The organism is Vibrio sp. 10N.237.312.B06, from assembly GCF_041464685.1.
GTDB lineage: Bacteria > Pseudomonadota > Gammaproteobacteria > Enterobacterales > Vibrionaceae > Vibrio > Vibrio tasmaniensis_A.
The window spans coordinates 1-50,045 of record NZ_JBFSPI010000032.1; the positions used below are offsets into that span (position 1 = coordinate 1).

The 50,045-nt window shown below is 42.9% G+C and carries 43 protein-coding genes; 15 read left to right on the forward strand and 28 right to left on the reverse strand.

The genetic code is table 11. The annotated features are described in order from the left end of the window. Positions 1-152 precede the first annotated feature (152 nt). On the reverse strand, positions 153-1,133 hold the full coding sequence (locus AB6C75_RS10755; protein WP_029222915.1) for a TDT family transporter: 981 nt from the start codon (positions 1,131-1,133) through the stop codon (positions 153-155). A gap of 301 nt (positions 1,134-1,434) precedes the next feature. Then, positions 1,435-2,841 (reverse strand): H(+)/Cl(-) exchange transporter ClcA, encoded by a 1,407-nt coding sequence (gene clcA / locus AB6C75_RS10760; protein WP_029225590.1) that lies wholly within the window; start codon positions 2,839-2,841, stop codon positions 1,435-1,437. A gap of 540 nt (positions 2,842-3,381) precedes the next feature. On the opposite strand from clcA, the gene AB6C75_RS10765 reads away from it, so the two are divergent. The 3 genes from AB6C75_RS10765 to AB6C75_RS10775 all read left to right on the forward strand — a co-directional run bounded on the left by AB6C75_RS10765 (position 3,382) and on the right by AB6C75_RS10775 (position 6,619). Beyond that, complete coding sequence (locus AB6C75_RS10765) at positions 3,382-4,365, forward strand: GTP-binding protein (RefSeq protein WP_372107761.1); 984 nt, start codon at positions 3,382-3,384, stop codon at positions 4,363-4,365. Between the two features lie 182 nt (positions 4,366-4,547). After that, positions 4,548-5,834: a DEAD/DEAH box helicase gene (locus tag AB6C75_RS10770; RefSeq protein WP_012600498.1), complete on the forward strand. Its 1,287-nt coding sequence runs from the start codon at positions 4,548-4,550 to the stop codon at positions 5,832-5,834. A 164-nt stretch (positions 5,835-5,998) separates the two neighbouring features. After that, a complete protein-coding gene (locus tag AB6C75_RS10775; protein WP_065675441.1) occupies positions 5,999-6,619 on the forward strand; it encodes a LysE family translocator in 621 nt (206 codons plus the stop codon). 249 nt (positions 6,620-6,868) lie between these two features. Here AB6C75_RS10775 and AB6C75_RS10780 read toward each other — a convergent pair whose 3' ends face one another. After that, entirely contained in the window at positions 6,869-8,896 is a 2,028-nt protein-coding gene (locus AB6C75_RS10780; RefSeq protein ID WP_372107762.1) for a PhoX family phosphatase, read from the reverse strand. 254 nt (positions 8,897-9,150) lie between these two features. Between AB6C75_RS10780 and AB6C75_RS10785 the strand changes: the two genes are divergently transcribed. Continuing rightward, on the forward strand, positions 9,151-9,492 hold the full coding sequence (locus tag AB6C75_RS10785; protein WP_004731398.1) for a YggL family protein: 342 nt from the start codon (positions 9,151-9,153) through the stop codon (positions 9,490-9,492). 267 nt (positions 9,493-9,759) lie between these two features. Here the strand turns inward: AB6C75_RS10785 and AB6C75_RS10790 are convergent, their stop codons facing one another. Together AB6C75_RS10790 and AB6C75_RS10795 are read right to left on the reverse strand one after the other, a co-directional pair. Continuing rightward, entirely contained in the window at positions 9,760-10,215 is a 456-nt protein-coding gene (locus tag AB6C75_RS10790) for an exoribonuclease R (protein ID WP_372107763.1), read from the reverse strand. A 158-nt stretch (positions 10,216-10,373) separates the two neighbouring features. After that, positions 10,374-11,303, reverse strand: coding sequence for a DMT family transporter (locus tag AB6C75_RS10795; RefSeq protein ID WP_372107775.1), 930 nt, complete (start codon positions 11,301-11,303; stop codon positions 10,374-10,376). A 149-nt stretch (positions 11,304-11,452) separates the two neighbouring features. Here AB6C75_RS10795 and AB6C75_RS10800 point away from each other — a divergent pair, with 149 nt between their 5' ends. Beyond that, positions 11,453-11,911 carry an Lrp/AsnC family transcriptional regulator gene (locus tag AB6C75_RS10800; RefSeq protein ID WP_102250017.1) on the forward strand — a complete coding sequence of 153 codons (459 nt, stop codon included), beginning with the start codon at positions 11,453-11,455 and terminating at the stop codon, positions 11,909-11,911. A gap of 219 nt (positions 11,912-12,130) precedes the next feature. Here AB6C75_RS10800 and AB6C75_RS10805 read toward each other — a convergent pair whose 3' ends face one another. Both AB6C75_RS10805 and AB6C75_RS10810 read right to left on the reverse strand, forming a co-directional pair. Then, on the reverse strand, positions 12,131-12,373 hold the full coding sequence (locus tag AB6C75_RS10805; protein ID WP_009845471.1) for a hypothetical protein: 243 nt from the start codon (positions 12,371-12,373) through the stop codon (positions 12,131-12,133). Between the two features lie 260 nt (positions 12,374-12,633). Beyond that, on the reverse strand, positions 12,634-13,209 hold the full coding sequence (locus AB6C75_RS10810; protein ID WP_012600510.1) for a hypothetical protein: 576 nt from the start codon (positions 13,207-13,209) through the stop codon (positions 12,634-12,636). A gap of 96 nt (positions 13,210-13,305) precedes the next feature. On the opposite strand from AB6C75_RS10810, the gene AB6C75_RS10815 reads away from it, so the two are divergent. Beyond that, a complete protein-coding gene (locus tag AB6C75_RS10815; protein ID WP_372107764.1) occupies positions 13,306-13,986 on the forward strand; it encodes an SH3 domain-containing protein in 681 nt (226 codons plus the stop codon). Positions 13,987-15,038: 1,052 nt separating this feature from the next. Here AB6C75_RS10815 and AB6C75_RS10820 read toward each other — a convergent pair. The 6 genes from AB6C75_RS10820 to napF form a co-directional block, all read right to left on the reverse strand. Further along, positions 15,039-15,176 carry a TIGR02808 family protein gene (locus tag AB6C75_RS10820; RefSeq protein ID WP_009845457.1) on the reverse strand — a complete coding sequence of 46 codons (138 nt, stop codon included), beginning with the start codon at positions 15,174-15,176 and terminating at the stop codon, positions 15,039-15,041. A gap of 11 nt (positions 15,177-15,187) precedes the next feature. Then, entirely contained in the window at positions 15,188-15,769 is a 582-nt protein-coding gene (locus AB6C75_RS10825) for a NapC/NirT family cytochrome c (RefSeq protein ID WP_009845456.1), read from the reverse strand. A 29-nt stretch (positions 15,770-15,798) separates the two neighbouring features. Then, a complete protein-coding gene (locus tag AB6C75_RS10830) occupies positions 15,799-16,260 on the reverse strand; it encodes a nitrate reductase cytochrome c-type subunit (protein WP_009845455.1) in 462 nt (153 codons plus the stop codon). Positions 16,261-16,385: 125 nt separating this feature from the next. Further along, on the reverse strand, positions 16,386-18,875 hold the full coding sequence (gene napA / locus AB6C75_RS10835; protein ID WP_135381549.1) for a periplasmic nitrate reductase subunit alpha: 2,490 nt from the start codon (positions 18,873-18,875) through the stop codon (positions 16,386-16,388). Continuing rightward, positions 18,872-19,177: a chaperone NapD gene (locus tag AB6C75_RS10840; protein ID WP_009845453.1), complete on the reverse strand. Its 306-nt coding sequence runs from the start codon at positions 19,175-19,177 to the stop codon at positions 18,872-18,874. The genes napA and AB6C75_RS10840 overlap by 4 nt, the downstream gene beginning before the upstream one ends. A 23-nt stretch (positions 19,178-19,200) precedes the next feature. Beyond that, positions 19,201-19,680 carry a ferredoxin-type protein NapF gene (gene napF, locus AB6C75_RS10845; RefSeq protein WP_017097479.1) on the reverse strand — a complete coding sequence of 160 codons (480 nt, stop codon included), beginning with the start codon at positions 19,678-19,680 and terminating at the stop codon, positions 19,201-19,203. A gap of 253 nt (positions 19,681-19,933) precedes the next feature. Here napF and narQ point away from each other — a divergent pair, with 253 nt between their 5' ends. Then, the gene (gene narQ / locus AB6C75_RS10850; protein ID WP_372049146.1) at positions 19,934-21,664 is read left to right on the forward strand and encodes a nitrate/nitrite two-component system sensor histidine kinase NarQ; all 1,731 of its coding nucleotides are present in this window, start codon (positions 19,934-19,936) and stop codon (positions 21,662-21,664) included. Further along, positions 21,651-22,283 carry a response regulator gene (locus AB6C75_RS10855; protein ID WP_017101837.1) on the forward strand — a complete coding sequence of 211 codons (633 nt, stop codon included), beginning with the start codon at positions 21,651-21,653 and terminating at the stop codon, positions 22,281-22,283. The genes narQ and AB6C75_RS10855 overlap by 14 nt, the downstream gene beginning before the upstream one ends. A gap of 219 nt (positions 22,284-22,502) precedes the next feature. On the opposite strand, the gene dcuC is transcribed toward AB6C75_RS10855, so the two are convergent. Continuing rightward, complete coding sequence (gene dcuC, locus AB6C75_RS10860) at positions 22,503-23,870, reverse strand: anaerobic C4-dicarboxylate transporter DcuC (protein ID WP_009845449.1); 1,368 nt, start codon at positions 23,868-23,870, stop codon at positions 22,503-22,505. 566 nt (positions 23,871-24,436) lie between these two features. Beyond that, the gene (locus AB6C75_RS10865; protein ID WP_017097477.1) at positions 24,437-25,153 is read right to left on the reverse strand and encodes a GntR family transcriptional regulator; all 717 of its coding nucleotides are present in this window, start codon (positions 25,151-25,153) and stop codon (positions 24,437-24,439) included. 317 nt (positions 25,154-25,470) lie between these two features. Between AB6C75_RS10865 and mngA the strand changes: the two genes are divergently transcribed. From mngA to manA, 4 genes are all read left to right on the forward strand, one after another. Continuing rightward, on the forward strand, positions 25,471-27,405 hold the full coding sequence (gene mngA / locus AB6C75_RS10870) for a PTS 2-O-a-mannosyl-D-glycerate transporter subunit IIABC (RefSeq protein ID WP_372107765.1): 1,935 nt from the start codon (positions 25,471-25,473) through the stop codon (positions 27,403-27,405). Positions 27,406-27,642: 237 nt separating this feature from the next. Then, complete coding sequence (gene mngB, locus AB6C75_RS10875) at positions 27,643-30,282, forward strand: mannosylglycerate hydrolase (protein WP_372107766.1); 2,640 nt, start codon at positions 27,643-27,645, stop codon at positions 30,280-30,282. A gap of 45 nt (positions 30,283-30,327) precedes the next feature. Beyond that, entirely contained in the window at positions 30,328-31,494 is a 1,167-nt protein-coding gene (locus tag AB6C75_RS10880) for a glycerate kinase (protein WP_372107767.1), read from the forward strand. Positions 31,495-31,496: 2 nt separating this feature from the next. Next, positions 31,497-32,684 carry a mannose-6-phosphate isomerase, class I gene (gene manA / locus AB6C75_RS10885; RefSeq protein ID WP_372107768.1) on the forward strand — a complete coding sequence of 396 codons (1,188 nt, stop codon included), beginning with the start codon at positions 31,497-31,499 and terminating at the stop codon, positions 32,682-32,684. Positions 32,685-32,914: 230 nt separating this feature from the next. On the opposite strand, the gene AB6C75_RS10890 is transcribed toward manA, so the two are convergent. Together AB6C75_RS10890 and AB6C75_RS10895 are read right to left on the reverse strand one after the other, a co-directional pair. After that, positions 32,915-33,205: a putative quinol monooxygenase gene (locus AB6C75_RS10890; RefSeq protein ID WP_372107769.1), complete on the reverse strand. Its 291-nt coding sequence runs from the start codon at positions 33,203-33,205 to the stop codon at positions 32,915-32,917. Between the two features lie 255 nt (positions 33,206-33,460). Next, positions 33,461-34,603: a fatty acid desaturase gene (locus AB6C75_RS10895; protein ID WP_009845442.1), complete on the reverse strand. Its 1,143-nt coding sequence runs from the start codon at positions 34,601-34,603 to the stop codon at positions 33,461-33,463. Positions 34,604-34,769: 166 nt separating this feature from the next. Here AB6C75_RS10895 and AB6C75_RS10900 point away from each other — a divergent pair, with 166 nt between their 5' ends. Further along, the gene (locus AB6C75_RS10900; protein ID WP_102250368.1) at positions 34,770-35,315 is read left to right on the forward strand and encodes a GNAT family N-acetyltransferase; all 546 of its coding nucleotides are present in this window, start codon (positions 34,770-34,772) and stop codon (positions 35,313-35,315) included. A gap of 185 nt (positions 35,316-35,500) precedes the next feature. Here AB6C75_RS10900 and ylqF read toward each other — a convergent pair whose 3' ends face one another. The 11 genes from ylqF to AB6C75_RS10955 all read right to left on the reverse strand — a co-directional run bounded on the left by ylqF (position 35,501) and on the right by AB6C75_RS10955 (position 46,393). Then, positions 35,501-36,436 carry a ribosome biogenesis GTPase YlqF gene (ylqF, locus tag AB6C75_RS10905; protein ID WP_372107770.1) on the reverse strand — a complete coding sequence of 312 codons (936 nt, stop codon included), beginning with the start codon at positions 36,434-36,436 and terminating at the stop codon, positions 35,501-35,503. A gap of 166 nt (positions 36,437-36,602) precedes the next feature. Next, positions 36,603-36,917, reverse strand: a complete 315-nt coding sequence (locus AB6C75_RS10910) for a cytochrome c (protein WP_102250356.1) — start codon at positions 36,915-36,917, stop codon at positions 36,603-36,605. Positions 36,918-37,308: 391 nt separating this feature from the next. After that, complete coding sequence (locus AB6C75_RS10915; RefSeq protein WP_009845438.1) at positions 37,309-37,992, reverse strand: helix-turn-helix transcriptional regulator; 684 nt, start codon at positions 37,990-37,992, stop codon at positions 37,309-37,311. Between the two features lie 95 nt (positions 37,993-38,087). After that, positions 38,088-38,969, reverse strand: a complete 882-nt coding sequence (locus tag AB6C75_RS10920) for a hypothetical protein (RefSeq protein ID WP_372107771.1) — start codon at positions 38,967-38,969, stop codon at positions 38,088-38,090. Further along, complete coding sequence (locus tag AB6C75_RS10925; RefSeq protein WP_372107772.1) at positions 38,959-41,451, reverse strand: fimbria/pilus outer membrane usher protein; 2,493 nt, start codon at positions 41,449-41,451, stop codon at positions 38,959-38,961. The genes AB6C75_RS10920 and AB6C75_RS10925 overlap by 11 nt, the downstream gene beginning before the upstream one ends. Then, positions 41,435-42,121 (reverse strand): molecular chaperone, encoded by a 687-nt coding sequence (locus AB6C75_RS10930; protein ID WP_372107773.1) that lies wholly within the window; start codon positions 42,119-42,121, stop codon positions 41,435-41,437. The genes AB6C75_RS10925 and AB6C75_RS10930 overlap by 17 nt, the downstream gene beginning before the upstream one ends. 2 nt (positions 42,122-42,123) lie before the next feature. Further along, the gene (locus AB6C75_RS10935) at positions 42,124-42,849 is read right to left on the reverse strand and encodes a molecular chaperone (RefSeq protein WP_009845434.1); all 726 of its coding nucleotides are present in this window, start codon (positions 42,847-42,849) and stop codon (positions 42,124-42,126) included. A gap of 114 nt (positions 42,850-42,963) precedes the next feature. Then, positions 42,964-43,461, reverse strand: a complete 498-nt coding sequence (locus tag AB6C75_RS10940; RefSeq protein ID WP_009845433.1) for a hypothetical protein — start codon at positions 43,459-43,461, stop codon at positions 42,964-42,966. A gap of 77 nt (positions 43,462-43,538) precedes the next feature. Then, positions 43,539-44,063, reverse strand: coding sequence for a hypothetical protein (locus AB6C75_RS10945; RefSeq protein WP_017097466.1), 525 nt, complete (start codon positions 44,061-44,063; stop codon positions 43,539-43,541). Positions 44,064-44,832: 769 nt separating this feature from the next. Further along, positions 44,833-45,837 carry a low-specificity L-threonine aldolase gene (ltaE, locus tag AB6C75_RS10950; RefSeq protein ID WP_122047348.1) on the reverse strand — a complete coding sequence of 335 codons (1,005 nt, stop codon included), beginning with the start codon at positions 45,835-45,837 and terminating at the stop codon, positions 44,833-44,835. A 40-nt stretch (positions 45,838-45,877) separates the two neighbouring features. Then, positions 45,878-46,393: an NUDIX hydrolase gene (locus tag AB6C75_RS10955; RefSeq protein WP_009845430.1), complete on the reverse strand. Its 516-nt coding sequence runs from the start codon at positions 46,391-46,393 to the stop codon at positions 45,878-45,880. Between the two features lie 287 nt (positions 46,394-46,680). Here AB6C75_RS10955 and AB6C75_RS10960 point away from each other — a divergent pair, with 287 nt between their 5' ends. After that, positions 46,681-48,336, forward strand: coding sequence for an ATPase RavA domain-containing protein (locus tag AB6C75_RS10960; RefSeq protein ID WP_009845429.1), 1,656 nt, complete (start codon positions 46,681-46,683; stop codon positions 48,334-48,336). Between the two features lie 12 nt (positions 48,337-48,348). Next, on the forward strand, positions 48,349-49,794 hold the full coding sequence (gene viaA, locus AB6C75_RS10965; RefSeq protein ID WP_372107774.1) for an ATPase RavA stimulator ViaA: 1,446 nt from the start codon (positions 48,349-48,351) through the stop codon (positions 49,792-49,794). Positions 49,795-50,045: the final 251 nt, after the last annotated feature.

Here is a 50,045-nt window from a genome sequence, read left to right on the forward strand (position 1 = left end):
GACAGCTCGGAAGGATCCTTCAACCGATCACTTTGGCTTTAACTGATCGGCATTATCACATTGTGAGGCCTTTTTTCGTTTGGTTTGTCCAGCGAGAGACAATTGGAGATTGGAGTAGGGGGTGATCAGGGTAAGATCTTCTGGTGTTCGTTTTAAGAACGCTTAACCTTTTTGGACATGTAATCAGAATCAAAAAACTCAGGCCAGTACATTTTCACATAACCGCCTGCCACCCAAATCACTAGGATGGTCGCGATGGTTAATTCAAAGAAGCCGAATTTATGCAGCCAATACCATTGTGGGTATTCAGCACCGAAAAATGTGGTTAAGCGGTGCATCGCAATGGCGCTGATCACGGACGGGAAGGTGACGGCTGCAATCGAAGGTTGGAACTTAAGACGCATTAGACGGATGTAACATAAGTAAATCAATAGAGTCATGGTGATAGCAATGCCAGCCAATGCTCCTGTCAGAATCGGATCTGGGTTGTCGAAGTTCACCAAGTAAGCGGCTAAAGATAAGTTAACCGGAGCCGCCATGATTGCGAGTGTTGGTCTTGCTCGACGTGGCAGGTTTCCTTCGAATACCAAGCGGTACAACACCACTGGCAGCATTAGGAAATAGATACCGATACAAGTGGCCGCCAGTGTCTCTGAAAAAACGGTGTGTCCAAACTGTGTACCTGCTAAGGAACTGCTGATTAACCCCACGGGATACAGGAACCAACTCGGCACAATGTTCGACATTTTGAAATTGAGGATCTGGAAACTAAAGAACAACACCATCATGGTAAAATGCAATAACAACGCGCAGAACCAGACTGGATAGGCGATTATTGGAGATATCTCGGCGAGATAGTCACATAGAATCAATAACGCCATGCTCATCGGCGCCATTAAGCTTCCGCTAAGTGGATGGCGAATGTCATTGATAAAAGTATCAAAACTTGTGAGATAACGAAGTAAAACGGGCAGCAATAACAGTGCGCCAAACGCAGCAAGGTAAGGACGAATAAGCTCACCAACCCCTGGAAGATATAATGCCCAAGCTTGCCCCAGCCCTATAACGCCAAGTGCTAAAGACGCCTGAGATGGTGGAACATTCTTTACTTGGGTTAATCTTCTCCAGTTCAACGACTTGCTCCACTCAGTTAAATGTAGAACGTATACTCTAATCAAAACGTTCAGTCATGCTCACAATCGGTGTTGTTAGGCATGTAAATAATTTCGTGGATAATAGCAAGTTTAACGTTTGCTTTTAAGGTTTTGATTCGAAATTGATATATAAAGCGCGATGAAAGTGTTTTTGATTTTCTTGAGTGTTCTATAAATATTGAGCTTGGTTTGCTTATTGTAGTAGTGGAATTTGACTGTATTAGTGGAACTTAACGAGTTACGTTTAAGTCCCACATTTGAACTGACGTTTTCAATGTAATTAACGAACTTCCTCTTGCTGAGGGAGATCTTGCTGTCTTAGTTTCTCGTTTTTCAGCGTACGGTTAAGTAGTTGGCTGTAAATTGGCTGACCACCTAACATCTGAGCAATGATTACCGCGCCTAAGCAGGTGATGATCAACGGTAAGATGAGGTAGTAGTTATTGGTCATTTCAATAACCAACAGTATGCCAGTGATAGGCGCTCGCACGGTGGCGGCAAATAAGGCGCCCATGCCAGCAATCGCAAACATACCCGGCTCTATGTTCAGTTCAGGAAAGAATGCAGCCGCGATAAGTCCAAACGCGTAACCAAAGAGTGTTCCTAGAGCAAGCATTGGTGCAAAGATACCACCCGGTGCACCAGAGCCGAAACAAAGTAGCGTGGTGAGCACGCGCCCTAAGAAGATTAACAGCAGTACGTTTGCGCTGTAGTTGCCATTAGTGATATTTGGGATGATACCAATACCACCGCCAGTCAACTCGGGTATATAGAGCAGCAATAAGCCAAAGCAACCGCCCAACAGGGAGCCTGTCATTAAGTAGCGTTTACGATCATTCTTGTGTATTGCCACAAACAGGTCTTGCGAAAGTGTAATCAGCTTATTGAAAATCACACCAAACAGGCCGAACAATACGCCTAACAACAAGAATAACCACAGAGCATCCAGTTCAGGCGGTTGGTATTGAGGCATTGTGATAACGGCAGATTGGCCATTGATCGAACGAAATACAATATTGGCTGAAACCGCGGAGATGATGACGGCTTTAATTGAAATGAGTGAGTAGCGAAACTGCGGTCTCATCTCCTCGACTACAAACATGATTCCGGCGAGTGGTGCGTTGAATGCCGCGGCCAAACCACCTGCGGCACCCGAAGCCAATAGTGAATGTCGGGCGTCGTCATCTTTGACTCGAAAGATATCGGTGACCATGCGGCCAATACTGCCGCCCATTTGAACGGTTGGTCCTTCACGGCCTAAAACCATACCAGAACCTAATGCGCCCATACCGCCAAAGAATTTTACTGGCAATACTCTCCACCATCGAACAGGGCGCATACCGTCCATCGCCCCTTCAATTTCAGGGATGCCTGAGCCTGCAGCCTCTGGAGCGAAACGGTGAACAAGGAAGTAACCAATAAAGGCAAATGCAGCACTAATAAGGAAAGCGGCGAGCCAAAGAGGTAAATAGCTACCTATTTCATCTTTAAGCCAATCGGTACGAGTTTCGGTGATGAAATGAACCGCGACTTCGAAATAGGTACCTACCACGCCAGCAAGTACACCTACAATACAAGAAAGAAAGAGAACGGAAGCGGGTGTTTTATCTCTTGAGAGAAATTGATTAATAGCATCCCTTGGCATTTTGGCGAGTAGGGACTGCTTAATTTTCTCTCTTCTGGTCATTGAGATAAGGCTCCTGAATGGGTTGAGGCGGGACTGCAATAAATTATACGCGTCCTCTGCATATCCTATAGCAGCAAAGATGCAAAGTTGAATTTCATTTATGGAATATACGTGTTACATAAATGGAATCTATAGGCAATAGTTGAATCGCCGTCACAATTTTGATCGATTCTCCGGTGGCGGCTTGAATATCCCAAAAAATGAACCATAGTTAAATCGTAAAGCAACATAACGAACCGCAAGGAGAAGTGAGGTTTTACACACAATTTGGATGGATTCAGAATAAAGTTTTAGTTCCTCGTTAAATGTTCAGGTCGATATTTAAGGCTTCCTGATTCGCGAACTCACGATTGAGTAACGAGGGTGAGGCGTACTGAGTAAGTACGCCTTTAGTTCGTCTGGAGCATTCCTTTTTCATAGTTCCCCCCTTTCTAGTGACACTCATACAACTTCTGGCTTAAATCATTCTCCGTATAAACAAGCGATTGGGGTCAATTTCTCCGTGATTGTGTATATACTCCTAAAAAAAGGAGAACTGATATGACCAAAAAAGTTCCTACAAACATAATTACGGGTTTCTTGGGTGTTGGCAAAACGACAGCTATTTTGAACCTGCTCAAAAATAAACCTGAGAATGAAAACTGGGCTGTCCTAGTTAATGAGTTCGGCGAAATCGGTATTGATGGCGCATTAATGACAGACCAAGGTGCTTTAATTAAAGAAGTACCGGGTGGCTGCATGTGCTGTACTGCGGGCGTGCCTACGTCAGTGGGCATTAATGCTTTGCTGCGCCAAAAGCCAGACCGTTTATTGATTGAACCTACAGGGCTTGGTCATCCAAAGCAGGTTATTGCGACGTTAACTTCAGAGCAATACACACCTTACGTTGACCTAAAAGCGACGCTAGGTTTGGTTGACCCAAGAAATCTGTCGATTGAGAAATATACGTCTAATCAGAACTTCAATGATCAATTAGATAGTGCTGACGTGATTATCGGAACCAAAGTAGATTTGGTTCACTCTGAAGATATCGACGCATTCAATGATTGGGTGACGGATCAAACGCCAGCAAAAGTCTTCCATAAGCTAATTCACGATGGTGAAGTGCCATTGGAAGTGTTGGACATTGAAAGAGTATACGGCAGTGCGTCCTCTCATATTGAAGCGCATCATCACGATCACGCTGAGCAAGAGCCTCAATTCCAACTTCCTCCCGGTGAAGCTTTCATCCGTAAAGAGAATAAAGGACAGGGCTATTTCAGTTGCGGTTGGCTATTTGGCGCAGAGCATAAGTTCGACTTTGATGCGCTGTTTTCAATGCTGTCGGATCTTACGGCTGAGCGTGTAAAAGCCGTGGTGAATACTGAACAAGGTTGCTATGCGTTTAACGTGGCGAATCAAGTGGTGTCAGTGAATGAAATTTCCCTTGATGGCTTTGAGTCTCGTCTTGAAGTGATCGACTCGCAGTTAATGCCTTGGGACGATCTCGAGCAGATTCTACTCAAGCTGTGTGGCATCAAATAGCGCCATTTTTACTGTTTGAACTGATGATCTCGGTGTTTACTTCGTTGAAGGTGGGGTAAACACCAGATTAAATGAGAAAGTTTGCGTTATATCACGATAAATGTGAGATAAATCACTCTAATTACTTTATAGTGCTCGGCTGAAATAAGAATGTAGGCTGTCTGCTTAAGGAACCCGTAACAATGTCATTTTCCTCTCAAGGTTTTGCTCCTGAATTAGTCAAAGCGTTGACTGAGTGTGGTTATGAAAAACTCACTCCAATTCAACAAAAAGCGATTCCAATGGCTCGTAAAGGCCATGATATTTTTGCTACTGCTCAAACCGGTACGGGTAAAACAGCGGCATTTTCATTGCCTGTTATCCAACACCTTTTGAACAGCGGTAAAAAGGCGTCTAGAGGAACGGCTCGCGGTCTTATTCTTGCTCCAACTCGAGAGCTAGCTGCGCAGATCGCTCAAAACATTAAAGACTACGTTAAATACACTGAACTAAGCGTTTCAGCGGTTTACGGTGGTAACAAAATGTCTTCACAAGTTCGTCAATTAGAACTGGGTGTTGATATTTTGGTTGCAACACCAGGCCGTTTAGAAGAGCACTTAGAAGCGGGTAACGTGTCTATCGCAAACCTAGAATTTCTAGTATTTGATGAAGCTGACCGTATCCTTGATATGGGCTTTATCAATGCCGTTCGTAAGATCATGCTAGATGTAGAAACATCACCGCAAATCATGATGTTCTCTGCAACGACTTCTACTCAGTTAAACCAACTGTCTGTTGATATTCTGCGTAAACCAAAACGTATCAGTGTTGAGCGTGAAAACTCAACGGCTGCAACTGTTGGTCACGTGGTGTATCCAGTTGATCAAGAGCGTAAAACAGAGTTACTTTCTGAGCTGATCGGTCGTAAAAACTGGCGTCAAGTGCTTGTTTTCGTGAACTACAAAGAAACAGCAAACGATGTAGTTAAAGAGCTCAAGCTTGACGGCATTAAAGCGGTACTTTGTCACGGTGATAAAGCGCAAAGTGCTCGTCGTCGTGCGTTGGATGACTTCAAAGAAGGCAGAGCGCGCGTAATGGTTGCAACCGACGTTGCGGCACGTGGCCTTGATATCGAAGACTTACCACACGTAATTAACTATGACATGCCTTTCCTAGCGGAAGATTACGTTCACCGTATTGGTCGTACAGGTCGTGCTGGTAAACAAGGTCATGCAATCTCTTTTGTTAACCGCGAAGAAGAGCTGACTGTTGTTCAAGTCGAAAAACTGATTCAACAACGTATTCGCCGTGTTGAACAACCGGGTTATGAACCGAAGAAACGTGATGCTTACATCGAGAAGCTGAACACTAAATCGGCTTACAAAAACCGCCAAGGTCGTAAGAACAACGCGAACGAAGAGCCTCAAGATCAAGCAAGCGCTGAACGTCGTTTGACTATGATGAAGCGAATTAAAAACCGTCGTAAGTAATTACGGTTGGTGACTAAAAAGAGCCACTGTTATGTGGCTCTTTTTGTTTGTATTGTTCGTAATATTGGTTATTGTCATCACGACTTCGTTTCAACATCGCTTCATTTCAAGTCCGATCAAGAAGCAAAAGCCACTAAATAAAAATAAGCCAGTAAGGTAATAATATGGATAGCGCACTACTTTGGGCTTTTATTCCCACGTTTTTCTTCGTGTCAATCACGCCCGGTATGTGTATGACTTTGGCGTTGACACTTGGAATGAGTGTTGGATACAAACGTACATTATGGATGATGATCGGTGAACTGGCCGGTGTCGCTGTGGTTTCCATTGCTGCGGTATTGGGTATTGCATCTATTATGTTGAACTACCCGTGGCTATTTACGGGCTTCAAGTTTGTTGGTGCAGCTTACTTGTTCTATTTAGGCGTTCAGATGTGGCGTTCGAGAGGCAAATTAGCGATCAGCACTGATAACCAAACAACCAAAGTCAGCAATGATTGGGATTTGGTGGTGCAAGGCTTCGTAACGGCAATCGCAAATCCTAAAGGCTGGGCATTTATGATTTCCTTATTGCCTCCTTTTATTAACAGTAATAAAGACTTAGCGCCGCAGTTGTTCATTTTAGTGTCTATTATTCTGGTTTCTGAATTTGTCTGCATGACCTTATACGCGACAGGCGGAAAGAGCTTAAAGCATATGTTGGGCAAAGCCGATAACGTTAAGTTGATGAACCGTATTGCTGGCACGCTGATGATGGGTGTTGGTGTTTGGTTGTTCGTGAGTTAATTGTGATCAGCGGTAACGGTTTGAGATCCCGATTCAGTCGTTCCTCCTTCTCGAGGATGACGGTGCGTGATTTGGTTTGGGGTGAAGAGCAGTTCACAAAGCCGCAGATCATTAGTTGAATCAAAGATCGTATAGAATTTAAAAAAAGAGCGATAGGGCATTTAGCCTTATCGCTCTTTTTGATTTTACTTAGCTAGCGAACAGAAACTAGATAATAGTAAGGTTGATGATCTTAGCTAGATTTGCGTATTAAACTGCGATTTCACCGCCGTCTTCACGGCGAATCACAACGGTAGATGCTCTTGGACGAACGTTGCCTTGAGTTTGTGCGGTTGCATCTTGAGACGATGGCCAGTTTGCTGGGTGTTGAATGTTCACAAACAGTGATTTGAAATCCGGGCTGATGGTAAAGCCAGTTACTTCACAACCGTTTGGACCAACAAAGAAGCGTTTAAGTTGTGCTTGGTTGTTTGCATCAATTACCGCGCTGTTGCCGTTGTCATCCGTTAGCTGAGATGGAACCACTGCCAGCATTTGGTCATTGGTGTAGCCAGTAACTTCGTCTGCGCCGTTATCCGTCTGAATCCAGAGAATGCCACGAGCATCGAACGCTAAGCCGTCAGGGCTCGCGAATTGGTTCATGTCTGTTAGACCTGAGCGGTTAATAGACTTGTCATCCACTGCTGGAGAGCCAAATACGAAGATATCCCAATCGAACTCACCTGCTGTTTTGCCTTCATCCCAACGAATAACATGACCGAACTTGTTGTCTACGCGAGGGTTCGCAGAGTTCGCTTCTTTACGCTTGTTGTTATTAGTTAGCGTTAGGTAAGCCGTACCTGTCATTGGGTCAACAGAGCACCATTCTGGGCGATCCATAGGGGTTGCGCCTACAAGGTCGGCGGCGCCTGCTGTGTTGATGATAAGAGCTGCTTGAGAGTCAAATGAATCACCTAGCTTGCCACCGTTTGTCGTCTTGCTACTCAGAGTTAGCGGTAGCCAAGTACCTGAACCATCATCATTGAATTTAGCCACATACAGCGTGCCTTTGTCCATGTACTTGTCACCCGCGCTTAGCCGATTACTCGGCTCTGCGTCACGTGGGTCCCATTTCGCTTCAGAAACGAACTTGTACAGGTATTCAAAGCGAGAATCGTGGCCAGAATAGAACACGATAGGCTCACCTTTAGTAAGTTTGCCAAACGTACAACCTTCATGACGGAAACAACCCAGTGCAGAACGTTTCTTAGCGCGAGAGTTCGCTGTGTATGGGTCGATTTCGACAATGTAGCCGTGACCATGTGCTTCGTTACGGTAGTCATCAATCGGCGAATCAGCGCTTGGTGTTACGTCAAAGCGTGCAAACTCGTCTAAGCGTTCTTGTTTATTGCCTGAAAGCGTGTCCCAACCGTAACGTGTTTTGTCGGTTGCGATACCAATACGTTCTTGTGCTGGCGTTGTCTCGCCTTTGTTAACAAAATAACCCGGCCAGTTTTCTTCACACGTTAGGTAAGTGCCCCATGGCGTGTAGCCATTACCACAGTTGTTTAACGTGCCACGAGCTTGGCTGCCGTCTTGTGAGAACTTGGTTTTGGTAAATTCACTGTGAGCAACAGGGCCAGATAGATCCATTACGGTTGCGCCTGTGTAGCGGCGGTTCAGTGGATCGTTATCGACCATCACCCATTGGTTGCCTTCAAGTTTTACTCGAACAACACTCACGCCGTGCGCGTTGATCTCTTTGCGTACTTCATCAAGGCTAGGGCGGTTGCCTTCATCGTATGTTGGACCATTAGTGTGCAGTGCTTTTTGGTCGATGTATTCGTGGTTGATCACCAACAAGCCGTCGTTACTGTTGCCATCAAGCGGGAAGAAGTGCATGCCGTCGTGGTGCATGCCCAGTGAGTTCGCTTGATCTTGTGCGTTGTTGGTTCCATCTTTTAACCAAGCCTTGCCTTGCTTGTTCAGTGGGGTACCCCAAGGAACTAATACCTGTGCTGTGTAGCCTTTCGGCACAACGACACTGTCTGTCAATGATCCTTTAACCGATTCGAATGCCAGTGTTGCAGTGCTTTTTTGTGCGCCCGTTGCTTGCATTGTCGCAGCGTTAGCCGTGCTGTGACCCGCTAAACCAAACGCGCCAAATGCGGTCATTGCACTGATGCCTAAACCGCCTTTCAGAACGTTTCTTCTTGAAAGGTTCGCATCTAGAACTTCTTCGAAAGGCTTGTTGTTACTCTTGTTAAAACGAGTGCTATCAAATGTTTCCTTGCTCATCGGGACTGCTTCCTGTTGGCTGACTTTATTATTCGTTATTTATGACTTACCCATTTACTAATGAATTGGTTAATAACTTGGGCTGATGTGTGAGCAATCGTGAAGCAGTTAAGTGACAGATTTTTATAGTTTTGATTAAGGTTTTGTTTCTGTAGCACGATTTTTGCTGCTAAGCCTCTCGTGCAATACAAAACTCTTGGGAATTAACGAAGAACTGTGTATAAATGCTTTATCAAACGAAAAGAGAGACAGTTATGAAATTAGATAAAATCGAAAACAAAAATCGCCGCCTACGCAAGAAGTTATACCTAGGTGAATTCGCTATTCTAGGTTTTGAAGTAAGCTGCACGACTTCGATTGCTGATTTTGACCAATACGATGTGTTCATCGATGAATTTATCGATTTTATCGACAGCATCGGCCTGTGCTTTGGTGGCGGTGGTTTAGAGCTGTTCGAAGGTTTCTTATGTTCTATTGAGCGCTACCGTTCAGTGACAGAAGCAGAGCAACTGCAAGTAGCGCAGTGGCTTGAAGCTCGCGCAGAAGTAAGCAAAGTTGAAGTAAGCGAACTTGTTGACGCAAACTACGCATTCTAATTTGGTGGTGTATGGTTCGCTCAGCTGAAATCGATTGAGCTTTCGTGAGAGAACTTTGACACATCAGATAAAAGGCCCAGTCGGTATGTCGATTGGGCCTTTTGCGTTTGGTCAGCTTAACACCAGACCTCGGGTTTCGAGTGTTGTAGGTTTCTTCGATTTAGAACCTGTACGACTTGTCCAAGGGGGAGCGAGCAACTAGTTGGAGTGTTTGAAGCAGAATTGGAAATATGCGCTTTTTCAATTCGTCCCGTGACTTAGTGCTCTTTACTTAGCGTCGTTTTCTTCGTTCACTTTTGCATAGAAGTGCAGCAACTCTGTGAGCTCTTTTACCCAACCAAATGCTTCTGTCGGTGCTTTCAACAAAATCTGCTCGACTTTGTCACAGTGAGTTTCAAGGCTGATCGCTTGTTCAAGGTTGAACGACATTGCATAGAAGTGCCAAAGTAATAGGCGAGTCATGCGCTCGATGTTTTGTTGTGAGTTATCCGACTCACTAAACGCAAGGTTCACTTCACTTAGCGCGATTGCTGTCATTCGCAACATCGCATCAAATTTTGCTGATTGCATACGCTCGTCATTGGTCACTTCTTCCTGTTCGAACGTAAACAGTTCCGTCATTGCATCTTCAGGGACAAGGCGATGAATCATTCTTAAACTAAATTCTTCTAGTTCTTCACGAGGCATGTTGTTTAAGCAAGTTAAAGTGTAATCGCGTTGCATGGTGTTCTCTTGGATCTGCAAAAAGGTCAGACAGTTTAATGGAGAAGCGAGTTCAGAAAAAGCAGATTTTAGATAAGCCTACGTTTGTAGGCTTATCTATGTACTACAAGCCCTAAAATTGATGTTTAGGGAAACTGTATTTAGGTTTGAACGCAGTATCAGGCTTTGCTATGGCTTGGCGGTTGATATTGCATAGACTGGTCGTTTCTCATGAAAATGTTACTCGCGACCAAGCTGCCAATACAAATTGAACCAAGCGCTAACCAAGTCATCGTATCTGGAATCTCGTTAAACAGTGTGATCGCCAACAAAGTTGCAACGGCGGGTGTTGCACTGCCAAAGGCGGCTGAGCGCTCTGCTCCTAATGTATTGACAGCATAGAGATAAGTGAATGCCGCTATTAAGCCTGCACCGACGCCTTGCACCGCTGAATGTGTGGCAAGCTCTGTGACTGGCCATTGAGCAATTGGTGTGCTCATTAAATGGCTAGGGAGGGTTCCTGTAAGGATAAGGACCAGCAACAGCAAGGTGGAACAGAATGAGATAAAACCTGCACTCACGAGCGCATTAAGGTTGGCAACACGTGCTGAGATGGTAAAAGTCGCCCACATCAAGCTGCCAAACAAAAACAACACGTGACCTTTGGTATATTCAAAGTTGAAGCTGCTTAAGCTACTTCCCAGAAACAACAATATCCCAAGCGAAACCAGACCTAAACCAACGACACGGTGTCGGCTAAGCGGCTGCTTAAAAAAGAGTACCGCGATCCCTGTTACGAATAGAGGAAGCGTTCCCGGAACTAAAGCACTCCCGTGTGATACCGGAACGAACTGCATGGCTGTTCCTGCAACGAGTAAATAAGGTAACCCGCACCCCACAAACATACCGGCCAAGTATCGATTCGGGACAGCAGCGATCGTGCTACGTGCTTTCCACACCAAAGGTAATAGCGCCAATGCTGGTATGAGGAATCGAGTCAGTGCGATGTCTGCAGGTGTTAAGTCTGAATTTGCGCCGCCTTTAAGAGAAAGGAAAAAGCTCGCCCAGATGAGCAGAGTGACAATAATAGATAGGTAGCCAAGCTTCATAATAAACAAGGAAAGTGGATGATGACTCATTATGGGGTACTTGGTGTGCCACAGGTTGGCAAGTTTTGTTCTAACTTAAGTTATTGTTGATGATTTCTGCTAATATCTTGTCAATTGTTAACAAATTTAACCAATAATTGGTATTTGCTATGGATAGGATTGATAGACATCTTCTTGAGTTGCTTCAGAAAGACGGCAGGCTAACCACCGCTGAGTTAGCTGATGAAGTTGGCTTATCGGCTTCACCGTGCGCGAGGCGCATCAAAAGACTGGAAGAAAAAGGGATTATTGATGGCTACCGTGTGAGCCTGTCACGGGAACAGGTCGGCATCGCAATGAGCGTGTTTGTTGAGGTGAGCTTGAACAACCACCAAGAAGTGTCGATTGATAAATTTGAAAGTGCGGTTGTCGAGATGGAAGAGGTCATCAGCTGCCACGTTGTATCTGGGGCTTACGATTACTTGTTAGAAGTTGTCAGCCCTAACTTGATGGCTTACGAAGCATTTACCAGAAAGCTACAGCGACTCTCCAACGTAAAAGACATACATACCCATCTTGCGATTAGGCAAGTGAAAGGCAATGCGCCACTTCCGGTTTATACGAGCTAACGGTTTATACGAACAAACTGTCTATACGAACTAACAGTTTACACCGACTAAGCCGTAGGTAGGTGACACGCTGCCCGATGACATGAGCTGAAAAAGAAATGATTTTATGACTAATAGGAAGTACGGTCGCTATTAACGGCTATCTGACGAATGCGGATACGCAACAATAAAAAACGGAGCACCTCGTGAAAGGTACTCCGTATATGATAGGTGCAAAACTTAGTGATACTTAAAGTTAGAGATTGAACAATCCCCGGTTTGAGCGTTGATTCTGAATGAAAAAGCATGTGAATGATAATCCACACCGTCATTCCAAATCGTCTCTCCAAATATCTTACATAGCTCTAGCTCACTTACTGAACCGAACTCTTCCATGTGTTTAGCGACAGATAAAAGTTTACCTCTTATCTCTGCAGTCCCTTCCGTGTTACTCAAGCAGTTGAAAGCCATAGTTTTTTGCATATTACCTAGCCAAAATATTTCTTGTTATTAAGTTATATGAATAATCATGATAACAATTTTCTGGCGTTTGTAAATCTATTTTGTGATGAATATCTCACATAGTCGCTTGCATTGGTCGGAAATTGAACGTCATTGTTGATAGTTACCACATTAGTTTTACAACTTATTGATAAAGCTTTGACTGATTATATTTCTGAATGTGTTGGTTTGTTCGAACTATGATTATTGGGATAATCAAGTTAAGCAAGTGAGTAATCATTTCAGTTTTGTACATCGTTTATCGGTTGGTTTGTGTGGCGAGCTTCGTCAATCATCGTCGCTTCTTTACGGTATTTTGAAGAGAGCTGACGAAATTTTTTACTGAGTGTATAAAGATCTTGCGAGAGTGATTGTGAGCTTTGTACGTGTACCTGTGCACTTTCTGTTTGACGCGGTAGTCTTGCTTTAGCGCAGTGTTTAGCTATGGTTTGCCACGAATGCGTTAGAGACTCCGCTCCATCTAGTTCTGTAGACACAATATACGCCTGTTTTAATAGAACCTCAGAGACATCATAAGCGGTATTCATATGACTATTGAGCTGCACATTAAATCTTTGTTCGTACTTTGCCCAAAGCCCAATGATCTGCTTTTCGTTGAAATGTTTCGATAGCAACGTTTGTGATTCATAGGTCGAGAGAACTTGGTTAAATTCTTTGGTGTATTGATTATAGCGTTCTTCAAATGATAACTGGCGATCTAACAGTGTTTGCCAGTTTTCACGGTCACAATGGTCTGCTAACGCGATATCGGCACTCAGAGGTACACTTATAATGACAACCTTCACCAAAAAATTCATGATTTACCTCTACTTAACTCGCTCTCTATTAAGAGTATAGATGAGCAGCAACATGAGTTGATGTACACTTGAAACATACCTAAAACGGAAGAGCTGGTGGATTTGATGAAAAAAGCGCTGATCGCTTTACTTGTGTTATTAATATTGGGCGGAGGAGGGGCTGCATACTATTTCTTCGTCATGAAAAAAGACCCCACTCCGCCAGAGAAAGAGGAAGCGCCGGCTGTTGAAGTCGCGGCGCAATCTGAATCTGACCTTGCATCCCTCACTAGTACTCAGCCTGAGCCAGAACAGACTGAGTTCTACGTTTTAGATAAAAAACTAAAAGTAGTCGAGCAGCCCGAAATTGATGGTTTGATAACCGACTATCTTTATAAGGGTGAAAAGGTCGAACTACTAGAGAAGCAAGGCGAATGGGCTCGTATCTCTGACTATATTGTTTTAAAGGAAGGCGGACCACAGACGGCGGAATGGATTTCAATGTCTGGGCTATCTAGTGATGAAGTGATTATCTCTGAGCAAGAAAACAGAGAGATACTAGATTCATACTTATCTAAATCCGATGATCTGAAGCTCCATCAAGAGAAGTTCCGCAACACGGTAGCTAAACTTATCTCTGAAGGGGAGTGCGACCCAAGTGATTTTGAAGAGTTAGGCGGTTGGGTTAAATCAGTTAAATACAGTAACCGAGATGTTTATTTTATTTATTGTGGTGGGTTGTCTCTTGAAAACAAAATTTATCTAGATGTAAATACTAATGAAACATTCACGAAGTAGGAGCCGATTCCCATTTAATATGGGTATTCGTCACTGACTTTTAATTACTCTATTTTTCCAAGATATTAACTAAAGCCTACTCATAGATTGAGTGGGCTTTTTTATGCTACCTATAATGCTTGTTTTTCTATTTACCCTGCAATTCATATTGAAGATTATATATAACCATCATTAAATATTTATTAATGAGTAATAAGGTCTTTCCTATTATTCTCATGATCAATCATTTCAAATTCCCACATTGCATTCTTCTTGAAACAAGCTGAGAGATATAGGTTTATCTCATATTAACAAAGGCTTATCTGCTTGGTGATAAAACTGAAATTAAATAAACTTTATTAATATCAGAGTTTTGCGTTTGTTTACATGTATTTAACATTTCATTGGTTTTGGGATGTAAGTCTAGTTTTTAATCATAATGCGAAAATATTATCTATTTGTAATAATACTTTTTGATTTTTAGTTGTAGGGTTTAATTAAAGCAAAACGTAAAGTTTAATTATCAACTAAGACATTATCTTATTAACATCATTGTTATTTAATTGCTTGTAAGGGATGGAATCATTAATGAAAAAACTTGCTTTAATTACAGGGTCAAAAGGCGGTATCGGCTCAGCAATTTCCTCTAAGTGTGATTCTAATCCAATTTCGCGACGAATCTAGTCAAATTGTTGATTTATTTACTCAAAACACCTGAAATTAATCGTGAAACACGTGAGATCAATAGTGAAACACATGAAATTAAAAACAAAAGGCCGAAATGTCACCGAGTTATGCTTCGATCTTAGCGATATTGTTTACAACGGTTAAGTGGCAGTGGTGTAGTAATAAGCGTTCTTTTCTAATCGAAGTGTCTATCTAAAGGGCTCTGTAGAAAGGTACTTTGTATTGTGGATGTGACTTAAGAGGTGAGGTAGGGAGGTTGCCACCTATTAATAAAAAGATAAAACGTTAGATAATAAAAAAGCCACTGAAATCAGTGGCTTTTTAGAGTCAACCCATATCAGAATGGATTAAAATTAGCTGATAAAAGTTGACGTACTCTTCGATTTCTAATCGATTTCTTTGTCTTTAGTCATAGATAAAAGCCAAAGAGATACGGCTGCAACACCTGCAAAGCCACCAAGAATGATAACTGGCATAGCGCTGTAACCTAGGATGTGCCAAATTACGTTCTCTAAAGTACTCATTCAATCGCTCCTTATTGCCAGCCTTCAACGCCGTGCATGTCTGGTAGTTTGTGTGCGATACCTTTGTGACAGTCTACACACGTTTTTTCACCAGAAGCTAGCGCTGTCGAGTGTTGTTTCGCACTACGAGGGCTCTGCTCTGAGAAGTCCATGTAATCGAACTGGTGACAGTTACGACACTCAAGTGAATCATTCTTTTTCAATCGAGCCCATTCGCGTTCTGCTAAGTGAGCACGACGTGCTTTGAACTTTTCTTCAGTATTGATGGTTTTCGCAATAAAGTGTGCGTATAGCTCTTTAGAAGCCTGAACCTTACGAACAATTTTATCTGTCCACTCATGAGGTACGTGACAGTCTGAACAGATAGCACGAACACCAGAACGGTTAGAGTAGTGAATTGTTTCTTGGATTTCAGCAACGATAGGTGCGTGACAACCAGAACAGAACTCTTCCGTATTGGTTGCTTCCATACCCGTGTTGAATGCACCCCAGAACAAAAGACCACCCGAGAAACCCAAGAACAAAACAACGCCTACCGCCGCTTTACTTGGTGTCGCGAGTCTTTTCCAAAACGCTTTAAGTAATTTTATCATATATAGCCTCTCTTACAGTCCGGCTACGATTAACGCAGTGAATCTACAGGTTTGAACTCGTTCTCAACTAGCGGTTTAGCATTAGCTTGAGGTACGTGACACTGTAGACAGAAGTAACGACGAGGTGAAACATCAGCAAGTACCGCATCTTCGCGGTTCATGTAGTGAGTTACACTCACTTTAGTTGCACCCATTTCTTTTGCGTTTTTCCAGCTATGACAAGCAAGACACTTGTTAGCGTTAAGAGACACTTCATAGCTACGAATAGTATGAGGTACTAAAGGTGGTTGGTATACGTAGTCACTCTCAAGTACTTGGTCACGAGGAAACTTTTTGAAGTCATCTGCTGCGCGAGTTGCTTCAAGTTCACTGGCACCACGTAGAGATTCTACGCCACCAATGCCGCCTGGGTTATCCAGCTCAGCTTGAGCTTGAACTGCACCAGCTAGCAAAAGACCAGCTGATAGTAGGGCAGTAATCAGTTTTTTCATGGTTAATTTCTCCGCCTAAAGGCTAATTCTTTGAGTGGACTACTTCCTTCAAAAAGTGATGAAAAAAGTAGTCGCAATATTAAATACGTTAGATCTTGTATCTAGGTTCGAAAAGCGCTTGGCTCTTAAGAAACCTTAGTGATCTTAACTGGACACTTCTTGTAATCCGTCTGCTTAGACAGAGGATCCGTTGCATCCAAGATCAACTTGTTGATCAGAATTCTTGCATCAAAGAATGGTACGAATACCAAGCCTTGTGGTGGACGGTTACGACCACGAGTTTCAACACGAACGCGTACTTCACCACGTTTGTTTTCGATAAGAACTTCATCACCACGGCGAAGGCCACGAGCTTTAGCATCAGCAGGGTGGATGTAACAAAGTGCATCCGGTACTGCTTTGTAAAGTTCTGGTACACGACGAGTCATAGTACCTGTGTGCCAGTGCTCAAGAACACGACCTGTACATAGCCACATGTCGTATTCGTCGCTTGGTACTTCTGGTGGCGCTTCGTAAGGAGCATTGATGATAAGAGCTTTACCATCTGGCTTACCGTAGAAATCCCAACCAGAACCTTTCTTAGCGTATGGATCTGAACCTTCTTTAAAGCGCCACAGTGTTTCTTTACCGTCAACAACAGGCCAACGTAGGCCGCGGACTTTGTGGTAAGTGTCGTAAGGTGCTAAATCGTGACCGTGGTCGCGACCAAAGGCTGCGTATTCTTCGAATAGACCTTTTTGAACGTAGAAACCTTGAGCTTGAGCATCGTCGTTAAGCTCTTGTGCTTCAGACAGTGGGAATGCATCAACGTTGCCGTTTTTGTACAGCACGTCGTACATCGTTTTACCACGATACTCAGGTGCTTTAGCTAGAAGCTCTTCGCCCCAAACTTCTTCAACAGTGAAGCGTTTAGAGAACTCCATGATTTGCCATAGGTCAGACTTTGCTTCACCTACGGTTTTAACTTGTTGGTACCATGCTTGTGTACGACGCTCAGCGTTACCGTAAGCACCTTCTTTTTCAATCCACATTGCAGTTGGAAGGATAAGGTCAGAAGCTTGAGCTGTTGCTGTTGGGTACGGGTCAGAACATACAATGAAGTTGTCTGGGTTACGGTAACCTGGTAGACGTTCAGTGTTGATGTTTGGACCAGCTTGCATGTTGTTGTTACACATTACCCAGTACGCGTTGATCGTACCATCTTTTAACGCACGGTCTTGCGCAACAGCGTGTTTACCCGGTTTAGGTGGGATAGTGCCTTCTGGAAGCTTCCAGATGTCTTCTGCAATCTTACGGTGTTTAGGGTTAGCAACCACCATATCTGCCGGTAGACGGTGAGAGAACGTACCTACTTCACGAGCTGTACCACATGCAGATGGTTGGCCAGTAAGTGAGAATGGGCTGTTACCTGGAGTAGAAATCTTACCTGTAAGAAGGTGGATGTTGTACACAAGGCTGTTCATCCATACACCACGAGTATGTTGGTTCATACCCATAGTCCAAAGTGACATTACTTTGATGTTTGGATCTGCGTATTGCTTAGCCAGCTTGATAAGGTCATCTTGAGATACACCTGACATTTCTGATGCTTTTTCAACGGTGTATTCAGCAACAGAAGCTTTGTAGTCTTCGAAGCTGATATCAGTCATTTTACCTGAGTTAGGGTTCGCAGCGGCTTTCTGTAGTGGATCATCGTCACGAAGGCCGTAACCGATGTCTGTCGTTGCTTGCTTGAAGTTCGTGTGTTTGTTCACGAATTCCCAGTTGACCGCATCGTTTTGAATGATGTAGTTAGCGATGAAGTTAGCAATCGCAAGATCTGATTGAGGTTCGAAGATGTAACCTGTGTCTGCAAGCTCGAAAGAACGGTGGTAGTAAGTAGACAGTACGTTTACTTTAACGTGTGGGTGGCTTAGACGACGGTCTGTAATACGAGTCCATAGTACTGGGTGCATTTCTGCCATGTTTGAACCCCACAGTACGAATGCATCTGCGTGTTCAAAGTCATCGTAACAACCCATTGGCTCATCGATACCGAAAGTACGCATGAATGCACCTACCGCAGATGCCATACAGTGACGAGCATTTGGATCGATGTTGTTTGAACGGAAGCCCGCTTTCATCAGCTTAACCGCTGCGTAGCCTTCCATTACTGTCCACTGGCCTGAACCGAACATACCAACGCCTGTTGGACCGTTCTTCTTCAGAGCGGCTTTCCATTTCTCAGCCATTACGTCGAAAGCTTTGTCCCAAGATACTGGTGCAAAATCACCATCCTTGTGGAACTCACCATCTTTCATACGAAGAAGAGGTTGTTCAAGACGGTCTTTACCGTACATGATTTTTGAAAGGAAGTAGCCTTTAATACAGTTAAGGCCTTTGTTTACCGGTGCTTCTGGATCGCCTTGAGTCGCGACCACTTTACCGTTTTGAGTACCAACTAGTACCGAACAGCCCGTACCACAAAAACGACAAGGCGCTTTATCCCACGTGATTTTTGTTTGATCAGAGCTAGCAATCAGGTTGGTTGCTGTTGCTGGTAGAGTTACACCTGCAACGGCTGCCGCTGATGCAGCTGCGTTTGCTTTCACAAACGCGCGTCTTGTCATTTTCATACTTCACCCTCAAGTTGAGAATTGTTGCTTCCAGTTTCTAAATCCGTTTCGTCTAGTCCAGTCTCGATTTGGTGATAAACCAAAGCTGTCCCTAAAACGTTCGTAATATTATTAATTTCTTCGATGGTGTCCGTAACAAAACCTTGGTTCTCGGTTTCTAGGACCACGATGATTTTGCCTTCAGGGCTACTGCCGTAGATTTCCGCATTATCGTATTGCTCGATTTGTGCTTTGATCTCGTCTAGATGCTCTGGGCTCACATGCACGACTAAACTTGATATATGCACTTCATTTAGTGCCATAAATTGCTCTCGTTATTTTTGTTTTATGCATTACTCACAAGAATAGCCGAAGTAGGGCAAACTGCTACGCAGGCTCCACAACCGCTACACTCATCTAACTCGATTTTTGGTAGAGCAACACTGCCTGCTCTAAGTTGAAATTGAATCGCCATAGGTTCACACATGTCACCACAGCTTCGGCATTCAACATTTTGTTGGGCCAAGCATTTATCAGAGATAGTTGCTTTTGCCAGCCAAGGCGTTTCTTCCTCGGGTTTAAAAATTGGCTCTGGACAAACGTCTGCACATTGATAACAGAATGTACATTCGTCTTTTGAGAAGTCGACAGTAGGAAAACCACCGTCGCCGACAATGATGATGTGTGTCTCGCAACTTTCGATGCATTTACCACAACGTGTACAATCATCTGCGAAGCTTTCTAGACTTTTAATCCAAGGCAATCGAATTTGGCTTGAATCTACTTTTCGCCTAGAAAATAGGCGGCGTCTCGATAGGTCTACCACTAAATGCCTACTAATGTTGCTAAGATGTTGTAATTGTAGATCATTGTTTCGTTAATATCTTGTCATTTATCCTCACAAGTAGTGTAGTTTTAGAAATATTTGTATAAATACCCCTTAAGGGCTAAATAGGATCCTATATTGTCTTAGATCAATAAATTATGAAGCGTTTGGTCACATATTGAATGGAGCTCTGTTTTTTGATGTGTGACAATAGGTTCCCGACAGCCATTTTTATACCTTCAGGATATTAATTTTGCTTATTAAACCTGTTTCATCTGTAACGAGTACAATAGCTAAATCATTGCTATTTATATTGCTCCTTTCAGTTGCCACCACCGGTTTTGCTATTTTTACATTAGCGTCCAGCCTTAATGATGCCGAGGCGGTTAATGTGGCTGGCTCGATGCGTATGCAAAGCTACCGTTTAGCGCATGATATTCAAATAGAATCAGTGGATTACGATTCTCATATTCGTGAATTTGAAAGTTCCCTTTATTCCACATCGATGACTAATTTGGTGAGTTGGGAAGTGCCAACTGATATTACAAATGATTATTATTTAATAATTGGCCGTTGGCATGAATTGAAGCAGGTCTTAAATAGCGAAGATAGAAAACACTACCTGGTACTTGTTGAAAATTTTGTTATTGAAATCGACCGCTTTGTTTTTAAGTTACAAGAATTTTCAGAAAATAAATTAATTAAATTGGCATGGGCTGGCGGTATAGGTCTAGGTGGAATACTCGTCATATCTCTTTTTGTTGTTCATTTTGTACGTAAACAAGTTGTTAAGCCTCTACACGCTCTCGTTAGAGCTAGCCAGAGAATCAAAAATAGTGATTTTGAGGTTAAGTTAGAGGTTACCAACAATAATGAACTGGGTATTTTGACCAAAACATTTAACTCGATGGCGAAAGATTTAGGCGTGCTGTATCGAAACCTTGAAGATGTTGTCGATGCCAAGACGGTTGAGTTACAAAATGCTAACCAATCATTGCAAGCACTCTATTATTCTTCTCAAGAACTCACGGTAACGCGTGTTGCACCGGAAAATTTCCGAGCTATTTTGCAGCACTTGGTCAGTCTAGAAGGGATTGAATCGCTAAGGTTAGAAATCGTCGATAATTCGGGACGTTCTTTGATTATGGATGAAGGTTACGACCCGACTTGCGATTATGAAAAGTTTGAAATGAAACTGGATGATAACGAACTTGTTTTGGGTTATCTGTATTGCTCATATCATCACGGTCATTCAACTAAGACGCTAATTGAGAGTTTTATCCAACTGCTATCGAGAGCTATCTACTATAATCGTGCTCAAAAGAAAGCTGAGCAGCTTATTATTATGGAAGAGCGAGCGACGATTGCGCGTGAACTGCATGATTCATTGGCCCAATCGCTGTCGTATTTAAAAATCCAAGTGACATTGTTAAAGCGTGTTATTGGTAAACTTCCGGAGCACAAACATCGAGAGCAGTCAGAGCAGATAGCATCTGAGCTAGGGAATGGATTAGCGGGTGCTTATACTCAATTGAGAGAGCTACTCACCACATTTAGGTTATCCATCAAAGAGGGTAGCTTTGGAGATGCTTTGAGCACCATGCTAGAGCAACTCAGTGAAAGAACCGATGCGAAGATTAAATTAACTAATAACCTTTCATCGCTCGAGCTTGATGCACACAGTCAGGTTCACTTGCTTCAATTGATTCGTGAAGCAACAATAAACGCAATAAAACACGCCAATGCCGACTTGATAGATGTATGCTGTATCGATGAGGACGGACAAGTATTCGTCGTGATTAAAGATAACGGAGAAGGCTTTGACCCAAGTAGTTCGAAGATGAACCACTACGGAATGAGTATTATGCAGGAGCGTGCGGCAAGACTGAATGGTGACTTAACGATTGAAGCGGCTCAAGGTGAGGGCTGTACAGTCATATTGAAATATAAAAGTTTAAAGGAAGTTAAAGTTGACGATTTGTAAAGTAATGTTGGTTGATGATCATCCATTGATGCGCAGAGGTATAAGCCAATTACTGAGCTTTGAAGATGAATTTGAAGTGATTGCAGAAGCAAGTAACGGTACTGAAGCGGTCGCTCTTGCCCATGAAGAAGAACCTGATTTGATCCTGTTGGATCTGAATATGAAAGGCATGTCTGGGCTAGATACTCTGAAAGCACTTCGAACTGATGGTTCAAGCGCTAACATCGTTATTTTAACGGTTTCTGATAGCCCTGCGGATATCGAAGCCATTGTTAAAGCGGGCGCTGATGGTTACTTACTGAAAGATACTGAACCCGATGAGCTGATTGAACTGCTTAAGCAAGCACATAGCGGCGATAAGGCATACAGCACTGTGGTAGCTCGCTATTTGAATGATGCTGACAGTCGAAATGATATCTTCGACCAATTGACTGAACGTGAAATGCAAATTCTTCAAGAAGTCGCGAAAGGTTACCGTAACAAGCAGATCGCCGATCACCTGTTTATTTCTGAATCGACAGTTAAGGTACATATGAAGAGTTTGTTGAAAAAGTTGCAAGTGCCTTCTCGTACCGCAGCAACCGTTCTTTATTTAGAACGTTATGGTGACATGAAGTAGGGCTTGTTCTTTTTAAGTAAGACTATTTAAAGCCGTGCTGTTTCAATCCCTTGTGACATTTTTAGTATCAAGCTCCAATAGATAGAGTTTTGAATTCTCTAATTAATATGACGCAAAAAAGGCGCTGAACTCATTAAGTTCAGCGCCTTTTTGTTAGGGCATTTTATATCGGCATCTCTATCTTAGCTTGTATCAGTCTAGATAGAGTGTTTCTTTAAGTTAAGCTGCCATTGGAACCAATACCAGCGTACCAAAGATAACCGTGATAAGACCACAGATTACTGGAACAGAAGTACGTTTTACAACTTCAAACGGGCTGATTTTACCCATACCCGATGTCGCAACAATTACGCCAGATACTGGAGAAATGGTACGGCCTAGGTTAGATGCTTGAAGCATAGGGATGATTAGGAACGCTGGGTTCAAGCCCATTTTCGCCGCTAGTGATGGAGCCAGTTCTACGAATGCATAGAAAGGCGCGTTACCAGAACCTGTCGCGATAGCTGCAGCAACCGTTAAACCTGTTAGGATAAGCATCAATGCGATACCGCCTGCGCCTGCAGATTCAGCAAGACCGATTAGGTTATCAATCGCACCGATAGACATTAGACCTTGAGCAAATACGCCCGCCGCAACCAACAACATTACCACGCCTTTGAACGCGTCAGCCATGCCTTGGTAGCAAGAATCTAAGTCTTCTAATGTTTTCTCGCCGTCAAACTTCTTAACAACGTAATCGATAACTGCGCCCACGAAGATAGAACCTACAACAATGGTGTAGATATCAAGTGAAAGCCCTGGAATCGTGCGGCCGTTGAATAGGAAAACGCCGATGATAGGTAGGAATGGCAGTGCAGCGTAGAAAGCCGGTGCTGTTGTTTCGATTTCAGAAACGTCTACTTTTTCCATTGGCGTGTTTTCTTTTTTATCTAGGTATTTGTTCCAGAAGAAAGCCGCGCCAGCCATCACGATGATTGCACAGATAGAAACAGGCAATACTGTTTGAACAGCAAACACATCAAGAGACATGCCTGATTTTTCAGCTGCGATAACCACATCACCAGAGGTTGGTGAAAGAATGATTGCTGCAGGTGATGCACAAACGGCAACCGCTGCTGGGCGTGAAATACCCATCGCCGTCATCATTGGGAATAGGGTCGCCATCAGTAACACACCAAGGCCTGTTGCAGAACTTACTGCTAGAGACATTAGACACGCTACGATGTAAGCCGCAACAAGAAGTACATAGGGAGATTTAATAGCAGCAAGCGGTTTAGAGAACTGTTTCACTACTACGTTGTTAGCACCAATGTGCGTCATGTAAGAAGCAAAACCACAAAGAAGCATGATTTGCATGCCTAGGCCGCCTCCACGGTACTGAAGCATGTACTTAACAAATTCGAGTGAGTCGGTAACCATGTTACCTGTTGAAGCGACCTTAGCTGGTAAGACTGTGTGACCAATAAGGCCAGTAATAAGAAGTAGGGCAAGGCCAGCAGTTAGTAATACGCCTGCCGCTTTATAGCCTTTCACAATAAAGTAACCAACAGCGATGGTAATTACTAATCCGATCAAGAGCTCTAACATAGAAATCTCCACAAAGTTTAAAAAATATAAGAAAGTGTTTCAGAATATGACAATGAATGTACAGAAAACTGCACTGTGGCACGAGGCATAGTTGAGGTTGGTATGATCTAAGACAAACATTTTTTTCGATGTTAATTGTGGTTGTAAATATTGATTAACTACTGTTGTTTGGGTGTTAATAAACAAATTTTGTGACTCCCTAGAATATAACTTGGATCACCTTTGCTTGTTTTAGTTTCATATGACAGGAAGGGTTGGATAACTTTAGCCGTTGATGTGCATATGGTGATAATAGCGAGAAAAATAGAGTTATGTGGGGCAAGAGACGAACGGGCGATTTGATGTGGGGAGCACAATCAAAGTGTTACAGCCTTATGATGTTTTAGAGTGGTTTTAATGCTATCGAGCACTACGCGTTGAAGCCTGGAGGGAGATTTAATTCTCGGTGATCAAATCACACAACGCGTATCTGGTGTGTGATTTGGTATTAAAGGCAAAAGAAGCTCTAAGTGTGGAAGAGCTTCTTTGGTGCATTCGTTTAGGTAAACCAAAGCCTATAGTATTGCTTACCTTTGGCGTCTTGCGACCAAAGTAAATCGGTAATCGTTAGACGTGAAGTAGTTACGGCTGTATTCAAACACCGTGTTATTGACAAGGTAACCGCGAGTACGTTTTTCAATGATAGGCTGAGCTGGGTCAATACCTAGCTGTTTCGCAACATCTTCAGGCGGAAGAATCGGCACCAATTCTTGCTCACTTCTATCAATCACCATGCCTTTGGTGTTCTCAATAAAGTCGTACTTTGATGTCTGCATCACTTGATAGGTGAGATCTGGGAATAGGGCAACAGGTAACCAAGTTTCTTCAACCGTGATTGGATTGTTGTCTATGAAACGAACACGCTTTACGTAGAAAACCAATTCGCCTTCTTTGATATCTAAATGCTCAGACATCGCCAAAGAACACGGCTTCATTTCAAAGGCCAGAACGTCACTGTGTGTAACCACATCCAAATGCGCCCACTTTTCTTGAAAGCTCGACTGTTTGTAGATGTCATAATTGATCTTGTTCTCTTTGACGTAAGTGCCGCTGCCTTGAACGCTTTCAAGCTCATCGTTTTCGATCAGTAGTTTCAACGCTTGCCTAACCGTCACACGGCTTACCGAGAATACTTCACGCAATTGCGCTTCCGTTGGGAGTGCTTCTCCAACTTTATATTCTCCAGAACTGATCTTTTCTCTTATTGCATCTGCGATTTGGCGATACATAGGGAGTCTTGCCATTTTTGCCTCATTTGTGCGCTAGAACAACTAGACTTTGATTAACAACCTGTACCTTAAATACGTAAATTTGCTCTATATAAGCCTTGCTTTAAAGGTTAGTGTGAGCGTCGTATCGGCGTTTTGTAGTACATATAATACAAATTAAACGATACATAACAAGCTTTCTTAAAGGATTTGCCAATACTATTTAAATACAAATTAAATACAAATATGTATTGGTGAGATCGTGATCACGGATTAAATGTATTGAAGTTGTATTATTCCTCTCGTCGGCAGGGACGACTGTCGTACTAATCCGTGACTATGGGACAAAGGTTATGAAACTTACTACTCTAACGAATAAGTCGCTCGTAAATCTGCAAACCACGTTTAGCAGTCGAGAAGAAGCGATTTACGCACTTGCTGACCAACTGGATCAGCAAGGCAAACTGCATAACAAGCAAGAGTATCTTGATGCAGTATTTGCTCGTGAAGAGCAAGGCCCGACAGCGCTTGGCGAAGGCCTAGCAGTACCGCATGGCAAGACTGACGCGGTTAAAGAAGCTGGCTTCGCTGTAGCAACGCTTAAAGAAGATATGAAATGGAAAGGCTTGGATGAAGACGAAGATGTAAATCTTATCTTCCTAATTGCGATTCCAAATGCAGAAGCGGGTTCTACCCACATGCATCTGCTCACTGCATTGACAACTACATTGGTTGACGACGATGTTCGCGAAGCGGTATTAAAAGCGACAACGGCTGAAGAAATCTTTGCGCTTCTTGATGGCGACAATCAACAAGAAGAAAAGCAAGACAACTTAGATACAAATGCACCGACAATTGTATGCGTTACTGCTTGCCCTGCAGGTATTGCTCATACTTATATGGCGGCAGAATACCTAGAAAAAGCCGGCAAAAAGCTTGGCTACAAGGTTCATGTTGAAAAGCAGGGCGCAAACGGTATTGAAGATCGTTTAACTGCGGAACAACTTAACAATGCTGTAGCGTGTGTGTTTGCTGCTGAAGTTGCGATTAAAGAATCTGAGCGCTTTAATGGCATTCCTCGTGTTGAAATCCCAGTTGCAGAACCGATTAAGCACGGTGAACGCATTCTTAATGAAGCGATTGAAGAGTCGAAAAAAGGTAACGGTGCAGAACGTAAAGTTGCTACCGACGACAAACCGAAGAAACTTCCGTTGAAAACTGAGCTTAAACAAGCACTGCTTTCTGGTATTTCTTACGCGGTTCCTCTTATCGTTGCCGGTGGTACTGTTCTTGCGGTTGCTGTTCTTATCGCGCAAATTTTTGACCTGCAAGAGCTCTACGCAACAAAAGATTCTTGGCTATGGATGTATCGCAAACTAGGTGGCGGCCTACTGGGTACATTGATGGTGCCAGTACTGGCGGCTTACACAGCGTATTCATTAGCAGATAAACCGGCACTTGGTCCTGGCTTTGCCGCGGGTATTGCAGCAAACATCATTGGCTCTGGTTTCCTTGGCGGTGTTGTTGGCGGTTTGATTGCGGGTTACGTGATGCGTTGGGTGAAAGAGCATGTTCGCTTAGGCCCTGCGTTTAACGGCTTCCTCACTTTCTACCTTTACCCTGTAATCGGTACTTTGGTGGCAGGTAGCTTGATGCTGTTTGTTATCGGTAAACCTGTAGCGTTCCTAAACCAAGGTCTGACGGATTGGCTGAACGGTATGTCAGGCACCAATGCATTGTTATTGGGTGCGATTCTAGGTCTGTTTGTATCATTCGACTTAGGTGGTCCGGTAAACAAAGCCGCTTACGCATTCTGTTTAGGTGCAATGGCGAACGGTGTTTATGGCCCATACGCAATCTTTGGTTCAGTAAAAATGGTATCGGCGTTCACCGTAACGGCTTCAACCATGATTGCTCCACGCCTATTCAAAGACTTTGAGATTGAAACCGGTAAATCTACATGGCTACTTGGCCTAGCGGGTATTACCGAAGGTGCAATCCCAATGGCGATTGAAGATCCAATCCGTGTAATCGGCTCATTCTTACTAGGATCAGTGGTTACAGGTGCGATGGTTGGCGCGGCAGGTATCGGTCTATCGACTCCGGGTGCAGGAATCTTCTCTATCTTCTTGTTACACGATTCAGGTTTTGGCGCATTCTCTGCTGCTGCAATCTGGTTCGGTGCTGCGATTGTCGGCACAGTGATTTCAACTGTTACTCTTCTGATATGGCGTGGTCACGCTGTAAAAAAGGGTAAGTTTGAAGTAAGTACTGCAACACAGAACTAACTAAATTTTGAGCTAACTTCTAACTCGCAGTTAAAACACCATATAAAAAATAACGAACAACTTGGCTGTCCTAAATACCTGTGCTCCTAACGGTTTTATTCACACAGATTCTGGGCGTGGTTTTCTGCACCCTAAATTTAGTGGCAGCCAATTTTAACCCCTTGAAAAACTTTAATTTAGTCGTATTTGAGTTCGAATTTTAGATTTACTCGAAGCGACACATTTAGGTAAATGATTATGACTACATCACGCGTACATATTACTCCACACATGCACTGGGATCGTGAATGGTATTTCACAACAGAAGAGTCTCGTATTCTTCTTGTGAACAACATGGAAGAAATCATGAACCGTCTGGAGAGTGATCCAGAATACAAATACTACGTTCTAGATGGTCAAACCGCTGTTCTAGAAGACTACTTTGCGATCAAACCAGAGAACACAGAACGCGTAAAAGCATTGGTTGAAGCGGGCAAGCTTATTATTGGCCCTTGGTATTCTCAAACCGACACAATGCAAGTTTCTGGTGAGTCGATTGTGCGTAACATGATGTATGGCATTCGTGACTGTATGAAACTTGGCGATGCAATGAAGATTGGTTACCTACCAGATTCATTCAGCATGAGCTCACAGCTGCCGATGATCTACAACGGTTTCGACATCACGCGTGCAATGTTCTGGCGTGGTTGTTCAGAGCGTCATGGCACCAACAAAACAGAATTCTTATGGCAGTCTAATGACGGCAGTGAAGTAACGGCACAAGTGCTTCCGCTGGGTTACGCGATTGGTAAATACCTTCCACAAGACGAAGAAGGCTTGCGTGCTCGTTTAGATAAGTACTTCCCAGTGCTAGAAAAGCCATCGGTGACTAAAGATATCTTGCTACCAAACGGCCACGACCAAATGCCGATTCAAAAAGACATCTTTGAAGTAATGGACAAGCTTCGCGAAATCTACCCAGATCGTGAATTCTCAATGAGCCGTTACGAAGAAGTGTTCGAGAAAGTAGAAGCGGCGCGTGACCAACTCGACACAATCAAAGGCGAATTCAACGACGGCAAATACATGCGTGTTCACCGTACGATCTCTTCTACGCGTATGGACATCAAACTGATCCACGCAGAAATCGAAAACAAGATTGTAAATATCTTAGAACCGCTAGCATCTATCGCTTGGACATTAGGCTTTGAATACCACCACGGTTTGATTGAGAAAATGTGGAAAGAGAGCATGAAGAACCACGCTCATGACTCGATTGGCTGCTGCTGTTCTGACAAGGTTCACGCTGAGATCCTTAACCGTTACATCCTTGCGGACGACATGGCGACCAACCTGATTCATTTCTACAAGCGTAAGATTGTTGACCACATGCCGGATCGCGAAGGTTGCGACAAACTGACGATGTTTAACCTTTCTCCATACGAGCGTGAAGAAGTGGTGAACACAACCATTACTATCCGTGCTCAAGAATTCTCAATCTTTGATGAAAACGAAAACCCAGTTGAGTACTTCATCCAAGACAAGCGCCAAATTGACCCGGGTAAAGTAGACCGCCAAATCGTTCACTACGGTAACTACGACCCGTTCATGGAGTTTGATATTCAAATCAAACGTAGTGTTCCAGCAATGGGCTTCACCACGTTACACATCCAAGGTAACGAGAAGGGTGCAGTAAAAGTTGCAGAACAAAAAGACTACTTACTAGAGAACGAGTACTACCGAATCAATGTAAACGACAACGGTACTCTGACTATTTTCGATAAAGAGACAGAGCAAGTATTCGACCAAGTCCTTCGTTTAGAAGACGGTTCTGATGACGGCGATGAGTACGATTACTCTCCATCTCGTCAAGAGTGGTTACTGTACTCAGATGAATTCCCAGTCGAAACATCGATTGATCACCAAGGCTTCCAATCGGTAGCGAACATCGCTTTTCGCATGAACGTGCCTGCCAACCTTACAGAGCGTGAAGAACGTACGGGTCAAAACGGATTCGTTGAAGCGCAATGCCAAGTGGTATTGAAGCAAGGTTCTCGCCGCATTGAAGTACGCATGGAACTAGACAACCAAGCCGACGACCACCGTGTACGTGTGCTAGTACCAACGCCATTCGTTTCTGAAACTGTGGTTGCAGATAACCAGTTCGGTTGTATTACTCGACCAACCAATGACCCTGCTATGGCGGTTTGGGAAGAAGAGAAGTGGAAAGAAGCACCAGTTCCTGTGTATCAGTTAATGAACTTTGCTGCGTTAGAAAACGGTAACGCGGGCATGGCAATCATGTCGAATGGTCTACGTGAATTTGAAGTGATTGCATCTCAAGGTGACGAAAACCGAGATACCTTCGCACTGACATTGTTCCGTGGTATCGGTGTGTTGGGTAAAGAAGAGCTATTGCTTCGTCCGGGTCGTCCTTCAGGTATCAAGATCCCGACCCCTGATTCACAAGTGCGCGGCAAGCTAGTGTGTGAATTCACGCTGTGTGGCTTCTCTGGCAACCATATTGACGCCAACATCATGGCGCAAGCACGTGACAATGTCACTCAAATCGAATGCTACAACAAGATCCCTTACAACGCGATGAAGCTAAACGTAGGTGAGCAGAACCTACCTATGAGTTTTAGCCTTCTGTCTAAGCAACAAGCAGGTGCGGTACTAAGCGTACTTAAGAAAGCGGAAGATGAAGATGCGTTGATCATGCGTGTCTACAACCCGGCAGAAACAGGTTCAGTGTCAGATTCAATCTCCTTCACTCAAAACGTTTCAAGCTGGAAAGAGACAAGCATGGACGAGCGAGTACGCGAAGGTGATGTCGCAACTGAAACCTTCGGTCAACTGGCATCTTGCCAAGCAAAAACATTCCAAATCAAATTCTAATTTCAATCACCCGCTCACCTTGGTGGGCGGGAATGGTGAACGACAATGAAAATTGTAATTGCCCCCGATTCATTTAAAGAATCACTCGACGCTCATCAAGTTGCGTCTTGCATTGAGCGTGGATTTGCTGACGTTTTTCCTCATGCAGAGTTTGTAAAAATGCCACTCGCCGATGGCGGAGAAGGCACGGTAGACGTGTTGCTAGAGGCGCTCAATGGTAAGAAACAACGGTTACAAACGACGGATCCAATCGGTCGCGAATGTACGGCTTATTGGGCATCCTTAGAGCAGGCTGTTGATGGAAAAAAGGTAAAAACTGCTTTGGTTGAGTTTGCCCAAGCATCGGGCTTAGATCGATTAACCGTAGAAGAAAGATCACCTCTCACAGCATCATCTTACGGCACAGGGTTGCTGATCAAAGATGCGTTAGATAAAGGCGTGGAACAGATCATCATTGGTCTGGGCGGTAGTGCCACCAATGACGCGGGTGCTGGCATTTTACAAGCGTTGGGAGGCAAGTTATTCGACAAGCAAGGCAACGAACTATCTGGTGGCGGCGCCGAGTTAAGCCAGTTAGCAAGCATCGATCTTGATGGACTACACCCGAGATGCAAAGAAGTGACGTTTGTGGTCGCGTGTGATGTGAACAATCCACTGTGTGGTGAAAGCGGAGCCAGTGCCGTGTTTGGTCCGCAGAAGGGAGCATCAAAAGTTCAAGTTGAACAACTTGATACTGCGATCGGACATTTTGCCGATATCGCTCAAGCGCGCACGGGTATTAATCATCGAGACACTGCTGGTTTTGGTGCGGCTGGAGGCACGCCACTGGGGTTAAGTCTTGCATTCAATATCCAAATTAAAGCGGGTATTGAGATGGTATTAGATGCTTTGGGTGCAGATAAGGTTCTTGAAGGTGCTTCACTGGTCGTGACCGGAGAGGGGCAGATGGACAACCAAACCCTGCAAGGTAAAACACCTTTCGGAATCGCTCAGAGAGCTCAAAAGCTAAGTATTCCAACCATTGGAATTGCGGGCTCTTTAGGAAAAGACGTTGAAAAACTTTACGGCTCAATGTCTAGCTTATTTGGAACCGTACGTTCACCTCAGTCTCTAGACCAAGTTTTATCAGAAGCGAATCAAAACCTGACTCGCACTGCCCGTAATATCGCCGCCACGCTCAAGCTTGGTAGCCAGATTTTTAATGAGAAGTAATTATGTCTCTATTTAAACTCGACAACGTTATTCAAAACTACGCATGGGGAAGCAAAGACTCTATAAACCAACTGTTTGGTATTGTGAACCCAAACCAAGAACCTCAAGCAGAGATCTGGATGGGTGCTCATCCAAATGGTTGCTCAAAGGTAGGCGATACCGGTGAATCGCTTTCTCACATGATTGATGAAAATAGAATCGATGTCTTAGGTGGGTACACGGCGGCACGTTTCGGTGAACTACCTTTCTTATTTAAGGTATTAGCAGCTGAAACACCGTTGTCGATTCAGGTTCATCCGAATAAGCGTAAATCTGAATTAGGTTTTGAGCGAGAGAATGCACTTGGTATCCCTTTGAATGCGTCAAATCGTAATTACAAAGATCCAAACCACAAGCCTGAGTTGGTTTATGCGTTGACCTTCTACAAAGCGATGAATGGCTTTCGTCCAATCGACGATATTATTGTCTTGTTCGAAGAAGCAGATATTCCTTCGTTAGCGATTGAGCTTAATGTACTTAAAGCCAATGCCGACTGTGATTCTCTGAAGTCTTTCTTTAGCGCAATTATGTCTCTTGAAGGTGACCGCAAAGCGTCTGCGCTTAATGAGCTTTATGCTGCACATGCGCGACCAGCTAAAACGGTCATGGGGCGTGAAGCTCTGCAATACAGCATTGAATTCAAACAGCACTATCCGGGTGATATTGGTTTGTTTGCACCATTGATGCTCAACACGGTTGAACTGGCGCCCGGTGAAGCGATGTTCCTGTTCGCAGAAACACCTCACGCTTATGTTCAAGGTACAGGTTTGGAGATTATGGCAAACTCAGACAATGTGCTGCGCGCCGGTCTTACACCCAAATACATAGACGTTCCTGAGCTTATCGATAACACGATCTTTGAGCCGATTAAGCCAGAAGATATTCGTCTTAAGCCTGTATTGAAAGAGGGCAAGATGAGCTATCCGATTCCAGTGGATGACTTTGGCTTTGATATCTTGTCTGCGACTGATGAGAGCAAGTCACAGTATTTACGTAGCGCGGAGATCTTGTTCTGTGTGGAAGGAGAGGCGACCGTCACTTCAGAAGGACGGTCAGTTTCTCTTAAACCCGGAGAATCGGTCTTTGTAAGTAGTAATTCAAGTGTTTACCAATATCAAGGGAATGGCATTTTGGCTCGTGCTTTTAACTAGTGCCCCCGTGCTAGCGATCAGCAAAAGAAATGTCAGAGTGCCACTGTAAAGTGGTACTCAATATTGGATTGATGGTTGTTACTTATCTGTTTTTGACAGCATTAATTATTGACCATACCCGCTACTCTTGCGGGTTTTTTTATAAGTAGAATGAGCCGATATAAGTTTGTACAAAAGAGAAACCCTGCGTTGAGAGCAGGGCTTTTATTGAATCAGTAATGAGTGACTGGTTAGGCAATGTGCGTCATTTTATTAAGTACAAAGGTTTCGATACAGTCTTCAGTCGCAGCCATGTACTGAGCGATGTGTTGGCTCGCTAAGTGTTTCTCTAGATGAGCTTCAGATTCCCAGTTCTCATGAAAAACGAAGTGGGCAGGGTTACTGTTATCTTGGTGCAGATCGTAATTAATACAGCCGTCTTCAGCACGGGTTTTATCGATCAATTTAATCATCTCTGATTTAACTAACTCAATCTTATCTTCTTTAGAGACGATTGTTGCAATAATAGTCAGTTTGCTCATTTTCAATTCCTTAGGTCTAAACTCAGTAAGTTAAAGTAATATAAGTATAAATTCAGATTGAAGAAAGAGTTCTGGAATCCAATAACTATGGTTCTTGAAGTCCATAATTTAGACTTGAGAGTATTTGGCTAATGGCAAATAGGTTACGCTCATAAAAAAGCCCTCATAGTAATATGAGGGCTTCAAATAAGAGTTAAGCAGTGTCGTTACTGGTACATTAAGTGGACTACTCAGCCTTAAGTATATTGTTCTACCTTAAGCATACTGTTCCACAGTCATTGCCCAATTTTTTTTCTGTTGCTCAAAATTCATTTTGATTTGTTGGTAACGAACTTTAAGTAGAGAGTGTTCGTACTTCTTCACAACATCTTCGCGTTTGCTTTCAAGTAGCTGCTTTTTGACTTCGTAATACTCGTTCATGTTTGATACTAGAGCATCGAATTCTTGTTGAAGTTTGTCTGCGATTTGTTGCTTGTCGGCACGATGCATGATCTTTTGCTGCGTGCGTTTAAGTAACATTGATGCTTCTGCTTTTTCGATACGAGCTTGAGGGGTTTTCTTAAGCTTGCTTGCCAATCCCATCAAAGAAGCACTCTTGATCAACCATTTTGTAGGATCGTATTGCCACCAGTAGATGCCGTTGCGGTAATCGTTCTCAAAGATGTGGTGGAAGTTGTGGTAGCCTTCGCCAAAAGTTAGAACCGCTAACACACCGTTATCACGGGCCGTGTTTTTGTCGGTAAAAGGTTGGCTACCCCAGATGTGAGCAAGAGAGTTAATGAAGAATGTCGTGTGATGGTTAAGCACCAAACGAACAGCACCTACGATTAACAACATGCCAAGTACGTCACCGTAAATAACACCTAAAGCGATAGGAACACCGAAGTTCATTAGCAATGCCAACAGAACATAGTGCTTGTGCTGCCACATAACAATTTTGTCTTTCTTTAAATCTCGACAATTTTCATAATTTTCATACATCGAGGTGCTGTAGTTACGAATCATCCACCCGATGTGAGAATACCAAAAACCACGTTTTGCTGAGTATGGGTCTTTGTCGTTGTTATCTACATGCTTGTGGTGCACACGGTGATCAGAAGACCAGTGTAACGCGCTGTTCTGCAGGGCAAATGCGCCACCTAGTGCAAACAGGAATCTTAGGCTTGAATGCGCTTCAAACGCTTTGTGTGACCATAAGCGATGATAACCCGTCGTGATTGAAAGGTTACAGAACGTAAAGCAGATCGCTAGCCATATCCAGTGCTCCATACCATAGCCAAAAAAGTAGCCATAAACGGGAGCTGCAACAACAGCAAGCAGCATACTAAAAGAGAATACAAAAATATTGAGCCAGATTAATGGCGGCTTTTTTGTAGATTGTTTGTCGGCACTATTCATTAGCAAATTTCCATTGAGCTTACATCTGTGCGCTAGAATATCAGCGTACACGTGTAAGTCAATATTGAAAGTGTAAACGTGTATTAGTATGTTTTGCTTAAATATTGTATAAAGGTAGTGTGAAATGTAGTAGCAAGTCATAAATGGAAGTACTAAGGGCTAATAAATGGAAATTAAGGTAGCTGAATATAAAGATTATGAGCGGATTGCCCAATTACACGCGGATAGCTGGAAGCTATATTACCGTGGCATTCTTGCTGATGATTACTTAGAAAATGATGTTTTGGAGGACAGATCTGTTATTTGGCAGACTCGTTTGATTAATCCTCCTTTTAACCAACATGTTTTATTGCTTGAAGAGGGTGGTTTACTGGTTGGTTTCGTCTGCGCGTTTGGTAATCACAACTTTGAGCGTGGCACGTTCATTGATGCATTACACGTAGACAATAATTATCGCGGTAGAGGTGTCGGTAAGCGTCTATTGTCTGAATTATCGAAGTGGTTGCAGCAATACTATTCGGATTCAGGTCTTTACCTAGAGGTGATGTCTGAAAATCACCAAGCCATTGCTTTTTATCAAGCGATTGGTGGTAAAGAAGAACTAGAGCAAGTTTGGAATGCACCATGTGGAAGTCAAGTGAATGAGAAGGTGATTTCTTGGAGCTCTCCCGTTGAACTTGAACAGAAAACAGCAAGCATTGTGTATTCTTAGTCATTTCAAGTTGAATAATGGTTCCTTGCTCAACAGCTGCCTCTTACTGAAGTTGCTTTAAAGCTGAAGAACAAACCAAAAAGCCCCGAGCATTAAATTGTTCGGGGCTTTTTTGATTAGAGTAGACGTTTTAATTATTTGGCGTTTAGTCGCACCAAGTGATTTTTTCTTAAAACGAAGAGAGATTAACGCTTGTTCTTCAAGTAACGCTTACGACGCTCTTCTTTTTTCTTAATCTGTTGTTCGGCTTTCAGCGCAGCCGCTTCTTCAACTTCGATCAGCTCTTGTGTGATCATTTCTGGTAGCTCTAACGTTACTTTACCTAAAGTACCATTACGCAGTTCATGAAGTAGGATTTCAGAACATTTGTGAATGTCTATATGACCACCTGCACGAAGTGCGCCACGCTTACGACCAATCGCTTCCATCAATTCGATGTCAGACTCTGGAAGCTGTTCAATTTGGTAGCGTTCTTGCAAAAGATTAGGGTATTGCTTTGCAAGGTACTCGACTGTGTAGAATGCCACTTCATCGTATTCCATTGCCGTATCTTTTACAGCGCCTGTTGCAGCCAAGCGGAAGCCACTGTGTGGGTTTTCTACTTTAGGCCATAGGATTCCAGGAGTATCTGAAAGGATCACGCCATTTTGTAGATTGATACGTTGTTGACGACGAGTTACCGCAGGTTGGTTACCAGTAACCGCGATCGTACGTCCCGCTAAACAGTTGATGATGGTCGATTTACCCACGTTCGGGATGCCCATGATCATTGTACGAATGTTCTTACCCATCTGTTCACGGTGCGGTGCTAACTTACGCACGAGCTCCATAACGTGGTTAACTTCTTCTTTAGCGCTAGTAGTAATCGCAATCGCTTTAACGCCTTGCTCTTTCTCGAAGTGCTCAATCCAACGCTCAGTAAGCTCAGGATCCGCAAGATCGCGCTTGTTCAACACTTTTACACAAGGCTTATCGCCGCGCAGTGAAGAGATCATTGGGTTTTCACTACTGAACGGGATACGAGCGTCCAGTACTTCGATGATCACATCAACCTGTGGGATAACTTCTTCGATTTCTTTACGGGCTTTATGCATGTGACCCGGAAACCATTGAATAGACATAGAGATAAACCTTGATAAATATATTTGCTGCACATTGTAAGGGTTGGATGATACGTGTAAAGGTATATCTCTCCCGACCTTCAATGAGCTCAGTGAGTTTGCTTGAAGTATAGGCGACTTAGTGATGTTTATTTAACTTAGACTGACCTAATGAAGGTGAAATCCATTACTGTTGTGAAGTATAAAAAGCCGCAATATCTTTCAAGTCTTGATCATTGAGTTTACTCAGTTGTGTTTGCATCATCTCAGCGTAAGCGCCTTGTCTATCACCGTTTTGGTAAGCTTTCATTGTGTTATAGAGGTAAGTTGAATCTTGGCCAGAAAGTTTTGGGTAAGCAGTGTTACTTGTTTCACCCGTGGGGTTATGACAGAAAATGCAACTTGGTGACTTCATTTTACCCAGTTCAGGATCGCCAAAATTAGAGGCATGAAGGCTAGGGGAAAGAGTGAGTAATAGTAAAGTGAAGGAACGGTAAGTCATGCTTTTGCTCCGGTAAAAACATAACAATAAAGCTTACCCTAAGGGGAAGCTCAAGTCCGAATTGCTTTAGATGCTTTAGATGCTTTAGATGCTTTAGATATTTTAGAAGCTAATAGTGTTAACAGTTACAACTGACTTCGTTCTGTTAGGCGAGTAGAGGGCTTGAGAGGTGATGTTTTGTGAGTTGACAAATTCTACTCGTGCCTTAGATGACAGAATGTAATTAACTCACTGGTGATATGATTTAAACTTCATTGTTCAGTCTGACTGTGATTCTATGATGGAAGGGGGGATAATAGAAGCTCACCTGTTCAAGGGCCTAAATTATAATACGATCTGTTGTAAAAATAACAGCAATCCAGTGTCTCTATATTTGTTACTAAAATATTAACTACATACCTGGTTGTATAATAGTCTCTAAACTATTGATAAAATTTGCTTTTCTTATTGCTTCTTTTCGGTTGGTTACGTTTATTTTTTTATATATATTATATACATGCGTTTTCACTGTACTTTCTGAAATAAATAGTTCACTTGATATCTCTAAATTTGTATCTCCTCTGATAACTCGTTTAAATATTTGAGCTTCTCTTTTTGTAAGGGTAGATAATATTACCTGTGACTTGAATGTTTGGGAGCGCGCATTGGATAAAATATGCGACATTAACTTCCTCGGTAACCATAGGTCGTCATCGCAGACCGTTTTCAAGCAACGTGTAAGGTGCTCTACAGGAGCATCTTGATAGATTATGCCTTTTATATTAAACATGTTGAATAGTTGCATTACGGTAATACTCTGTCCGGTAATATCAGAGGGAACGTCATAGATTACCCATTTGTTGGACTCTACTTTTGATAAGGTGATGTAGACATCTTTGATATCAGCTAAGAGTAAGTAACTAATGAGAATGACATCAAACGTCTTGCGATGATTCGAACGTTCAATGCCTGAAATACATTCACGACTAAAACAAAAGTCACTGTATTTCTCTATTTCTCGTTGAATAAACTGGTTATTTATACCGTTATCGCCAATTAGGAGCATGTGCTTTAAATTATTTTTACTGTTATGCATACTTTACTCCGAAACTGACAAATCGTGTTGTGATTATATGACACTGGGTTTTATATAATTGCGTTGCATATCTCAGGATTTATATAATTACATATTTAAGGCTGCTGTGAAAGGAGAGGTTCTATAGAAATTTGTAATGTATCGTCATATATTCCTCCCGGTTTGTTCTCTGTTTCCCCAATTACAAAACTCAAAGGAATAGGTTGACCGATCGTAGCCGAAATACGCTGAATTTTTGCATCAAGTTGACCGAGGTTTACTCTATCGTTATCTAGGGAAAGTTCGTATGGAATATCCCATTTTGTCTCATCAGATTCATGACGTAGCATCCCTTGATGGGATGATTCCAATACGATGGTATACGCTGTATTACTTTGCACCCATAGGTTCGGTGCAGAACGAATAATCTTGTTTGAATATAATGTTCCTAGATCAAGGTCATAATGCTGTTGAGTTAACCCATAAAAGTGAACTTTTGCAGCTGGTGGCACGGTAACGGATACTGGGAGTGAGCTAGGGCTGATCTCTATTTGTTGGTTGTCTGAGGTATAAGAGGGCGACACTTCTAAAAGCCCCCGGTAGGTTCCTGACGCTAGCCACTGTTTGCTTGGGAAACGCATTTGTATGGTTGTCGAAGGTTGACTGTCGGTTAATGATAAATGCCACTGATTCGCGATTGGCACACCCTCTTGTCCACTCCACTCGAAGTTGAGTTTGTCTTGGTTTAACCCTTTTAACGTCCGACTGGTATCGTTAAGTTGTAAAACCAAACTCAATTTACAGGCTTCTCCAATTATATTCGCATCGATCCTATAAGTATTAATTGTTGCGTAATTACCAGTGTTGAAAACGTCGTATTGAGACTGGGATGAGACGGGTTGAATCGTCAATGCACTAGCTTCACATGCTAATACAGAGGATACAGAATTTATGGCGATGAGGAACCATCCTCCCCACCGAAGTTGTTTAATCCACATACACATCTCCTAGTCTGATCAAGTTGTCACTGCGCTCGCTGAGAGTAATGACGGCTGACTCTTGTCCTTTAGTGTCAAGAATCAGTTGATATTTCCCTGGCTTTAACCCAGATATCGCAAATATGCCACTCCGATTGGTAAAGAAGTCAATCGGTAACTGTTTAGCTTCACCAAGGTAATGTGCTACACCAGCGACAAGTGAAATTGGATTGTTACTTTGACGGTCGTATAGCTTACCAATCACGGTTAAGACAGCATCGGAACCAATTTGTAGTTGGAAGCCCCGCTTGTAATCAGGCTTAACCCAAAAAGCACCATCCCCCAAATCATATCCCGGTGGTAAGTTATCGACCTCATAACCGATGACTTGGCTATTATAAGCAACAAGATCAGGGACCATGGCACTGGCATCTCCGTTAAGGTAAACGCGTGCGTACTCTCCATCTTTTGTTGGGTCTAATGCCACGTCATTCTCTGCGAGGCTTTCATGCTTGCTGACAATAGCGAATGCTTCTCGGACTGGTCTGCCGATCGTTACCGATGAACCTGCAAACGCAAGTGCACTGCTGATGGTCACGTCGGTACTGTGGTTTCTTGTGTCACCACTAATGTCGTCAAGTCGCGAGGCATGGGTGGCACTCAATTCGTAACGGTTTGCCGTATAGTTAATACCAGCGTCCATATCGGCGTCCGTTTCTTCATTCGTAATGACACTCGCAAAGCCTGATATCCCTCCGGTGTTACCTATATTATTCTGATAGCTGTAATCTAAGGCGGCTTCTCTTAGCTCTGTACTGTAACGACCGACGACACGAGTTTGTCGGCTAAGAGGCCAACTTATGGTGAGCGTAGTGCTGATGTCATCGTCTTTACTGGCGTGATCTTGATAGCTAACACGGGCACTCCAAGTCGCGTGAGTATCAAACAGTCCGTCCGATAAACTCGGGCTAATTAGCCAATAGTCGTTCTCTTTGTCTATTCCTGAACGGTAATTGACTGTCATGGCGGCACGTAATGATCGACTTAGATAAATCGAACCGAATGCAGAAGCATAATGAGTGGTTAAGTTGATGTCTTTGTCGGAGGCGTCAAACCCAGCAACACCAGTAAAATTGTTGCTCAGATACTCATAACTCACACTCAGTTGTGGAGCCAGTGTATTCTTGCTGGAAAATTCCGCATCAAATGCAAATTTGTAAGCATCGCCAGTTCCAAATACAGGATGTTCGCTACGTGAAGCATTGAGTTCAGTGACTCCCCATCTAGAAGCGATGAGTGCGGTAGTACCATATTGATATAAATCTTCACGGGTTTGAAAGTTGGTACCTAACGTTAACCAAGGGTTAATCCCCACATCGACATAACCATGGAAAATACGCTCATCGGTTAGGTATTCTAGTTGTCCATTTTGGAGTTCAGAGGGTGCTCCGTACATAATGCTATATTCAAACTCACCGCTATTGAGTAAGTCGTTACCCGTCGCAATAGAAAACTCGATACGCTCTTCATTCCCAGAACGATCGGTAATGACGAGTACAATATCGTTACTACCTTGCGCAAGAGGTATATCACTAAGGTTGTAGCTACCAGCGCCTAAAGTTAATCGTTGGACTGCAATCCCATCTATATAGACATCGACATTCGAGGCTCTTTGAAGTGTGAATGATTGATTGGCTCGTGGTCGTGCATTTCTGGTTGGAATCAGTGTGAAATCTCGAGTTAAGCCAATACCAAGTATGTCGGTACTGTCCTGAAAAGATTGGCCACTGTTGTACATATCGCCGAGCACAAGTCGTGCACCTTGCTGTGCAAAGTCAATATTAAGACGAGTTCCTTCTCTCACATATTGTGACTTTTTCGATGAACCATTTTCTAAATAGGATTCATATTCAAAATTGAAAAAACCAATGTTAAGTGCAGAGTCGAATTGACTGCGATAAAGATCTTGCCTTGACGATTTTTGATCGACATATTGGCTCTCATTGGCGGAAAGGGCGACGTTAACGTATCCGCTTAACAGACTTGGCTCAGCATAGTTATAAAAATCATCTGCGCCGTTCATCGAGAGTTGTTGGGTTAAGCTAAATTCTGGCGGAACCGTCACGATACATTCCAACGAAGAAAAGTCGAAATTAAGTCCCAGCCCTACGCTCATAAAGTGGTGCTGCGACAGCATCTCATCGTCTGTCGTGTCATGGAGCTTACCAATACCTTCTTGAGTGACGACAGACGAAAGGAGAGACAGCGTACTTTCCTTTGGCAAAAGAATTTCGTTGTTTGCGGTAATGATAATGTCCGCTTCACCAAGAATGGTGTCACTTATCCTTAGTAAAGAGGTAAGTTGAATGTCGCGTCCTGTCGGGTTCAATACCATATCCTGGCCCCAAGCTACAGGGCTTAAGGCGGCACAATAAAACAGTACTAATCCCAAGACATAGAAAACTTGCCACATCTTGTGAGAGGTTTCAGTTTTCATATCCATGATAAGTGCCTACTGGTAAGTAATTTAAAGAAGAAGGCAAAGTAATAGTCGAGCGTGGTGGAATAAACTGTTCACCTAAAGCCTCATGTACCTTTTGGTTCTGAGAGTCGAGCCCCTTAAAATGAAGTAACGATGTATAGGTAAATCGCGACCCTGAATTAGTGAGTGTTAGTTTTCCTTGTTCATCTATATGTAAGTTCACGTCAGGCTCTAGCGAGGATGAGTGAATGTGCAACAACGCATTGTAGTGAACTTGCAAATTGATACCGGTTGTTAAACTGGTAGGACTGTCCATTTTTTCGTTGTTTTGACCAATATTTACGGTACTGAAACGAACAAAGTAACTTTGGGATGTTTCGAGTTGGCGGTTTCCCAACCATTGTATACGGAATACTTGACGTTCACCGGGTGCCAACATAGCGGCAGGTGGAAACACAAACATCACCTCACTCGATAGATCTGATGTTTGGAACGTACCATCAGGTAAGAATTTCAAACGACGAACGTTAGCTTCAAGTGGGAGATCCCGCGTTGAGTTGTTAGTCACAACCAGTTGCGATGTTGCCCTGTGATCGGTATTGAGTTCAATGACGGTTGGAAACAGTGTTATGCCAAACGCTTGTGCACACAGAAAACAAGAAATGAACCCACCAAAAATATAACGTCTCATTGCTACTGATCCTGCTCGATTTCAATCGATAGCGTCTCTACATTGTAATTTTCAAGTGGCTGCATTTCGAAAAAACGAGTGGAATAGGGAAGAACTAAAGTTCCTGGAATACGTTTGGCGATTTCTACGCCTTTTAAATAGGTTGATTTTTTGCCGTCAGAAATTTTCCATGTCGTATTGGTTAACCGACCATAACTATTACCGCTGTTCAGTACTTCAAGGACCCATTTGTTATTCTTGTTATTTGGTTCGATACTTTTAATTTCTAGTTGAGAGGCCGTGTTCTGAGGTCGCACGTTGATAAGCGTATTAAACTGAAGTAACAGACTCACTTGCCCTTGGTTGCTACTTGCTCTTTGAACTTTCACTTGCTTAACAGCAATACGAAAAGCTTTTGACTCTGTAATGGACGGATCGCCTAAATATCGGACCATAATAGATTGCGAACGTCCAGGCTCTATAATTGCAGTTACTGGAATCACTAATAGCTCGTCATCTGCAGGCGTCGTGGTCTCTTTTCCGTATTCATTCATAGTCATAAATACTGGAGACAGTTCGACTGTGAGTGGTTCGGTAGACGAATTCTCAACCCTCATCGTCATTTGAGCTCTTTTACCAAGTGGCGTCATCTCCATAGACATCGGCTCTACTTTGAACGCATGAGCTGACAAACAAGTGAGTGACAATAATAAGAGAACAGTCCATTTATGCATGATCCATTTATACATCGCGATGAGCTCCAAATTAAACTAGAGTCGTAATACAACTGAGGTTAAGTTTTAATACAACAAAGGCTTAGATGAAGTCGGAGGCCAAATAATAGCCCCCGACTTATTCAACCTCTAATTTGAGGTGATATTTACGGTTAACGTATCTGAATAACCACCTGCCCATGGGGAGGTTTCTGTTGTCACAATATCAATGGACGCGGCAACACCAGTCGCCAATACTCCTGAACCACCATAAGAGTTACTGATTGAAACGTCATTTAGGCCTGGGCCTCCTGGCGCATTAAGCGTGAAAGGAGCTAAGCCTGAAGGGTTAAATGTTGCTTCGTATGTAAGAGCGTAGTCTTCGCTATCATCGGACTCTAGACCACCCTCAGCACTCGTCAGTGTTACAGTTGCACCATCGACGTCATTACACTTCATGTTAAGGCCACTAACAGAAAGGTTTTGAATTTGAGATACATTACCAAAGTCCATCAGTTGTGTTGAAAGACCAGTAACTTCACATACAGGTGAAACAAAACCAACTAGCTGGACATCACCAGGAGCGGCTTGAACTTGAGCACCAAAAATAGCTGTGACTGTTGCTGCGTAGAGTGTTAGCTTTTTCATTAGAAATTCCTTTATCTTAAATGATTGGCTCGAATACTGCTGAGCGTATGTTGTTCTGCAGATACATTGCAGAGCTTTTACTTGGTCACGCTATGAATCGAAGGGTAAACTTCGATCTCAATAACGTCTTGATAATAACCCGCGAAACGCAAGCTATTTTCGAGTGCTACCCTAAGGCTCCCCTGTTGAGAGAAAGGAATAACACCAGAACTGTTTATCATTACTGGTGAAGTAAGTTGGCTGCTGTGCCTACTTTCATAAAGACGAAGCTCGTCTATTTGTAATGACAGATTATAAGTTTCAATAATATCAACCCCTTGGTGTTGATATTTTAAGCCTCCATATTTTGAATTAATCGTTATACCCAACGGACGGTTACAATACATATTAAAAGGCAATAGTTGTACATCACGGTGTTCCGTAAACTTCATGACATTGCCAGAAAAGAAATTTATTTCGCATCGATCTTTGATCTGGCCATTAATTCCTAACGTTAAGGTGTTAGCACTGGTGTAGAATGAAAGTGACAGACTAAAAATTAACGTTGAGACGATGAATTTGTGAATAAATACGAATGCTCTAATCATCATTTCACCTCTCATTGATTGAATGTAACCTGTTGCTTAACTTTCAAAACTATAAGTGCTTTAAAAAATGGTGAAGTAGTAAAAAAAGTTTATTATTTAGACGAAGTATGAGTTTTAGTATGAGTTTAAGGTAAGGTATAAATAGTACATTTTTAGAGAATAATTTTGTTTTCAATTAGATAGGCAGTTTTTGACCCACAGTTAAATTTACGAGTGGATTTTTATTAATTGATAAAATTAGAACTATGGTCTACGGCGTTATTTTTGGTGAATTTTTCGATGGATTATTCTTCCAGGAATATTTTGTTTTTAGTTTTATTCACTGGTTTATAATTTGAATGTGAAAATTTTTAATTGTAATAGTGAACAGTGGCTATCTATATTGGTTGGTAATTTCTATTTAAATTAGCCTCTTACGATGTTTTTTTAGAATTGGTATTTTTTATTCTTAAATACCGTACGCATGGCAAATGAAAATTAAATTATTACGATTAAATTATTTGATTTTATCGTGCATGAAAAATTCAATCTCACAAATGAAAATCGAAATTTAACGATAATTTAATACTTAAACGCAGGTTTAATACATAGAAGGTATTCACATAGGCCAAAACAAGATTGCGTTCTGTTGCAGTTAATTTAGTTGAGTCTATTAGGCAGATTAGTCGGTATAGGTATAGGTGGCTATTTTTCGGTGGAAGAGGTGAATGATTTTTTTTAAAAGACTAAAGCTTCGTAAGGGAAGCTCTAGTCTTAATTGCTTTAATACGAATCTTGTTCAGCGTTAAAGCGCACTTTCCAACTTAGTTAGGAAAGTCGCGATGTCTTTTGAACTGATATCTCTATGAGTAACAAAACGTACAGGGTTACCTGGTGACATTGTAATGCCTTGCTCTCCTAACTCCCGTGCGATACGGTTAATATCAACCGACTGATCTAACTTCGCAAACACAATATTAGTTTGAATGAAATCAGGGTTAACTGAGAAACCTTCTAACTTGCTTAGACCAATCGCTAGTTTTTTTGCGTTTTCATGGTCTACTTTAAGTTGAGCCACGTTCTCCGTGAGCGCCATTTTACCTGCTGCAGCAAGAATACCAGCCTGACGCATACCACCACCGACCATTTTACGCAATCGACGAGCTTTAGCGATGTACGCTTTGCTACCAAGAAGTAGAGAGCCAATCGGAGCACCCAAACCTTTTGATAAACAAATTGTCATCGAATCGAAGTGTTGTGCGATCTCTTTAATGTGAACATCTAGTGCAGCCGCCGCGTTATAGACACGCGCGCCATCTAAGTGCATTTGCAGGCCGTGTTGGTTTACGAACTCACGCGCTTCCGCTAGGTAAGAGACTGGCAGCACTTTACCATTGATTGTGTTTTCTAAACTAAGAAGCTTAGTACGAGCAAAGTGGCTGTCGTCTGGCTTAATCGCTGCAGCAAGCTTTTTAAAATCTAACGTGCCGTCAGGGTTGTTCTCGATTGGCTGAGGTTGAATCGAGCCTAATACTGCAGCGCCGCCAGCTTCGTATTTGTAGTTGTGCGCTTGTTGGCCACAAAGGTATTCGTCACCACGCTCACAGTGCGCCATTAAACCCAGTAGGTTGGCCTGTGTGCCGGAAGAAGTGAACATAGCCGCTTCAAAACCGGTTTCATTTGCAGCCCATTGTTCCAGTTCGTTGACGGTTGGGTCATCGCCATATACATCATCGCCTACTTCTGCATTTGCCATTACATCACGCATAGCTTGCGAAGGTTTAGTTACGGTGTCAGAACGAAAGTCCATGTTTATCTCCTAGAGTACTATTAGGTAGTCATATAATTGGCTATAGATGGCCACATAGTTGGGCTTTGCTTAAACAAGCGATGGTTTTGGTATCGGTAATTTGATCGTTGCGAATTTTATGTTGCAGTTCTTCCAAGCTAAGTTCGATAACCTCTATTACTTCATCTTCATCACATTCAAAGCGGGTAGTAAGGCTTAAGTCTTTTGCGATGAACAAGTGTTGGATCTCATCACAGAAGCCAGCTAAAGGGGTAACTTGTCCCAAGCTCTGGAAATAAGTTGCACTGTAACCCGTTTCTTCTTCGAGTTCGCGTTGTGCACATTGAAGAGGTGTCTCATCAATTTCCATCGTGCCAGCAGGGAGTTCCAAAAGCCATTTTTTAAGAGAAGGACGAAACTGGTTAATGAGGATGATTTTTCCAGACGAAGTGATAGGAAGAATAACGGCCGCGCCGGGGTGGTTTATTGTTGTATGTTTTACCACGACGTTCGTAGGGAGCGTCACGTTCTCTTCTATAAGAGAAATACTTTTCCATTGATGGATAACTTTACTCATGCAATCTGGCCACTTTCCTTGCCAATTTTTCTTATAACTGAAGACGTGTACCACCATAACGTCTATGGTGTCGAAAATAAAAGAAAAATTAGGGTTAACAATAGATTTAGTTTCACACCATTCGTGATGCTACTCTCATAATTGGAATCTATGATTGCGCGAAAATTGCAGCTTAACCATCTGATATAAAGGCAACTCAATAATAAAAGATACTTGTAACAAAGTGCTAACAAATGTATAAAAACGTATCTACACTCTCAACTGTTCAAAGATTTTCGGAGTAACGCATGAACCCTTCTATTTCCTCACATGCTGACAAGGCGCTACTCTCTGAAAGAATCAATAAATTAGCGCATGCTCTCTCTGATGGCGTTTATGAAAGAGAAGACACCATTAAGCTTTGTTTACTGGCGGCTCTGGCTGGCGAAAGTGTGTTCCTATTGGGCCCTCCGGGTATCGCAAAAAGCCTTATCGCTAAACGCCTCATCCAGGCTTTTGACAACAGTAGCTACTTCGAATATTTGATGACACGTTTCTCTACTCCTGAGGAAGTGTTCGGCCCACTAAGCATTCAAGAATTAAAAGACAACGGTCGTTACGTAAGGCTGACCGAAGGCTACCTACCAACCGCGCAAGTCGTATTCCTTGATGAGATCTGGAAAGCAGGCCCTGCCATTCTCAATACGTTACTGACTGTGGTTAACGAAAAGACATTTAAAAACGGCGCAGACATTGAGCGTGTGCCGATGCGCTTGTTGGTTTCAGCGTCTAATGAACTTCCAGACGAAGACAGCGGGCTAGAAGCACTTTATGACCGAATGTTAGTTCGTGTGTTCGTCAACCGTATTCAAAACAAACAAAACTTCAAATCGATGCTGACAACAGGTACTTCTCAAGAAGCCGTCATTCCAAAAGGGTTAGCGATTACAGACATTGAATATCATCAATGGCAGAAAGAACTCGATAATCTGGAGCTGACGGATAACTCGTTTAACAAGTTATTTGAGCTAAAAACCATGCTTGAAGAGACGGTTAAGAAGCAAGGTTCAGCATCCGAGTCGGATTTGTATGTTTCGGACAGACGCTGGAAGAAAGCGGTTAAACTATTGAAAGCGAGCGCATTCTTCAGTGGCCGTGATAGCGTTAACCCGCTCGATATTATGCTTCTTCAAGATTGTTTGTGGCATAGCCCTGAATCTCGCGATGTGGTTCGTAGCGTTGTAAAAGATTTTGCGTTGAACCGAGCGTTTGATCAGCAAGAGTCTAAATCTCAAATCGAAATGTCTCGTGAAGAGCTAGAAGAGATTCAAGATGATGTTGAATCGACTCTGTCGGTGTCGCTCTCTGTGGAGTCAACCAGTGGCTTACGACGTAAAGACGTTTACCAACATGATATAAAGAACGCGAAAATGTACAGCGTCGGTAGCGCATACAATCTTATTAAATTGGTTATGCTGCAAAGCAATATGTCGGTGTCTGAATCTGAGAAAGGCGATAGTCGTTGGGTGTATGTAGCCAAAGATGATTTTGACCGCGTTCTAAAAGAAGGTCATGGCGACATTTATGGTTACGTAAACGAAAACAAAAATCTATGCCGCTTAAAGCTCGACTTGGATGCATCGAATCAACTAGTGATCAAAGATATTGCTAATCGTTCTGTATTGGTGAGTGTGGTGACTACTGACGGTTTAGATCAAGAACTGTATAACAAGTGGTTGAACGGCGCTGAGAAAGCCCTAGAACAGTTAACTGCAGCTGAATTCAAGTTAAAAAGAGTACGCACTGAATTCCATGACGCATTACCGCATAACTATATTGACCCTGATTTACCGAAAGCGATGGAATCAAGCTTACAGGCGGTAACACAAGAGCTTGAAACGACAAAAGTGAAGAGTAGCAAGATCGCGCAACGCATTAAGTTCATGAGTCAGTACTTTGAGTAAGAGGGGGAGCATATGTTAGGAGCTGACGGCTTAAACTTCGCTTTGATGGTGGCTGACTCTGGTATCATTGATACCGCGATGAATGATCTTATCGCTCGTTCTCAAGTGATGATGGCTGCTGAGAATAAAGGTGTGAAAACATCAGTCAAAAACCACTTAGTTAAATGGCGCGGTAAAGTAAAAAAACGCGTCACTAAAGTGTGTGAAACCGACCGTTTCCAAGAGGAAATCGCACTTTACCAAGAAGTGATTTACTGGGATGAATCTCAGTTTTTTGACGAGATTGATCGCGTTATTAAGAAGCTGGAGTGGCACTCAGCATTTTATCTACAAGCAAGACGTTTGATGGAAAACAATAAAGGTGTTTATAACGCGATGTTTCCACATTACTTTTGTGATCAATGGTACCAATCGCTGTCAGATGCCATCAAACAAGCTCAAGTCACCGAACTCGAAACAAGCAAAGAAAAAGTCTTAGCTGATCTTTATCAGCGCATGGAAACCATGAAAAACATGGACAAAGTGACAGAGTCGGGCGATGAAGGCAGTGTAGGGCGTTTGTGGGACATGGCATCGGCCAAATTAAGCAAAACAGACCTAACCATCATGAAGCGCCACGCTGAGTTTCTGAATAAGCACAAGGGTTTGCAAGAGATCGCAGAAAAACTAGGACGTATGGCTGGTGAGGAAGATGATCCTTCGCTACACAAAGCTCCTGTAGAAGAACTGCAGATGGTTGAAGAGAAAAGCGATGAAGCGGTCGATGATATTGTTGGGATTCACGAAAGTGATGATCTCAACAAGATGCTGCCAAACGAAACCATGTTCCTCGCTTACCCTGAACTTGAGGTTATCTTTTATAAGCACTTGGCCGACAAGCGTTTATTGAGCTATCGTTCGCAAGGTAAATCACGGACATTACGTAAAGTAAAAGCGCAAAAGCCTGATAGCAAAAACGTCGATATTGAAAAAGGGCCGTTCATCGTCTGTGTGGACGCTTCTGGTTCTATGAGTGGTTTCCCTGAGCAGTCAGCTAAAGCAATGGCTTATGCTTTGATGCAAATCGCTCTTGCGGAAGAGAGAGACTGTTACGTGATTCTGTTCTCTTCTGAGCAGATCACCTATGAATTAACAAGGCAAGATGGCCTACGTGAAGCGAGTGACTTTTTAAGCTACTCATTCCATGGCGGTACAGATTTAGAACCTGTTCTGATGAAGTCGATTGATTTGATGACGGGTGACAAATACAAGAACGCAGATTTGATCGTGCTTTCTGACTTTATTGCTCCTAAGCAGTCTGATGAAATGATTGCTCAGGTTGAAAAATTGAAAGAGCACAAAAACCGTTTCCATGCGGTTAGTCTTTCGAAATATGGCAACCCACAACTTATGACGATGTTTGACCATTGTTGGGCTTACCATCCAAGCCTAGTCGGTCGTTTTATGAAGAAGTGGTAACGTCGAATTCCTTAATTTGCTCCATTTTGCTGCGTGTTTATTGATTGAAGAGATCGAACATGCAGCAATTTGATTTAAATGTCAGCAAACGAAATTGAAATTCATTTTTTTGTTTGACTATCTCCCCTCGATCCGTAAAGTAGGCACCCGAACACAGTGGTGCTAACGTTTAGTCGGTGCTAACGTGTTGAAAAATGGCGCCTTGGCAGAGTGGCTATGCAGCGGATTGCAAATCCGTGGACCTCGGTTCG

What these genes read in the sequence shown, in the direction of transcription:
- clcA (WP_029225590.1), bottom strand. Translation starts at nt 2,841, where the DNA reads ATGACCAGAAGAGAGAAAATTAAGCAGTCCCTACTCGCCAAAATGCCA.
- AB6C75_RS10765 (WP_372107761.1), top strand. Translation starts at nt 3,382, where the DNA reads ATGACCAAAAAAGTTCCTACAAACATAATTACGGGTTTCTTGGGTGTT.
- AB6C75_RS10770 (WP_012600498.1), top strand. Translation starts at nt 4,548, where the DNA reads ATGTCATTTTCCTCTCAAGGTTTTGCTCCTGAATTAGTCAAAGCGTTG.
- AB6C75_RS10775 (WP_065675441.1), top strand. Translation starts at nt 5,999, where the DNA reads ATGGATAGCGCACTACTTTGGGCTTTTATTCCCACGTTTTTCTTCGTG.
- AB6C75_RS10780 (WP_372107762.1), bottom strand. Translation starts at nt 8,896, where the DNA reads ATGAGCAAGGAAACATTTGATAGCACTCGTTTTAACAAGAGTAACAAC.
- AB6C75_RS10785 (WP_004731398.1), top strand. Translation starts at nt 9,151, where the DNA reads ATGAAATTAGATAAAATCGAAAACAAAAATCGCCGCCTACGCAAGAAG.
- AB6C75_RS10790 (WP_372107763.1), bottom strand. Translation starts at nt 10,215, where the DNA reads ATGCAACGCGATTACACTTTAACTTGCTTAAACAACATGCCTCGTGAA.
- AB6C75_RS10795 (WP_372107775.1), bottom strand. Translation starts at nt 11,303, where the DNA reads ATGAAGCTTGGCTACCTATCTATTATTGTCACTCTGCTCATCTGGGCG.
- AB6C75_RS10800 (WP_102250017.1), top strand. Translation starts at nt 11,453, where the DNA reads ATGGATAGGATTGATAGACATCTTCTTGAGTTGCTTCAGAAAGACGGC.
- AB6C75_RS10805 (WP_009845471.1), bottom strand. Translation starts at nt 12,373, where the DNA reads ATGCAAAAAACTATGGCTTTCAACTGCTTGAGTAACACGGAAGGGACT.
- AB6C75_RS10810 (WP_012600510.1), bottom strand. Translation starts at nt 13,209, where the DNA reads ATGAATTTTTTGGTGAAGGTTGTCATTATAAGTGTACCTCTGAGTGCC.
- AB6C75_RS10820 (WP_009845457.1), bottom strand. Translation starts at nt 15,176, where the DNA reads ATGAGTACTTTAGAGAACGTAATTTGGCACATCCTAGGTTACAGCGCT.
- AB6C75_RS10825 (WP_009845456.1), bottom strand. Translation starts at nt 15,769, where the DNA reads ATGATAAAATTACTTAAAGCGTTTTGGAAAAGACTCGCGACACCAAGT.
- AB6C75_RS10830 (WP_009845455.1), bottom strand. Translation starts at nt 16,260, where the DNA reads ATGAAAAAACTGATTACTGCCCTACTATCAGCTGGTCTTTTGCTAGCT.
- napA (WP_135381549.1), bottom strand. Translation starts at nt 18,875, where the DNA reads ATGAAAATGACAAGACGCGCGTTTGTGAAAGCAAACGCAGCTGCATCA.
- AB6C75_RS10840 (WP_009845453.1), bottom strand. Translation starts at nt 19,177, where the DNA reads ATGGCACTAAATGAAGTGCATATATCAAGTTTAGTCGTGCATGTGAGC.
- dcuC (WP_009845449.1), bottom strand. Translation starts at nt 23,870, where the DNA reads ATGTTAGAGCTCTTGATCGGATTAGTAATTACCATCGCTGTTGGTTAC.
- AB6C75_RS10865 (WP_017097477.1), bottom strand. Translation starts at nt 25,153, where the DNA reads ATGGCAAGACTCCCTATGTATCGCCAAATCGCAGATGCAATAAGAGAA.
- mngA (WP_372107765.1), top strand. Translation starts at nt 25,471, where the DNA reads ATGAAACTTACTACTCTAACGAATAAGTCGCTCGTAAATCTGCAAACC.
- mngB (WP_372107766.1), top strand. Translation starts at nt 27,643, where the DNA reads ATGACTACATCACGCGTACATATTACTCCACACATGCACTGGGATCGT.
- AB6C75_RS10880 (WP_372107767.1), top strand. Translation starts at nt 30,328, where the DNA reads ATGAAAATTGTAATTGCCCCCGATTCATTTAAAGAATCACTCGACGCT.
- manA (WP_372107768.1), top strand. Translation starts at nt 31,497, where the DNA reads ATGTCTCTATTTAAACTCGACAACGTTATTCAAAACTACGCATGGGGA.
- AB6C75_RS10890 (WP_372107769.1), bottom strand. Translation starts at nt 33,205, where the DNA reads ATGAGCAAACTGACTATTATTGCAACAATCGTCTCTAAAGAAGATAAG.
- AB6C75_RS10895 (WP_009845442.1), bottom strand. Translation starts at nt 34,603, where the DNA reads ATGAATAGTGCCGACAAACAATCTACAAAAAAGCCGCCATTAATCTGG.
- AB6C75_RS10900 (WP_102250368.1), top strand. Translation starts at nt 34,770, where the DNA reads ATGGAAATTAAGGTAGCTGAATATAAAGATTATGAGCGGATTGCCCAA.
- ylqF (WP_372107770.1), bottom strand. Translation starts at nt 36,436, where the DNA reads ATGTCTATTCAATGGTTTCCGGGTCACATGCATAAAGCCCGTAAAGAA.
- AB6C75_RS10910 (WP_102250356.1), bottom strand. Translation starts at nt 36,917, where the DNA reads ATGACTTACCGTTCCTTCACTTTACTATTACTCACTCTTTCCCCTAGC.
- AB6C75_RS10915 (WP_009845438.1), bottom strand. Translation starts at nt 37,992, where the DNA reads ATGCATAACAGTAAAAATAATTTAAAGCACATGCTCCTAATTGGCGAT.
- AB6C75_RS10920 (WP_372107771.1), bottom strand. Translation starts at nt 38,969, where the DNA reads ATGTGGATTAAACAACTTCGGTGGGGAGGATGGTTCCTCATCGCCATA.
- AB6C75_RS10925 (WP_372107772.1), bottom strand. Translation starts at nt 41,451, where the DNA reads ATGGATATGAAAACTGAAACCTCTCACAAGATGTGGCAAGTTTTCTAT.
- AB6C75_RS10930 (WP_372107773.1), bottom strand. Translation starts at nt 42,121, where the DNA reads ATGAGACGTTATATTTTTGGTGGGTTCATTTCTTGTTTTCTGTGTGCA.
- AB6C75_RS10935 (WP_009845434.1), bottom strand. Translation starts at nt 42,849, where the DNA reads ATGTATAAATGGATCATGCATAAATGGACTGTTCTCTTATTATTGTCA.
- AB6C75_RS10940 (WP_009845433.1), bottom strand. Translation starts at nt 43,461, where the DNA reads ATGAAAAAGCTAACACTCTACGCAGCAACAGTCACAGCTATTTTTGGT.
- AB6C75_RS10945 (WP_017097466.1), bottom strand. Translation starts at nt 44,063, where the DNA reads ATGAGAGGTGAAATGATGATTAGAGCATTCGTATTTATTCACAAATTC.
- ltaE (WP_122047348.1), bottom strand. Translation starts at nt 45,837, where the DNA reads ATGGACTTTCGTTCTGACACCGTAACTAAACCTTCGCAAGCTATGCGT.
- AB6C75_RS10955 (WP_009845430.1), bottom strand. Translation starts at nt 46,393, where the DNA reads ATGAGTAAAGTTATCCATCAATGGAAAAGTATTTCTCTTATAGAAGAG.
- AB6C75_RS10960 (WP_009845429.1), top strand. Translation starts at nt 46,681, where the DNA reads ATGAACCCTTCTATTTCCTCACATGCTGACAAGGCGCTACTCTCTGAA.
- viaA (WP_372107774.1), top strand. Translation starts at nt 48,349, where the DNA reads ATGTTAGGAGCTGACGGCTTAAACTTCGCTTTGATGGTGGCTGACTCT.